The following is a 57,671-nucleotide window of genomic DNA, read 5'->3' on the forward strand; positions in this document are numbered from 1 at the left end:
TTCTCGCCGTGGCTCTTACGTGTTCCGGGTTTCTGTCTCATCTCCACTCCTTGGTGGTTACGATGTGCCAGAAACCCTCTCTTATCAAATCAACCTAAACTGTCCCATTGGTGCTGACGTCAGACAGATAGAACGAAACCAATCTTGGCAAACCATTCCGCCTTTTCGGTCACGAAACCGGAATAGACAATATGATCGCTTAAAGGTTCTTTGCCCTTTTCAAAACGCTCCGCATACTCATTTGCGATCTCATCTACGCCAGGCTCACCGAAATTGTGACCCGCTAAATGCAAGGTCCAGCGTGAGTTGTGGGCCACAAGGCAAGCTAGAACCTCAAGTGCGAAGATCGGGTCCTTGCCCATACTCCCAAAACCGAGCATTCCCAACTGAAACGAGCGCTCTTCCGCTGGAATGAAAGCAACTGGCTTCTCCGGGGGACGGATATTTTGGACGAAAACCGACCGTTGTCTGACAGAAGTATCATCTATCGGATGTTCAAAATAGATATCACGTATATGTGGGGCAATAAAGATGAGTTGGTCAATACGACGGTGCCGCATAAACACGGGAAAATGGGAAAACGCCTCATAGCTGTGACAACGCACAACGAAGCGTTTGTCCTTCGGAGCACACTTGCTAAACCAAATTGCATTGTGGCTGGCCCAGTCGCAGAAAAGAGCATCGCACCAATCTGTCAGTGCTTCAACAAGTTCTGGTTCAAGCGCTGCTGTTGCATCAAGCATCGCCTTTGATGAGTGACCAAAGCGCCCGATTCCGTACAGCGCCGCTTGGCTCAGAAACCCGGAGCCGTCTGGCATATCATCATTCACCCTCAGAGCATTGAACATACTGGAAGTATCAAACACACGCACCTCGGCACCCAGCACGCGCAACGCTTTGACCGGGCCGTCGATAAAGTTTTTGTTTCCAGTCAATACCAGAACGCGGGCTGGCTTATTGACGACTTGCACTGCTTGGTGTTTCTTTGGCCCTTTGGATGTTCGGCCAAAATATAGTTTCCCGAGGTAGCTGTCTCGAAATCGATCTGCATAACTGTCGCTCTGTTCCAAAAAATGGCGCATATACCTGAAGTCGGTAAGCAGCGGATTTCGGGAGTGGTAATGCCACGCGCCAGCTTGCAGGCAGCGCACTGTTTGCCATGATTGACGAACGGAAAATTGGCGCATCGCCTGCCGATAGTCAGGCCAGAAACTGAAGAAATTTATCCATCGTAAGGCGGTAACTGGGTGCCCTGCTTCAAGTGCGGCTTTACTCCGAGCTTTAGTTTTTTTTACAATCTTCCGAAGTAGTTTTCTTTTCATGTCCGCAGGAAACTTCATCAAGTATGTTCTTCGCCAGAAGAACTCCCTACCGCGTTGATGGACGACCCCTCGTCACGTTTCAGTGACAAAAATGAAGCCCAATGACTGCTACACATCTCTTGCAAACTACGTTCAGCTCTCCAACCTAGCACGGCTTCTGCCCTCGAAGGATCCGCCCAGCAAGATGCAACATCGCCAGCCCTGCGAGCCTGTTCAATGACCGAAACAGGCTTTCCAACGACGGCGTTCCATGCGTCAATCACCTGACGAACAGAGAAAGCCTCTCCGGTCCCCAAGTTCAAACAAGTTACTTGAGTAGCATTTGCTTGGGAAACATGACGGCAAGCCATCACATGCCCTTTTGCCAGATCTTCGACATGTATGTAGTCACGCATACCGGTTCCGTCTGGTGTATCAAAGTCAGTGCCGAATACTGTGGCCACTCCATTTGACCAATAAGCTTGAGCAAGTCTTGGAAACAGATTCCCCGGAATACCCATCGGCTGTTCTCCAATCAGGCCCGACGAATGCGCACCAACTGGATTAAAATACCTTAAGATCATCCCATGAAAGCGAGGATTAGCCTTTGTATGTTCCTGTATTAACCCTTCAATGACGAGCTTACTGCTCCCATAAGGGTTCGTAGGCTGAACGGGGTGATTTTCATCCACAGGCAAATATTGCGGCTCTCCATAAACCGTCGCTGAGCTAGAAAAAACTAAAGAGTTGCAGCCGTGGCGCTGCATCGTCGCCAGAATTGAAATAGCTCCTCCTACATTCACGTCATAGTATCCAACGGGGTCTTCGACGCTGTCGGGAACAGACTTCAGGCCTGCAAGCAGTATAACCGTATCGAAACGTGTCTTCCGAAAAGCTTCGTCAAGACGTGTTTGGTCACGCATGTCCGCTTCGACAACGTCAAAGGATCTGTTCGTAATCCGCTTAATCCGATCAATCGTCGATGGCGAACTGTTGCTGAAATCATCCAGGATCGTGATCGAGTACCCCGCTGCGGCGAGCGCTAGAGCGACATGACTGCCGATATAGCCTGCCCCACCAACCAATAGAATTTGTTTCGCATGGGTCATTCGATCTGAAGCACTTACGCAGTCACAGCCCTGCAGTTACTAGAGATGCATATAGTTTAAAAGCTATTTCCTACTCCTCCCGCCCCGTCCACATCTTCACCCCCGTCCGCACCGCGGCGCGTCCGATCATGTGCGCGGCGACTGGGGCCGTTAGCAACAGAAACAACACCAGCGCAATCAACAGGAACGTCACGCTCAGGTCCCAGAACCACATCGCGGCGCCAAGCATGACCAGGCCGGCCGACAATGTGCCCGCCTTTGTTGAGGCATGCATCCGGACCAAGACATCCGGCAAGCGAACCACGCCCATGGCGGCTATGACGGCGAAAAAGCTGCCCAGAAGCACCAGCACACCGATTGCATACTCCATCATGGCTCGGTCCCTCCGTTTTCGCTGATATCGCGGAATTCCTCTTCCAGGTCGGTCAGCTCCGTGTCGTCACGCCGCGCCAGACGGCGTTCGGCGAAGCGCGCGAGGGCGACCGTTGCCAGAAAGCCGATCAGCGCCAGCACGATGGCGACGTCCAGAAACGCGCGCTCGTCGGTGGCGATGGCGAAGAGACCGCAGAAAACCACAATCAGGATCGTCATCATGTCCAGCGCCACCACGCGGTCGGGCAATGTCGGGCCTTTCACCAGACGGTAAAAGCCCAAGACAAGCGCCACGGCCATGGTAATGAACCCGATGCTGAGGCTCAGGCTGAGAAACTCTGCTCCGCTCATGTCTCCAAGGCCTCCCGCACCCATTTCTCCATCGTGTTCTTCAACTGCGCGACCACGGCATCGGGATCATCGGCAAACATCGCATGCACAAACAGCGTCTTGCGGTCCTCGCTCACATCCAGGCTCAAAGTGCCGGGTGTCAGCGAGATCAGGTTGGTGACCAGCAAGATACCGGTGTCGCTCTTGATGTCCAAAGGCATTTCGATAATGCCCGGACGGCTCAGCTGCGTGGGTGTGATGACGTCCCACACAACCGCCAGCGACGACACGACCAGTTCGTAGTGAAACATCACCGCCAGACGCACCCAGTAATAGGCGCGCAGGAAATACGCGCTCGGGCCGCCCAGCAACGGTTGCAGCAGCCACAGCACCGCAAATCCCAGCACAAAGCCCACGGCCAGTGTCGTCAGCGTGAAGCTGCCCGCCAAAGCAGACCAACTGATCGCAAGGATGAGGTTCAGCAGAAACAGGTTCATGACTGCTCTCCTAACACAGCTTCGATATAGGCTGCAGGGTTCAACAACTGCTCAGCAGAGCGTTCGGCAAACTGCACGAAAGGCTCGGGGTAGAAGCCGATGATGATCGTGAGCGTGGCAAGAAACGCGATGGGCAGAAGGTAGAACCAGCGCTGTTCCGGCGTCAGGATGCTCAGCTTGGGTTCAAGATTATAGGGGTGCGGCTCCCAGAAGGCCTGCGCCCAAATCTTCGTCATCGAATAGATGGTCAGCAGGCCGACGAAAAGGGCCACACCCGCGATGAACCACATCTCGATATCAAGCGAGGCTTTCACGAGAATATACTTGGCCCAGAAGCCCGACAGCGGTGGGAAACCGGCCAGCGAAAAGGCCGGGATCAGGAACAAAACGCCCAGCAGCGGGGCTGATTTGTAAAGCCCGCCGATCTCTTTCAATTCGGTCGATCCGGTCAGCTTTTCGGCAACTCCTGCAATCAGGAACAGGTTCGCTTTTACGACGATATGGTGAACCAGATAGAAGACCGCGCCGACGATCGCCAAAGGCGTGAAGAGTGCCAGACCAAGGATCATGTAGCCGATCTGGCTGACGATATGAAACGACAGGATCTTGCGGAAATCGGTCTGCGCCGCCGCCCCCAAAACGCCTGTCACCATGGTGAACCCGGCAACCCACAAAAGGATCGTGTGGGTGTAGCCGATGTCGTGATCAAAAACCAAGGTGAACATCCGGATCAGCGCATAGACACCCACTTTCGTCAGCAAACCCGCGAAGACCGCAGAGACGCTGAAAGACGGGGTGTGATAGGCCGCTGGTAGCCAGAAAAATAGCGGGAAAACCGCTGCTTTGACGCCGAAGGCAATCATGAACATGATCGCGACGACCGTCAGAAGACCTTGGTTTTCAACCTCCTCCACCGCAAGCGCAAGATCGGCAAGATTGAGCGTGCCCGTCATGCCATAAAGCAGGCCGATACCCGACAGAAACAGGATTGTGGAGACGAGGTTCAGCGTCACATATTTGATTCCCCCGTCGATCTGCGCCTTCGATCCCCCAAGGATCAGCAGGCCAAAGGACGAGATCAGCATGACCTCGAACCAGACATAAAGATTGAACAAATCGCCCGTCAGGAACGCGCCACAGACGCCCGCTAGCAGTACTTGGAACAGCGCGTGATAGCCCAGATATTCCTTGCGGCGGTTGATCTCGGCCAGTGCGTAGACCGACACGGCGAGACCCGTGATCGCCGTGATAACCACCATCACCGCGCTCAGCAAATCCGCGACAAGCGTGATCCCGAAAGGCGCGGGCCAATTGCCCATTTGCCCAGCGACAACACCGGCCTGCAACACGTTCACCATCAGAACTGCGCTGGCAATCAGCAGCAGCGCACAGCCACCCACGCTGACCCACGCTCCGGCACGCTTCTCGCGCAGCAGAAACGCCAGAACAGCGGTCAGAAAGGGCAGAATAATCGGTAGACTTAGTACCCAACTCATTTGGCAGCGTCCTCGCGCGGCTCGGCGACCCGCATCTTGTCAGAATTGAGCGTGCCCAAAGTGGTAAACGCGCGGAACACCAGCACCAGCGCAAAGGCAAAAAGGCCAAATCCGATCACGATCGCCGTCAGCACCAAAGCTTGCGGCAACGCGTTCGCGGCCCCCTCGACCGGCGCATAGGCCCCCTCCTCGATCAGGGGCGGCAAGCCTTGGGTCAAACGGCCACCCACAAAAATTGTCAGGTTGGCCGCGTTTGAAATCAGGATCAGGCCAAAGATGAAGCGCAACACATTGCGCGCAAGCATCAGATAAACGGCGGCTGCGACCAACACACCGATGGCGAGGGCAAGAAGCGTCTCCATCAGATTTCCTCTTCCATCGCAAAGACCAGCGTCAGGATTGCGCCCAGCACGACCAGATAGACCCCAATGTCAAAGAAGAGGATTGTCGAGATCGGCAAGCCCTTGTCGTCGCCTTCCGCCCCGATGAAAAGCCACTGCCCTGTAAACGGTGCATCCCCGAAAAAGACCGAGAAAAGCCCAGACAGAAGCGAGATCGCCAGCCCCACCGCGGCGATGTTCTGCGGGCTGACACGCAGCGCCTGGCGCGCCTCGGACGTGCCGCAGGACACAGCGTAAAGCACGAAACCCGTCGCGCCGACCAAGCCGCCGATAAAGCCGCCCCCCGGCTCGTTATGGCCGCGCAGCAGCATGTAGATCGAGAACACAAGCAAGAGCGACGACAGATAGCGCGTCGCCACCTGAAGGATCAGCGAATTCATGGCGTATCCTCCTGAACATTCGTATCTTTATTGGCCATCCCACGACGATGCCGCACGGGCTGGGTGGTGCGCAAAAGCGCATACGCCGACAAGCCCGCGATCAAGACCACCGCGATCTCGCCAAATGTGTCCAACGCGCGGAAATCCACGAGGATCACGTTGACGATATTTCGGCCGAACGCATCCGGCCAAGCGGTCTCGTTGAAATATGTGGTCAGGCGCGGGTCAAACGGCGCTTCCAGTACCAGCAGGATCGTCATCGTCACGACCGCGCCCACGCCGATGGCCAACAGTGCATCCCACGGGCGATGGTCTGATTTGCCACGCTGATCCAGCAGCGGCAGGCGTAGCATGGCCACGGCGACCAAGACGACGATCAGCGTCTCGACCAGCAACTGCGTGATCGCCACATCCGGCGCGCCGTAGATGATGAAGATGATCGCAACCGCGATGCCCACAACGCCCAACGCCGCCACTGCCGTGATCCGCGAGCGCGTGGTCACCGTGACCAGCGTGCCTGCGATCAGCAGCGTGATCACTGTCCAATGTTTCGGGGCCAGTTCGCCTTCAAAGACCAGCGGCCAATGGAACGCTTCCTTGGCCCAAAGCGTACCGCCCACGCCCACCAGAAGTGTGGCGAAAATCACGAACATATATTGCCGCAAGACGCCCGATTGCAGGATGCGCGTCTGCCATGCGGCTGTCGCCTTGAGCCCATCAAGGATGTTGTCCCAGCCCTTGTCGAACTTCGGCGAGGCCTCGTTAACTTTGATCAGCGCAGGTCGCAGCGTCCGGTGGAACGCATAAAGCAGCCCGCCGATCACAAAGGTCGCAATCGACAGATAGAGCGCAAGGTTAACGCCCGCCCAGAGCTTCAGCTCTTTCGCCTCCTCCATCGACCCAAGGAACCCCTGGACCGTCGGGTTCACCAGATAGGTCTGCGCATAACCCGGCATCAGCCCGAAAAAGAGACCAAGCACCGCCAAAACCACCGGCCCTGTCAGCATCGGCCATGGGGCCTCGTGCGGGGTGTGGGGCATCTGCCCTTCCGCTTTGCTCCAGAACGGACGCAGCGCGACGATGCCAGCTACAGCCACCATCAGCGCATTCGCCGCCAGCGACATGCCCGCCACAAAGGTCAGATTTGTAAGGGTTTCTTCGGCGCCCTTATAAGCCAGCTCTTTCGCGATAAAACCCATGAACGGCGGAATGCCCGCCATGCTCAGCGCCGCCAAAGCCGCAGCGAACGCCGTCACGGGCATCGCTTTGCCCAGGCCACCAAGGATGTTCGCATCCCGCGTGCCGGTGCCGTGATCAATACAGCCCACCACCAGAAACAGCGCCGCCTTATAAAGCGAGTGCACAACCAAAAACGTCACAAACGCCGTGATCGCATAGCCCTCGGCCGAGCCCAGCAGCATGGTTAACGTGCCAAGCGCCATCAGCGTCGTATAGGCCAGCGCCTGCTTCAAATCCGTTTGCCGAAATGCAAGGATCGACGCAAAAACAGCCGTGACCGCGCCGAAAATGGTTAACGTCCACAGCCACAGCTCCGTCCCCGACAACCCCGGATGCAAGCGCGCCATCAGATAAACGCCGCCCTTCACCATCGTGGCCGAGTGCAGGAAGGCCGACACTGGCGTGGGGGCGGCCATCGCATTGGGCAACCAGAAGTGAAACGGCACCTGCGCCGATTTCGTGAACGCGCCCACAAGGATCAGGATCACGATGCCCACATACCAAGGATGCTCGCGGATCGCGTCGCCTTGCGCCAGAATCTCGGAGATCTCGAAGGTGCCGGCTGCGACACCCAACAGGATAAAGCCTGCTAGCAGCACCAGCGCACCGGCCCCTGTCAGCAACAAGGCCTGCAAGGCTGAGCGCCGCGATTTGGCTTCCTCATTGTTGAAACCGATCAGCAAATAGGACGTAATCGTGGTTAATTCCCAGAAGACGAACAAAGCAATCAGGTTATCCGCCAGAACCAGCCCCAGCATCGCCAGCATGAAACTGGTCAAATAAAGGGCAAAGCGATCATATTGCGGATGACCCGCCAGATAGCTGTTCGAATAGAGCATCACCGCCGTGCCGATTCCACTGATCAGCAGCGAAAATGTCAGGCTTAGACCATCGACAGTGAATGACAGCGCGATGTCCAGCGACGGCACCCAGTTCCACACAAGGCGAATGACCTCACCTTGGCTCACAGGGCCTAAAAACTGCAGGAAATAAGCGAAAAGTGCTGCGGCGATCAGGACAGGCACCCACCCTATAACGCCGTTTGAGGCCGATGCCCCGGGCTCAGATGCTGCCATTTTATCCCTCGTCCAGTCGTCACCTGACACAGGTCAGACGTATTCCAAATCTCAATCTAGGGTAAACACCCAGAATGTCGACAGCCGGGGCGCGTCCCACCCCCCGTGTGACACGCCCCGGCTGACGTCCGTCTCAGTATATCGTTCCGGATGACACACAGATAAGGCAAAGGTTTAATAGGAAAAGCCGACCAGATTAATAATTTTGATAGCTTTTTCCTATTGTATGGTAAATCCTACGCCCATGTCCGATCTCACCCTACGCCAACTCCGCTATCTCAGCGCCCTTGCCGACACTCGGCATTTCCGCAAAGCCGCCGAGCGGGAGGGGATCAGCCAGCCCTCCCTTTCCGTCCAGATCAGCAATCTTGAGGACACCCTCGCCCTGCGCCTCGTTGAACGCGGCCGTGGCCCCGTCACGCTGACCCCGGCAGGTCGCGAGGTTTTGCTCCGCGCCCAGGCGATCCTCGATGATGTCCAACGCCTGCGCGACACTTCCTCGACGCTCAAATCCGGTCTCTCCGGCACGCTCCGCCTCGGCGTCAGCCCCACCCTTGGCCCTTATCTGATGCCCTATGTCGTGGCCGAACTGCACCGCGCCTACCCGGACCTGTCGCTCTACATCCGCGAACATACCCCCGCCGATCTGCGCCACGAGCTGGAACGCGGCGGCCATGATATCCTGCTGACCCAGCTGCCCGTCACTGGCGCAGACCTCACCACCCGCCGCCTCTTCCGCGAACCGCTCTCGCTCGTTACCGCGTCGGATCATCCGCTCGCCGCCCGCGCCCAGATCACCGAAGCCGATCTGCAAGGGCAGGCGATCCTCTCCCTCGGCCCCGGCTACGCGTTGCACGACCAAATCGCCGGTCTGTGCGCTGACACCGGTGCCGAGTTGCAGCGCGATTACGAAGGCACCTCGCTCGACGCGCTCCGCCAGATGGTCGGCATGGGCATGGGCGCCACTTTCCTGCCTGCGCTCTATATTGCGTCTGAGATCCCCGACGCCGATCCCTCTCTTGCCATTCGCCCCATGAAACGCCCCGCCCTGCACCGCAGTGTCGGGCTGGTCTGGCGCAAACGCTCCGGCAATCTGACCGCATTCGACCGCATCGCTGACGCTATCACCCGCGTCGCCAAAGATCGCTTTACCCGCCTCATCGCCATCGAGACCGATTAACCTTAACGCGCGCCCGCCCTTTCGCTTTTTCAAAATATCCCCGCCGGAGGCTCCAAGATCAGCCTCGCAACCACCCATCCAAAAACTGAATACACTCCAACCCGGCCAAATGCCGAACCCGCTCCAACTCAGACGCCAAGCCGTCACAACGCGCCTTGCCCATTCGTACCCTAGCCTCTGGCCAAAACGCGCGCACCGCCAAAACATCCCCCTCCCGCTTTGCATCAATCCGCCCGATCAGCCGATCCCCTTGCATCACCGGAAAAACGTAATACCCAAACTTCCGCTTCACCTCAGGCACGAAAATCTCGATCCGGTAGTGAAACCCAAACAGTCGCTCCGCCCGCGCCCGGTCCCGCAACGCCGGATCAAATGGTGACAACAACCGCACCCGCGACGACGACGCTGGCAAACCACTCACCGCATCCAAGGCGGCCTCTGTCGTGAAACTGCGCCGCAACGCCCCATCTGCCATCTCGACAGCAACCTCGCAGATGCGCCCCTCCGCCAGAGTCCGCGTGCACCACGTCTTTGCTTCTTCACGCGTCACAATCTCATAAAATGCTGCCAACTCTCCGCTGGTCCCAAACCCGATCCGCTCCAACGCCGACGCCATCGCCCAATCGACAATCTCGGTATCCTCGCGCCGCGCATTCAGATATTCCGCCGGGATTACCCTCTCGGTCAGGTCGTAGTACTTCCGAAACCCCCGCCTATGACAGATCGCCAACGCCCCGGCCCGCCACAGATACTCCAGCGCGGTCTTTGACGGGTGCCAGTCCCACCAGCCCTGGGATCCTTTCGCCTCGTCCTGCCCCACATCCATCGAACACGCCGCGCCGTGATCGGCTACATGGCGCAGGACCGTGTCGATCTCGTCCTGCCACCCCTCGCGCCGGGCCGCAGGCCAACGCGCTTGCATCCGCGCCGCATCACGGGTGAATTTCAGCCGCCACATTGGATAGGCGGCCATCGGGATCACCGACGCGTCATGAGTCCAATGCTCAAAAGCCGTCCGCCGCTTGGCCACCAACGTCCCCAAAGCAGGCGGGCGATACTGTCCCCGTCGCGACCACAAGATCAGGTCATGCGCCCGGGCCAATGTGTTCACACTGTCCACCTGCACAAAGCCCAAACGCTCCAGCACGCCGTCCAGATCAGCCCCCCGACCGGACCCCGAACCGGGCCTCAGCAACAGATGCCGATCCAGAAATAGCCGCCGGGCCAGATCATTGCGCAACACAGGAACATTCATCGCGCCACGTTACTCCAACAACTCCCAAGCGCCAGCCCATTAACCTTAACGCGCGCCCCCGCCCTTTCGCTTTTTCAAAATATCCCCGCCGGAGGCTCCCGCGATCCACCAAGAGCCCAATCGCAGGGCTGACAAGCGCCCCCGTCACCCTATCTGCTTTCCCCATGACCGAGCAGCCCAAAGCGCAACCGCGCGCAATCCCAGCGACCCGTCTGTCGCGCTTTAATCAACTCGCCTCCATGACCGCCCGCGTGGGCGGCAGCATGGCCGGGGGCGCGCTGCAAGATCTAGCCCGCGGCCAGCGTCCCAACATGCGCAACCTGCTGCTGACCCCGTCCAATATGCGCCGCATCGCAGATGATCTGGCCAAGATGCGCGGCGCGGCGATGAAAATCGGCCAGCTTGTGTCCATGGACACCGGCGACGTGCTGCCACCGGAACTTGCCCAGATTTTCGCCCGCCTGCGCGCCGACGCCGATTTCATGCCCCCGGCCCAACTGAAAAAGGTGCTCAACGCCAATTGGCGCGACGGCTGGCTCAAAGCGTTCAAACGCTTCGACGTCCACCCTATTGCCGCCGCCTCCATCGGGCAGGTTCACCGCGCGCAGCTGAAAGATGGGCGCGATGTGGCCATCAAGGTGCAATATCCGGGCGTCGCCAAAAGCATCGACAGCGATGTTGCCAATGTCGGCGCGCTGATGAAAGTCTCTGGCCTGCTGCCCGCCGGGTTCGAGCTGAAACCCTACCTGACAGAGGCCCGCCGCCAGCTCCACGAGGAAACCGACTACGCGCTCGAAGGCCGCCAACTGCAAGCCTTCCGCGCCCATCTGGGCGACCACCCAGCCTTCACCCTGCCCCAGTTGCACGAAGACTGGACGACCGAAAACATCCTTACGATGTCTTATGTCTCTGGCATCGCCATTGAAGACGCGATGAGCGCGCCCCAAGACACCCGCAACCAGATCGCCGAGCGCTTGCTGCGTCTCATGCTGGATGAGCTGTTCACCTTCAACCTGATGCAGACCGACCCCAATTTCGCCAATTACCGCTACGCGCCAGACACCGGCAAAATCATCTTACTCGATTTCGGCGCCACCCGCGCCATCGACCCCAAACTGGCCGATCAATACCGCCGCCTGATGCGCGCGGGCTTTGCCGATAACAAGGACGCGCTCCACGCCATTGCGATGGAGGTCGGCTTTCTCTCCGAACAAACCGACCCGCGCCACGCGACCCGCATCCTGCGCATGATGCAACTGGTCTTTGCCGCCCTGTCAGAGCAGCCCATCTTCGACTTCACCCGCACCGATTTGTCGGACGCGATGAACGTCGAGGGTCGCGCCCTTGCCGAAGACGGGTTCGTTCCCCCGCCCCTGCCAATGGATGTCCTGTACCTGCAACGCAAATTCGGCGGCATGTTCCTGCTCTGCGCGCGTCTCAAAGCCCACGTGCCCGTGCGCGCCCTGATCGAAACCTACCTCTAACCCCGCCCCGGACCTCATCCGGGGCCTCGAACGACAAAGGTCCCGGATCGCGCCCGGGACGGGACACAAAAATCCGCACGCGCATCATAATGGATGCAAACCAGACACACTCCCCTGACCCAGTTAACCCTCCGACTCTCAAGCCTATTGTGACGGCAATAATCCGCCGAGTAGGGTCAACAACATGCCGGATAGCCCGAATATCCTCTTCATCGCTGTCGATGATCTGTTTGAATTTACCGCCTTCCGAAACTCGTTCGGCGTGGAAATCCAGACGCCCAACATGGACCGCCTTCTGGACAAGTCCGCGCATTTCGAGAACGCATTCGCGACCACGCCCGTCTGCAACCCGTCGCGCACCTCCTCACTTACCGGCAAATCCCCGTTTGAGACGAACGTCCATGACAATGTCGAGGCGTGGTATAACAACGTCCCCGTCGAGGAATCCCTGCCCGCCTGGCTGAAAGATGACGGCTATCACACCGCCTCTGCGGGCAAGGTGTTTCACGGCTACAAGCCCCAGCCTGACTGGGTCAATGATCGGGTCTTTTCGGAAGATGTGCCCGATATCCGCGACAGTTTCGATGGCAATGGCGGCGTCTCCAACGGCGGCGGCTGGAAAGCCAAAGGCTATACCGGCGCGGACGATCAGTTTTATGACCACAAGGTCGCCACATGGGGCGCCGAATTCCTCGACACCTATAACAGCGACGATCCGTTCATGTTGATGCTGGGGTTCAAACATCCGCACAACAACTTTGAAGCGCCCCAGCAATATTACGACCTTTATGACCTCGATCAGATCAAGGTCCCCGATGAGTGGGTCGCCGGTGACCTCTCCGATGCGCCCGCCTTCGCTCAACAGTTCATGCACAAGGGCCAGTTCTTTCCCGACAAGGACTTGGATGTCTGGAAAGGCACCGTAGAAGGCTACCTTGCCGCGATCAGCCATGCGGACGCGCAGGTCGGCCGCGTGCTGGACGCGCTCGAAGCCTCCAATCACGCCGACAATACCGCGATCCTGCTGCATTCCGACCACGGCTTCCAGCTGGGCAACAAGGACCACTTCGGCAAGTTCACCCTGTGGGAGGAAAGCGCCAAAGCGCCCCTGTTCCTGCACCTGCCCGGCATGACTGAAGGCAGCACGATCTCGACCCCGGTCAGCCTGATCGACATCATGCCAACCCTGCTTGATCTGGCTGGGGCCGACCCAGCCCCCCACGCCATTGGCAACAGCCTGCTGCCACTTCTCGACAGCGATTACGGCGAATTTGAAGGCGGCCCCGTCTTCACGCAGGTCTACGGCTCGCTCTCCATCCGCTCGGACGAGATGCGCTTTATCCGCTACGCCGACGGCTCTGAAGAGCTTTACGATACCTCCAACGACCCCGGCCAGCACACCAATCTGGCGACCGATCCAACCTATGCGCAGACCCTCGAAGACCTGCGCGCAGAGCTCTGGATCGAGGCCGAGACCTATAGCCTGATCACCAACGATGACGACACCACACTGACAGGAACGGACGGCACCGATGTGCTTATGGCGCAGCCCGAAACCGAAACCCTTGAGGGCGGCGCGGGCGATGATGTCTATTTTCTCTATGACAACACCGCCCAAGTGGTTGAGGCCGCAGAGGGCGGCCATGACACCGCCTATCTTGCGGGCATCGGCCCTATTGCGCTGCCCGACAATGTCGAGGACGGCTTTATCGGCGTGCTCACCGCGCCTGAGCGGATCAAGGTCATGGGCAATGATCTGTCGAACACCTTCTGGACCCAGGGAGCCTCGGTCGAGCTGCGCGCAGGGGCCGGCGATGACGTGGTGAACACAGACCAATGGTCCGGCAACCGGCTTTGGGGCGAGGATGGCAATGATGTCCTCAAAGGTGGCAATTGGAGCGACCGTCTGGATGGTGGCGATGGCAACGACACCCTGATCGGCGGGCGCGGCACGGACTTTCTCAAAGGCGGCGCAGGGGCGGACCAAATGGATGGCGGCGCGGGCTTCGACACTGTCGATTACAAAAGCGCCGACAGTGATATCTACGTGAACCTGCACATCGGGCGCGGTTATGGCGGCGACGCTCAAGGCGACCGGCTCAGCAATATCGAACGGGTCTGGGGCAGCAAATACGGCGATACGATTATGGGCGATCACGGCGTCAACACGCTGATCGGATACAACGGCGACGACTATATCAACGCCTTTTCGGGGGATGATGACCTCTATGGTGGAAACGGCAATGACATCATTTTGGGGGGTGACGGCAACGACGCCATCGACGGCGGCGCGGGGGATGACACGCTGGATGGCGGGCGCGGCAATGACCGTATCACCGGCGGCGAAGGCGGCGACCGGATCGACGGTGGCAATGGCATCGACGCGGCCGATTACTCCGCCTCCTCCGGCGACGTCTATGTGAACCTCAATATCGGGCGTGGCTGGGGCCATGACGCCGAAGGCGACCGTCTCAGCAATATCGAAGAGGTCGAAGGCTCTGCCTTCAATGACACGCTCATGGGCAGTGGCGGGGATGACATCCTGATCGGCGGCGCGGGGGATGACTATATCAACGCCTCCAACGGCGATGACATTCTGTCAGGCGGCGAAGGAGCCGACGCGCTGGTCGGCAGTTTCGGCAACGATACGATCACCTATCAAGACAGCGCCGAAGGCATCGTGGCCCAGCTTGGTCTGGGGCGCGGTTGGCAAGGCGAGGCCGAGGGCGACACCTATCACGGGATCGAGAATGTCGAAGGCTCCGCCCATGCGGATACCCTGATCGGCAATGCCGAGGACAACTACCTAAGCGGCGGCGCGGGCGATGACTATATCCATGGTGGCCACGGCGATGACCTGCTCGAAGGCGGCGCGGGAGCGGATGCGCTGGTCGGCGGCACTGGCCTAGACATCGTCGATTACAGCGCATCTGGCAGCGGCGTCACCGTCAACCTCACCGATCTGACCGCTGCGGGCGGCGATGCCGAGGGCGATACATTCTGGGCTGTCGAAGGCGTCGCCGGCTCCGATTATAACGACGATCTGACCGGGGCTGTGTCAAGCTCGGGCATTCTTGGCGGCGACGGGGACGACAAGATCACCATCGGGCGCAGCGACACGGCAATGGCAGGCGGACAAGGGGCCGACAGCTTTATCATCGACGCGAGCCAGCTTGGCGCCGACAGCTTCCTACACATCTTCGACTTCAACGCCGATCTCGACAGCCTCGTCTTCAAAGGCGCGGTCACGCTCACCAATCTGACCACAGATGCCGACGGTACCCGCATGGAGATCGCGGGCGAGGATGACATCATGGCGCTCCTGACACTCGATCAGGTGATGCTCACCGAAGATGATATCGTTTACGAGGACGAAGACGACCCCGATCTGGTCTTCTAAAGCTCCTTCAGGAAGCCTTCCATATCCGACTGTTGCGCCCGCCCGCCGCGGTTCTTGCCGCGATAGGTGCGCACGCGTTTGCGGCCTGTTTCCTCGTTCAGATCCGGTGCATAGGCGATGCCATTGGGGAAGATATTGTCCCGCAGATCCTCGGCCATTTTGATCGCGTGACCAAAGGGCGCGATATAATCAATGAACCAGATCTGATTGCCACAGGTCCATTTATCCAGACTGAAATCATAGTCCCCGGCCATATAGGCCGCGCCCTCTTCGGCGGTGAACAGTGCCCAGCTGACAAAGCCTACCGGGCGACCGCCCACATGGTAGATACGGAACTGATCGAAATGAATGGGCGGCAGGATCGACATGGCGAACTCTTGCAAGCTCAGCCTTTCATGGCGATCAGAGGCCAGAAACAGCTGAAACAGCTCCCCTTGCAACAGCGCAAGTTTCTTTTGAGGCATCTTGCGCAGCAGACCGTCATACGTCTGCGTATCGACCCGTCGCTGTGCCATCATTCCTCCCGAAAGGCGCGGTAGGCGGCATCAGTGATGGGCGAGAAAAAGTAATCAGCCAGCGTCCGCTCGCCTGCGATCAGGAACACATCCGCAGGCATGCCGGGCGACAGCGCGATATCCTGTGGCAAACCGGCCAAAGCTTCTTCCGCCACTTGCAAACGGGCCGAATAATATCGCTCCCCGGTCATCTCGTCCTGCAAGATGTCTGCCGAGACGTCCAGCACCACGCCTTCCAACCGGTCCACCTTGCGCGCCTTGAAGGCCGAGAGCTGAATCTTCGCCTCCGTCCCCGCGCCCACCAGATCAATATCCGTGGGATTCACCCGCGCCTCGACAATCAAGCTGTCATCATCGGGCACCACATCCATCAGCGGCGTGCCGGGCGCGATCACCGCACCAATCGTGTGCACTTGCGCGCCCAAAATCTTGCCGCTCACCGGCGCACGAATGACCGAACGTGCGCGCCGATCCGTCAATGTGCGCAGCTCTTGGCGCAGGTTCTCTGCCTGCGTTTCGGCTTCCTGCAACTCTGCTAAGAGCTGGCTCACCCGCTCGTTGCGCATCTGCGTGATCTCGACATCCTGATCCAGAATGGCCTGCTGGAGCTTGGCCACCGCCGCCTCCAAGGCCCCGATCTCGCCTTCCAGAACAGCCTCCGATTTGGCCAACTGCGCAACCTGCACATCCGAGGCAAAGCCGCGTTCCTGCAGCTTCTCCGCGCCTTCCAGCTCGATCTTCACCAGCTCGATCTGACGTTGCTTGGCGGCGATCTGCGCGCGTTGACCATCAATCTCCCGCGCGATCTGCATCTTGCGCGAGGCCGCCAATTCCGTGGCCGACGCAATGGAACGCGACAGGTTCTCAAGCACCGCCTCATTGGTGCGCACCACGTTTTCGACCGCTTCGGCGGTTACATCCAGCCCCTCCGCCAGCCCCGTAAAATCAGGCGTTTCGCCATCACGCTCCGCGCGCAGCCGCACGATCTGAGCACGTGCACCCAGAAGCTGGCTCTCATACGCCTCGATCTGTGCTTGCTCGGCCAAATCCTGCACGACCAGCAACGGCTCGTTCGCCGCAACGCTTTGCCCTTCGCGCACCAGAATGTCTGTGACCAAACCGCCTTCCAGATGCTGCACCGTCTTGCGTTCACCAGACAGGGCGATCTCTCCGGTAGCTATGGCAGCAGCGTTCAGCGGGGCCAGAAAGCTCCACCCGATGACGCCTACAAGCAACGGCACCAGCACAAACAGACCCCAGCGCAAGGGCCCCGCCCCCGCCCGCTCGGTCGCATAATCAAAGAGCCGCCAGCGGCCTTTTGCCTCCGTCTTGTCGCTCATTGCGCTTGCCTTTCCTGAGTCAAAGGCCGTGCCGCCGCGTTCTGTCCCGACAGCTTCGCCAGCACCGTCTTGGCCTCTTCAAACATCACCAACTCGCCCGCTTTAAGCACGGCGATATGATCCACATGATGGAGAAGTGCAGGCCGATGCGCGATCAACACCACCGTGATCGCCGCCTCGCGCGCATTGCGCAGGCATTGCACCAACGCCTGCTCGCCATCCGTGTCGAGGTTCGAGTTCGGCTCATCCAGCACCACGAATTTCGGCGCCCCGTAACAGCACCGCGCCAAGGCCACACGCTGGCGCTGCCCGGCTGAGAGGTTGACCCCCTGCTCGCCGATATCGGTCTGATATCCATCAGGCAGCGTCAGGATAAACTCGTGCACCTCGGCCATCTGCGCCGCAGCAATGACAGCCGTTTCATCCGGGTCTCCCGACATGCGCGCGATGTTTTCGGCCACCGTCCCGCTGAAAAGCTCAATGTCCTGCGGCAGATACCCCAAGGCCGTGCTCAGCTGGTCGATGGGCCACTGATCCAAAGCAGCACCATCCAGCAAAACCGCGCCGGATGTCGCAGGTTTCACACCCATCATCAGCCGCGCCAGCGTTGTCTTGCCACTGCCGCTTGGCCCGATCACCCCCAGCGCCTCACCCGGCTTAATCGCCAGATTGACGCCACGCAACTGCCAGCGTCCGGTGCGCGGATCCTGATAGGTCAGCTTATCGATCTGCACCGCGCCGACAGGATCAGGCAGCGCCATCCGGTCTTCCTCAGCCGCCTCTTCGGTCAGCACCGTATCCAGACGCTTGCGCGCTTTGCGCATCCCGACCCAGGCCTGATAAATCCCGACCGAGGCATCGAACGGCCCAAGCGCCTTGCCGGTCAGGATATTGACCGCAATAATCGCGCCCATCGACATCTCGCCGCGGATCACGAACCATGTGCCAATCGCAGTTATGACCACCTGAAGGCTCATGCGGAAGGTGCGGGTGAAATTACCCAAACCGGCGGTGATCGCCTGCGCGCTATAGCTGTATTCCAAATGCTCTGTATTGTGCCGTTTCCACCGCAGCGACGCGTTGCGGATCATGCCCATGGCGCTGACCACTTCGGCATTGCGCACCACCGTCTCAAGACCCTGCATCGACCGGATCTGCGCGTCACCTGCAGCTTCCAGCCGTTTGGCTGGCCAGCGCTGCGTCAGGATCGCAAGCACCAGCAAGAACAGGGCGGCCAGCGTCACCACAATCCCGATCGTCACATTGATGATGTAGAGCACCACGAAAAACAGGATCGCCCAAGGCGCGTCCAGCAACTGAAAGAAGGGAGGCGATGCAAAAAAGTTGCGCACCGTCGTCAGATCGCGCACCGGCTGCGTGCCAATCGTGGGCGTATAGACCGCCAGCGAAACCGAGCGCGCGACGATCTCTTCTGACAGCTTGTCATCCATCCAGCGCGAGATTTGCGTCAGCATCACCTGCCGGAAAAGCTGCAAAAGCCCCATCGCGATCACACAGCCGCCCACGATGATCGTCAGCATCAAAAGCGTGTCCAAAGATGCGCTCGACAGAACACGGTCAAAGACCTGCATCGTGTAAAGCGGCACCGCGAGGCTGAGCAAAGCAATCACGAAACTAAACGCAAGTGCGCCCGCGAAAAGCGGGCGACACTGTTTTAGGGCCTGCGTCAGCAGATCTGTTTCAGCCGCTTTCATCCCTCATCCTTAGAAATTGAAGTGAGACGCGTTCAGGTCATGGGTGTCATCCAACAGACGGATCACAAAATCAGTCCCGTCGATGGCGACCTCCGTATAGCCATTGGCCGCCTGGATATCGAGGTCCGAGAAGGCCACGTCCAAAGCCGCCAGATCGATCTTGTCGCTGTTGCGGTTGAAGTCTGCCACCACGTCAATCGCAGACAGGCTGCTGTCGGTCAGCGCTTCAAAGCGGAACACGTCCGCACCGCTGCCACCGTGCAGGTAATCCGCACCGGCCCCCCCGATCAGACGGTCATTGCCGTCCCCACCAAAGAGCTGGTCAGCCCCCACGCCACCGCGCAGGGTGTCGTTATGGTCACCGCCATACATCTGGTCGTTGCCGCTGCCACCGTCCATGACGTCGTGACCATGCTGACCATACATGCGGTCATGGTTGCTGTCGCCATACATGGTGTCGTTATTCAGACCGCCATACATCAGGTCCATGCCGCTGCCGCCATGCATCCTGTCATGGCCTTGGCCCCCCAGCATCCGGTCGTTGCCCCCGCCGCCGGTAAGCGTGTCGTTATCCGCGCCACCGTCGATCAGCTCATCGCCCGCGCCACCCGAAATCAGGTCAGACCCGGTGCCCCCGTAAAGCGAGTGATCGCCCGTATGGGTGCTCCCCGAATAGATGAAGTCCGCACCAGAACCACCATGGACAAAGTCACGACCGCCACCGGTATAAATCACGTCGCGGCCCGCACCGCCTTCGATGTAGTCGTTGCCACCACCACCGTTGATGTAGTCGTGACCCGATTCACCGAACAGCCGGTCATTGCCGTCACCGCCATGCATATGGTCGTTGTGATCGCCTCCGTTCAGGTAGTCATTGCCCTCACCACCCGACAGATAGTCATGGCCATGCCCACCGCGCAGCACGTCATTGCCCTCTTGGCCGTAAAGCGAGTCGTTGTGATTGCCACCGCTCAACGTATCGTTGCCGGTGCCACCGTAAAGACGGTCATTGCCGTCTTCGCCGATCAGCTTGTCGTTGCCCGCCACACCGTAAACAAGGTCGTTGCCTGACCCGCCATTGGCCACGTCATTACCGTTGCCACCATGGACCGTGTCGTTGTGATCACCACCATGCAGGTTGTCGTCACCATCTTCACCATATAGAAGATCACTGCCTGCATTGCCGCGAATGACGTCGTTATGCGCACCGCCATAAACGGTGTCATTGCCATTGCCACCATGCAGGGAGTCGTTGCCGTTGCCGCCGACGATGCGGTCGTTGCCATCCTCTCCATAAACGGCGTCATTGCCATCCTGACCTGCAAGATAGTCATGACCATGGCCGCCCCACAGCTTGTCATGGCCAGTTCCGCCATAGACGCTGTCATTGTGGTTGCCACCCCAGAGCTGGTCATCCCCGGAATCGCCGTTCAGATAATCATTCTGATCGCCACCATAGAGCTTATCATTGTGGTCGCCGCCGCGCAGGTAATCCGTGCCCGCACGCCCGTAAAGCGTGTCGTGCCCGTGCTCACCATACAGCCGGTCATTGCCGTCCTGACCGTCCAGAACGTCGTTGTGGTTCTGGCCGTGCAGATTGTCGTTGCCGGTGCCACCGATCAGATGATCGTCGTGATCGCCACCCAGCAAACGGTCGTGGCCCGAACCGCCAATCAGCTTGTCAGCCCCGCTGTCACCCAGCAGGTAGTCGTTGCCACTGGAGCCATCAATCGTGTCGTTATTGGCCCCGCCCCGCAGCGTGTCATTGCCCGACCCGCCGTTGATGTTGTCGTTGCCAGCACCGCCGTCGATGTAATCGCGACCCGATCCACCGGTGAGCGTGTCATGGCCCGTGCCGCCAAAGATCTTGTCGTTGCCGTCCTGACCATGAACCTTGTCATTGTCGGCATCGCCATAAAGGACGTCATCGCCGCCCTCACCATAGATCGTGTCATGGCCGTTACCGCCCCGGATCAGGTCATCATCCAGCGCGTTCAGTTCTGCCGTATAAGCCGTCTTTTCAGCATCGGTCATGGACAGCATCGCCAGATCGAAAGAGCAGGGCGCAACTGCAGTTCCCTTGCCATAGATCGTGTCGTTGCCGTCCTGGCCATAGATCGCGTCCAGACCCAGACCCCCTTGAACGTGGTCATTCCCGGCCCCGGCTTCGATTTTATCGTTGCCTTCATAGCCGTAAAGGTTCTCGGACCAGTAATTGCCATAAAGCTGGTCATCCAGCTGCGTGCCGCCTTTGGTTTCAGGGCGAACCAGCTTTTTCTTACAGCCGCTCTTTTTGTAGTAAGCGTTGTTGTAGATCAACTGGCCACCACTGTAGTCCCAAGTGCCCGCATCCGTTTGGATCGTGCCAGCACCATAGCTCGCGCCGTTCAGACCATGGCTGATCGTGCCAGAGCCATATCCGGTACCCGCCCCTGCGCCGGACCCCACGGCGTCATCCGCCTTGGCCATTCCGATGATGTTGCCGCGATGGGTGGTCGAGGCGCCATAAGCGCTCGTACCGCTCAGCGTGGTATTGCCTTCGGGCGTCGCATCGGCCGTCCAATCCACATCAACACGGCCGCCGTAACGGGAGACGTCCGTCAGGTTCTCAAACCCGTTGAACTTGAAGCCTTGATGATCAAGCGACGCCATGCTGACCCCTTCCAGCATCAGATGCTGACCACCGCCCAAAGCGATACCGGTGTCCCCAGCAACCTCGCGGAGGTTGAACTGATGTACCGACGAGAAATCGCCAAAGGCACTCAGATCAACCGTGTCTTCGCGCTCGGTGAAGTCTGTGATCGTATCGAACGTGCCCGCGCGATCATCAATGATGAACGTATCGCGCCCGGCCCCACCGGTCATCCGGTCCGAGCCACCATTGCCGTCGATCACATCATTGCCGGATCCGCCGGTGATGATCTCGTTCAGAGCCGTGCCCGTGCGCCCGGAAATTGCGATCAGATCAAAGTCGAAATCGCTCTGGTCAAACTGGCCCACGGTAGTGTTCTCCACCGTCAGAAGCTGACCGCTACCCATATTGAAGACGACATCGTCGCCCTGCTGGCGCGGACCGTAACCCATATACTTCATCTGCGCGAAGCTCACGAACTTTGAGCCGAAATTGCTCAGATCAATCGTGTCTGTACCGTTCTGGAAATCCGCGATCACGTCGCGGTCACCTGCGTTCAGCGTGATGCCAAATGTGTCGCGCCCGGAGCCACCAATCAGCATGTCGCTACCGATCCCGTCGATCAGGCTGTCATTGCCGGACCCACCATTAATCATGTCATCTTCCGATGAGCCGTGCATCGCGTCATTGCCCGCGTTGCCAAAGATCACGTCCTTGCCGGGGCCGCCGTCAAGGAAGTCATCCCCGCCCGCACCGATGACCGTGTCATCACCGCCAAGCGCCAGAACGACATCGTCATCCTCGGTGCCGGTGATATTGTCATTGCCATCCGTGCCGATGATCGCGTTGACCATATCCAGCGTGTAGCCCGTCGCGGCAAAGGTGATCGCCTCGATCTTCAGGCTCGACGTGAACTGCCCAACGATGCGCAATTGATGCGCGTGATTGGCAACCGACTTGATCAACAGATCATTGCCTTCGCGCTCAAGGATGATGTCCTTGGGTTCCATACCCCCGGTCAGTTCCAGCACGTCAATGCCCGACGTGTCGCGCAACGTGCCGTTCAGGCCTGTCAGATCAACGATATACTTGTCGTTGCCACTGCCGCCTTCCAGCGTTTGCGTTCCGCGCCCGGCGCTGACCAGCGTGTCATTGCCGTCCTGACCGTAAAGCCGGTCATTGCCCGTTCCCGCAATCAGCGTGTCATTCCCACCGCGGCCATAGATCAGGTCGTGACCCGTGCCACCGTCCAGAACGTCATGACCGTTACCAGCGTAGATCCGGTCATTGCCGCTGCCTGCGTAAACCGTGTCGCCCGCCATGTCCGAGGTGTTGCTCTCGAACCGGTCATCGCCCGAGCCCATGTCCACGGTCTCGGCACCTGTCGTGTCCACGATACGGTCATTGCCGCTGCTGGCAACATAGACGTCATCGCCCGCGCCGCCGCGCAGATCGTCATTGTGACCTCCGCCATCAAGCATGTCATTGCCATCGCCGCCGCGCAGAACATCGTTCTGGTTGCCGCCAAACAGCCGGTCATTGCCGTTGCCACCGCGCAGCGTGTCGACACCGTCGCCACCGGCAAGCGTGTCATTACCGTCCTCGCCGCGCAGCATGTCATTGCCGTCTTCGCCCCGCAGCGTGTCATTGCCCCCGCCTCCGAAGACTACGTCATCGCCCTCACCAGCATAGACGTTATCGTTACCTTGCTGGCCCGTGCCGTCCTCGGTGTCGCCGTAAATCTCGTCGTCACCCGCGCCGCCTTCCAGACGGTCATTGCCTTCGGCACCGGTCATCTTGTCGTCGCCAGCCTCGCCGCGCAGCGTATCCGCGCCCGAGCCGCCGTCCATCACATCCTCGCCGTCGCCACCAACAAGCAAATCGTTGTCGCCGCCACCCAGCATGACGTCATTGCCGTCCCCGCCATAAAGACGGTCCGCGCCAATCTCGCCCAACATCAAGTCATCGCCAGCTTGGCCCGCAAGCAGATCATCGCCAAGACCACCCTGCAACACGTCGTTGCCGGCGCCGCCTTCCATGTCGTCATCGCCAGCGCCACCCACAAGCGTGTCTGCGCCGCTTGCGCCGATCAGCTTGTCGTCGCCCGCCCCGGCGGTCAGAACATCATCGCCCGACCCGCCCGAGAGGTGGTCGTTGCCGTCTCCACCGTTGATCTGGTCATTGCCAGCGCCGCCATAAAGGCGGTCATTGCCGGTGCCACCGTCAATAATGTCCACGCCGCCTTCGCCGTAAACGACGTCATCGCCAGCGCCTGCATTAATAATGTCCTGATCCGTGCCATCCTCATCGGCCGAGGCTGAAGCACCTGCATAGATGATGTCATCACCCGCACCCGCCAGAATGATATCCGCACCGTCACCGCCATCGATCCGGTCATTGCCACTGCCCGCAAAGATACGGTCATCGCCTGCGCCGCCTTTCAGCACGTTGTCGCCATCGCCACCATTGATCGTGTCGTCGCCGTCACCGCCGTCGATCACGTCATTACCAGCGCCATCATCCTCAACGACCGTCTCACCTTCGTCATTGACGACACTGCGCAGACCGTCGCCATAAATGACGTCGTCCCCGTCACCGCCAAGGATCGTGTCATTGCCGTGACCGCCATAGGCAAGGTCATCGCCCGCACCCAGCTCAATATTATCGTTGCCGCCACCGATGGTCAGAAGAATGCTGCCCGGACCTCCCGGGGCCTCTTCGCCCTCGGCCAGCTCAACGGGCGGCATCAGATAGGCATAATCCCCCGCCAGAATGTCGTTCTTCAGCGACCGATCCGTGCCATGCAGCCAATCAAGGAAGCTTTGCGCGACCTCGTCTTCGCCGCCATCCAGAATGCTGCGCAAGCCGCCCTCGATCGCGCCCAGCTTCATCAAAAGCGCGGTTGTCAGGGTATAGGCCCCCGAGAACGGGACGAAATTCGCACCCGAATTGTTGTGATAGCTTTGGTGCAGACCCAGCTTCTCCTTGAGGTCTTTCGAGCCACGCACCGGCCCGTTCAGCCATGTGCGGATCGCAGCCGTAACCTCCGTATCCGCCAGCACCAGCATCTTGTCGCCATGGACAACATCATCGCCCGAGCCTGCAATGATCCGATCATTGCCGCCTTCGCCGTCGATCATGTCATTGCCGCCGCCGCCTTCGACATAGTCGTTATGCGCACCGGCGAAGATCACGTCATGGCCGCCCTGACCATAGATGATGTCATCGCCAAAGCTGCCATCGACAAAGTCGTCACCGCGGCCTGCGAAAATCTGGTCATTGCCTGCGCCGCCCAGCAGCACGTCGGCATGGGTCTGATCGCTGTCGTCCTGATCCTCGATCGCGTCATCAGCTTCTTCGGACCCGGTATCCTCGGGGCCCTCATAAGACCCCTGCTCACCCAGACGCGAGACACCGCCGCGCGCGACAAAATCAGCAAACCGCTCGTCGGCTTCGCTGTCGCCGAACATGACGTCATTGCCGTCACCACCGACGACCAGATCATTGCCATCGCCGCCGATCATGCGGTCATGACCATGCCCCCCGATCAGATCATCATCGCCCGAGCCGCCATCCAGAATGTCGTTGCCCTTGCCACCGGTCAGCAAATCGTCGCCACCGCGACCCTCCAGCCGGTCATTGCCTTTCAGCCCGTGGATCGTGTTGTCGCCCGAGCCACCCAGCAGAGTGTCATGCCCGTCCGAGCCAATCAGCGTGTCGTCATACCCGTCACGCGCACCATAGATATAGCCGCCCGAATATGGCGTGATCGAAACCGTAACGGTCCCATCGTCATTCCGCTCCACCTGGAACAGCGGCGGCGGCGGCGAGAACCAGCCCCCGAACAAGCCACCGAGGATCTTGCCAATGATGGCTCCGATGACCGTGCCGATGATCGGCACAATGGAACCCACCAACGAGAACGTGCTGACGACAGCCGAAGTCACAATACTCGACAAATACGCCGTGCCCGCCGCAATCGCCGCCTGCCCCAAGGCCGCCCCAATATCCTCGATCCCGCCATCCAGCAGATCGACCAATAGGCTGACAGCCGCAGCCGCAGCGCCCTGCCCCACGGCCGACAACGGCGGTGCTGCGCCTTCCCAGCCAAACCAGTCGAACAGCTCTTGTGGCAGATGCCCTTCGACAATCGCCCAAGGTTGCGTCTGCAAAGCCTGCGTGACGACAAAGCGAACCGAGTGGTTGACCGCCAGTTGCTCATATGCCGCCGAATCCAGCTCATCCCCGGAAATGATCGCCATCACCGCGCTGGACACCAACGCACCTTTGACAGCGGCACCGATCTCGGTTTCGAAAAAGAGCGGATCGGTAACCGGAAGAAGATTACCTTCCGAGTCGGTCAACTCGTTCAAGCGGTCCAGACCAAAGATACGCGCCAGCGTATCAACACCCATCTCCGCAATGACCTGCGCCGCATAAGCCTCGGCCGCGTCATCCAGCGATTGACCATTGATCAGCGACGCCAGCAGACCCGGAAGCGCGCCCGCCAGATATTCGCCCGTGTCATCCAATACAGAAGCAATCGAATCTCCGATATGCTGAACCGTATCGGCAACCATCTCGATCACTTGGATCAACGGCTGACCCTGTAGATCGCCCTCGGTGACAATTTCATTGTCGCCCGTCATCACAAGGAACTGACCGGACTCCATCTCGACGATATAATGAGTATCGCGGGAAATGATGCCCGACTCGATCAGCGCGTCCAGCGTCATCTGGGTGACAAACTGGCCAAGGCAGCGGTTGTGGACACGCACCCCGTCTGCGACATAGCGATGGGTCCCCGCAACTTCAAAATTGTAGGTCGCCCAGGCATCACTGAGTTCGGGCTTGTGAACCACATTACCTGCGATCATCTGAGCATAGGCTTGCTCGAACTGAGCCGCCGTCGAGGCCGAGTAAGAAATGCTACGCGCCTTCACCCAAAGCGTAGCACCGTCCCGCATGACGAGTTGCGCCATACCGTTGGCATCAATCATCTCTTGGATTGGGGCGAATGTGCCATCGGCTTGCAAGAACGGGTGCTGGGGTGTCGCGACCAAAGTTTTGTGAACACCATCGTCCGAATAAGTCAGCTCAATCCAGTCCTGCGTCTCGCCACGGAAAACGCGCGCGACCTCGCCAGGCACCAGTTTACCCGACTGGTCGTACGAAAGAACCTGATCACCTGCTTGGATGTCGCGGATCTGGCGCTTCGAGCCATCCCACATATCAATCAAGGTATCACCGGTGAAGCAAGTATCCGCCTCCAGAGCCAGCAGAATTTCTGCGTGGAACTCTGCCCACTGGTTTGGCGTCATCTGACGCAGGTTTACGGGCCGTGCTTCGCTGACCGCATCAAAGAACGCTTCATAGTCTTCCGCAAGCGAAGGATCGATTCGTACCAGATCGGCGATCGTCTCCGTGAACTCCTCAAGCGATGCGCGGCCCGTTTCGTCGACAATAGTCGACACAGCCTGTTGAACCACGACCTGCGCATAGATGTCCTCTTCACGCAGCCATTCGACGAAGAACTCGCCAACCGCCTGCGGCAGTAGTGTCTCACTGCCCGAATAATTCAGGACGAATTCATAAAGGGCTTCTCCGGCGCTCTCGCCATAGTTTTGCCCAATAACACCGCCCCCCAGCGCAAAGCCACCAATGATCAGGAATGTAGCAACACCGCCTGTCGCGACACCAGCGACGGCAAGAAGCGCAACAACGCCCGCGCCCACGGCAGACCCCACGGCAGCGCCACCCGCAGCACCTGCAAGCCCGCCAACAGCACCAGACAAAAGCTCTTCTGCTTCGGACTGGCGACCGTCACGCAGCAACACACCCGCGGCATAAACCGTCGCACCAAAGTCATAGATGTCGCCCAACAAACCAAGCTTGGCAAAAGTCGACAGTTTCAGATTGTCGATGACGTTCTTGAAGTCGTTGAATTCATCAACCGTGAACTCCAGCGGAATCGAAAGACCACCCGGTAGCTCGTAAGGAATTGTAATCCGCGTCCCGTTCACGCCTTGCAGCTGATAGTTTCCTGACGTCAGATCACCTAAAGTGTCAATCAGCTGATCTTGCGTGATGCGATCGCCGCGCACAGCATCGACAAGGGCCTGGCTAACGGACTCTAGGCTCTGACCACGGATATTGACGAATTGCTCGACAGGATCGAGGCCGATCAGATCACCTTTAGGAATTCCGTTGATATGCGTAACCGCATCGTTTTCCAAAAGCGCAGGCAGCTCGACATTCAGAAAGATACTGTTGGACCAAACACCTTGGGGGCTGCCACCGATCGCGACCACAACGCGCCCGCTTGCGCCTTCTGCCAAATTGGCCGACGCGGTTTCCCACATGGTATCCATCGAAATACCAGTGGCGGATGCATTCAAGAACTGATCGATCACATCGAAATTGCCGTTCAGGAACAGACCAGCCGGGGAGTAATCGATCATGCCAAAGTCAGCATTCGCAAGACCCAGCGATGGCACATCCGTGCTGATACCCTGATAGAACATAGTGGGACCAGAGCCGGAAGACGCGCTCAGACTGTCGACGTAGCTCAACAAGTCGTCTGGTGAAATGACGCCGACGAGATCAGCACCATCGCTAATGTTCGCCCAGTTGATGTCTTCAATACCCATTACAGCAGGTCCCCGTTACTCAATTCATTCAAGACGCGCTCCGAGAAGCGCATCTGTGGTTGCAGTCCTTTTGGTGTCTCTTGCTGGAGCCGCCAAAGCGCTCCGTTGAGCCCGTTAAAAAGCTCTGGCCAGATTTCCAGCATTTCATCCTGATGCTGCTGTGATCTGAATTTGCCGCGTGCCCCATCCGTATAGTCGGACCAAGTTGGCCCCGCGATCAGGCTTTCGCTATAAACAGCCATCTTCCGACGCTTCGGCATCCCACGGTCGTCTAAGATGATGGTCCCGTCGGAGGCTTTCTCGAGCAGGACAGAATAGTCATGCACCGGCGTACCAATCCCGAAAACAGTCTGGATGAAGATGCCTTTCTCGAGGTCTTTCTCTACCGGTTTTTTAGGGACCGGGCGGCCCTCGATAATCTCATGACAAACAAAGCCAATAGATGTGCCATGATAGTTGAACAGATAACTGCCCGCGTCATCACGACCGCCACCGCCATATTGATGCATCGAAATCTTAGCATCTTCGGTGAGAACGGACTGAACATTTCCTACTTTGGTTTTGTGTTTGACCAGCCAGTATTTCAACCCTGTCCGTGTTGTCAGAAACGGCTCACTTTTGGGCGGCGAGTTGACCTTCGAATACTCAGCCACCGACTAAATCCTTTAACTTAATGGAAAGATCAGAGTTACGCACCTCTTGCGTATCCCAATCCCAAAGGAACTCAGAGTCGTCCACTGGCAGCCCTCGTACTTACCGCAATTCTGCGGCCGTCACTGTCACATCCCGACTCGCTCTTTTGGCGAGTCCTTGTCATTAACTATGATCATTAGGCGACTGACATGCGACCGCTCAAGCACTATTCTGCTGCATCCGCAAAAAACCCGTGAATAGTGTGGTCCGACTACCCAACCACGACCACATCCGTGCCCCATTCGCGGCATTGCACCGCCAGATCGCCCGGCAAGTAGGCATCGGTGAAGAACATGTCGATCTCGCGCAGCGATCCGATGGCCACGGGGGCGGAGCGTTCGAATTTTGAATGATCCGCGACCAGAAAACTCTGCCGCGCGCGGCGCAGGATTGTCTGGCTGACACCCACTTCCTGCATGTCGAAATCCAGAATATCACCTTCGGCATCCAACGCAGAGCACCCGATCACCGCGATATCAAACTTGAACGTTTCGACCGAACGCATGGTTAATGGCCCCACCAGCCCGCCATCGCTTTTGCGCAAGGCGCCTCCGGTCACGATCACTTCGCAATCGGGATTACCGCTGAGAATGTTCGCCACGTTAATATTGTTCGTCATCACCATCAGGTTAGAATGCCCGCGCAAAGCCTGCGCCACCGCTTCAGTGCTGGTGCCGATATTCAGAAAGACTGACGCGTCGTTGGGGATATGCGCCGCACAAGCCCGCGCCACCTTATCCTTGGCGTCCATATTCAGCTGGCGGCGTTCCTCATAACGGATGTTGTCCACGCCCGAAGGCAGCACCGCACCGCCATGCACACGCTCCAGCTTGCCGGCATGTGCCATTTCGGTCAGGTCGCGGCGGATCGTTTGCACGGTCACGTCAAACCGTTCGGCTAGGTCCTCCACCGTAACCTTGCCCTCTTTGCGGGCGATCTCCAAAATGTCCGGGTGCCGGAATGTCTGAGACATGGCGCCGCTCCTCCTTGAGTTCGTTTTTGTTCGATTTGACGATTCCGAACAACCCGATTCGCAGCCTCCGGAGCTATTCGTAGCAGATTTCTGAGAATTTACCCGCGATTCAAAGCGCTTTGGGTTCGGTTTATGGATCGAACATTCGACAAAAGAACCGAAACGAACACTTCCCTGTTGACGGCGCGACCCAAGACTGTTTCCCTCAACGCCGCACACCACATCTGGGAGGAGGGGTTTGTGCCCGATGCAACCGTGACATCACCTGTCGATCTGTTCGTCATTGGCGGCGGCATCAATGGATGCGGTATCGCCCGTGATGCTGCCGGTCGCGGTCTGTCCGTCGCATTGGCTGAGATGAACGATCTCGCCTCCGCCACATCCTCCGCCTCAACCAAGCTTTTTCACGGTGGCCTGCGCTATCTGGAATACTTCGAGGTCCGTCTTGTCCGCGAAGCCCTGATCGAACGCGAAGTTCTGCTGCGCGCCATGCCGCATATCTCGTGGCCGATGCGCTTTGTGCTACCCTATCACAAGGACATGCGGTTCGAGGGCGAAACGCCCACCTCCAACGTCCTAAAATACGTGATGCCCTGGATGAAGGGACGCCGCCCCGCGTGGCTGATCCGCCTAGGTCTCTTCATGTATGACAATCTGGGCGGCCGCAAAATCCTGCCCGCGACTTCCACCGTTAACCTTAACGCCGATCCCGCTGGCCTGCCCCTTCAGGACCGTTTCCAGAAAGCATTCGAGTATTCCGACTGCTGGATCGAAGATTCCCGCCTTGTCGTTCTCAACGCCCGCGACGCCGAAGCCCGCGGGGCCGAGATCAACACCCGCACCAAGGTTCTATCCGCCGAACGCGAAAACGATCTGTGGAAAGTCACTCTTCAAAACGATCATGGCACGCGCATCGTTTACGCTCGTATGCTCGTCAACGCCGGCGGCCCATGGGTCGAAGATATCATCCGCAACACCGCCCGCATCAACAGCGCCGAAGGGGTCCGTCTTGTGCGCGGCTCCCATATCGTGACACGCAAACTCTTCGATCACGACAAGTGCTATTTCTTCCAGGGCGAGGATGGCCGCATCATTTTCGCAATTCCCTATGAGACGGATTTTACCCTGATCGGCACCACCGATGCCGACCATCCCGATCCATCCCTCAAGCCCGAATGCACGCCTGCGGAAAACGCCTATCTGCGCAATTTTGCGTCGAAATACTTCAAACAGCCCGTCACCGAGGACGACGTCGTCTGGACCTATTCCGGCGTCCGCCCGCTTTATGATGACGGGGCCAGCAGCGCCACCGCCGCCACCCGCGACTACGTTCTCAAGGTCGATCAAACCGGCGGCGCGCCTTTGCTCAATGTCTTTGGTGGCAAGATCACGACCTACCGCAAGCTGGCCGAACACGCACTTGAAAAGATCGTGCCGTTCTTCCCGAAGGCCACGGGCGCATGGACCGCGGGCGTCTCCCTGCCCGGCGGTGATTTCCCCGTCGATGGCGTGCAGGCCCAAGTCGAAAAGCTGCAATTCACCTGCCCTTTCCTGACCGACCGCTGGGCCCTCCGCCTGATCCGCGCCTACGGCACACAGGCCGCGCAGATCGTACAAAACGCCGCCCGCCCCGAAGACCTTGGCAGCGATTTCGGCGCAACCCTGACCGAGGCCGAAGTCCGATGGCTCATGGTTAACGAATACGCGCAAACCGCCGCCGATATCGTCTGGCGCCGCTCCAAACTGGGCCTTCGGTTAACCAAGACACAGATCGAAACGCTGGACGCCTTCATGGCCGACACCATCCCTCACACCGCTGCGGCAGAATGAAGACCAATGACGCTAGAGCTTAAAAACGTATCCAAGACCGTCGCCGGGCAGACCCATATCTACCCGACCGACCTGACGTTGGAGCCCGCCACGATGAACGTGCTTCTGGGGCCAACCTCTTCGGGAAAAACCTCGCTCATGCGGATCATGGCTGGCCTCGACGTGCCCGCCACCGGCTCGATCCACTGGCAGGGCCAAGACGTCACCGGCATGCGCGTGCAGGACCGCAAGGTCGCGATGGTCTACCAGCAATTCATAAACTACCCGTCGATGAGCGTTTACGACAACATCGCCTCCCCCATGAAACTGCTTGGTAAATCGTCGAATGAAATCGACAACGCCGTCCGCAAAACCGCCGACCTGATGCAATTGACTCCCATGCTCGACCGCAAGCCGCTGGAACTGTCGGGCGGCCAGCAACAACGCTGCGCCCTCGCCCGCGCTTTGGTCAAGGATGCGGGTCTCGTTCTGCTCGACGAACCGCTGGCCAACCTCGATTACAAACTCCGCGAAGAACTGCGCGCCGAGATCCCCAAGATCTTCGCCGAAGCAGGCTCCATCTTCGTCTACGCCACGACCGAACCCGAAGAAGCGCTCCTTCTGGGCGGCAACACCGCCACCCTGTGGGAAGGCCGCGTCACCCAGTTTGGCCCCACGCCTAGCGTTTACCGCACCCCCACCGACGCCACGACCGCGCGCGTGTTTTCCGACCCGCCGATGAACTTCCTCACGGTCCGCAAGGACGGCGGCAAAATCCACTTCGGCGACGGCCAGACGGCTCAAGCCACAGGCACGCTCGCCAACCTTCAAGACGGCACGTATCAGGCCGGATTCCGCCCCAATCACCTTGAACTCGACAAGCCCCAAGGCGATCCGCTCCACTTCGCGACCACCCTCGCCGTGACCGAAATCACCGGGTCCGAGACGTTCATACATCTCGATCATCACGGCGACCGTTGGGTCGGCCTCGTCCACGGCATCCGCAACCTCGAAATCGGGGCAGACCTGCCCGTCTATCTCGACCCGTCCCATGTCTACATCTTCGCAAAAGAGACTGGCGCGCTTGTCGCCCCCGCCTCTTATGCCAGCGCCGCGTAAGGATTTCCGATGGCCAAGATTACCCTCGATAACCTCGCGCACAGCTACTATCCGAACCCCAAGGGTGAGGATGACTTCGCGCTCAAAGAGCTGAACCACGACTGGAACGACGGCGAGGCCTACGCGCTTCTCGGTTCCTCCGGTTGCGGGAAATCGACCCTGCTCAACATCATCTCCGGCCTGCTTGAGCCGTCCCAGGGTCGCATCCTCTTCAACGATGTCGACGTGACCCACGCCCCCACGACCGAACGCAACATCGCGCAAGTTTTCCAGTTTCCCGTCGTCTACGACACCATGACCGTCCGCGATAACCTCGCCTTCCCGCTGCGCAATCGCGGCGCTGATCCGAAATACGTCGCCGAACGCGTCCAGAAAATCGGCGCGATGATCGGGATGGAGGCCGAGCTGGATCGCAAGGCCCGTGGCCTCACCGCCGACGCGAAACAAAAGATCAGCCTTGGCCGCGGCATGGTCCGCGAGGACGTCAACGCGCTCCTCTTCGACGAGCCGCTCACCGTGATCGACCCCCACATGAAGTGGGAGCTGCGCACCCAGCTGAAAGCGCTCCATCACGAATTCGGCCACACGATGATATACGTCACCCACGACCAGACCGAGGCGCTGACCTTCGCCGACAAGGTCGTCGTGATGTATGACGGTCGCGTCGTCCAGATCGGCACGCCGCAGCAACTGTTTGAGACCCCCGAACACACTTTCGTCGGCTATTTCATCGGCTCCCCCGGTATGAACGTGCTGGACGCCGACGTCACCGGCCAGACCGCCCGCGTGGGCGACACGGAAATCCCCCTCGCAGGTGGCTATGATGCGCTCAGCGGCAAAATCCAGATCGGCGTGCGCCCCGAATTTACCTCGCTCACCACCGATCCATCCGGCCTGCCCGTCACGATCCGCCGTATCGAAGACGTGGGCCGCCACAAGATCATCCGCGCCGATCACAACGGCACCGATATCAACGTGATCGCCGATGAAGGCACGCCCATCGACGCTGACGCCACCCGCATCGCCTTCGATCCATCCGGCATCAATGTCTACGCCGATGACTGGCGCGTTGCGCCCTCGTCCAAATCCGTCGGAAAGGCCGCGTGATGAACAAGACCGTTAACCAAAAAGCATGGTTCCTTGTGCTGCCCGTCCTCGTGCTCGTGGCCTTCTCCGCCGTGATCCCGCTGATGACGGTCGTGAACTATTCCGTGCAAGACAGCTTCGGCAATAACGAGTTCTTCTGGGCCGGCCTCGAATGGTTCGACGAACTGCTCCACTCCGAACGGATGTGGGACGCGCTGGGTCGCCAACTGGCCTTCTCCGCCATCATCCTCGCCATCCAGATCCCGCTTGGCATTTTCATCGCCCTCAACATGCCGAAAAAAGGCGTCTGGGTCTCCGTCTGCCTCGTCTTGATGTCCCTGCCGCTGCTGATCCCGTGGAACGTCGTCGGCACCATCTGGCAAATCTTCGGCCGCGTCGATATCGGCCTGCTGGGCTACACGCTCGACGCTCTTGGCATCGACTACAACTACACCCAAGACCCCGTCGCCGCGTGGATCACCGTCATCGTGATGGACGTCTGGCATTGGACCTCGCTCGTGGCCCTTCTGGCCTATGCGGGCCTGCAATCCATCCCCGAAGCCTATTATCAGGCGGCCAAAATCGACCAAGCCAGCCGCTGGAAAGTCTTCCGCTATATCGAGTTGCCCAAGATCACCGGCGTGCTGATGATCGCGATCCTGCTGCGCTTCATGGACAGCTTCATGATCTACACCGAGCCGTTCGTGGTGACGGGCGGAGGCCCGGGTAACGCCACAACCTTCCTGTCCATCGACCTCGTGAAAATGGCCCTCGGACAGTTCGACCTTGGCCCGGCGGCGGCGTTCTCGCTGATGTATTTCTTGGTTATCCTGTTGATTTCATGGGTGTTCTACACTGTCATGGTCAATCTCGACAAAAGGGACGGCGTGTAAAATGACCGACGCAACCGCCACCACATTCACGCCCGCAAAGCGCCGCGCAAAGCCGCTCATCAACAAAAGCGCGGTCGTGATGACGCTCTACCTGCTGTTCCTGTTCCTGCCGATCTACTGGCTCATCAACATGAGCCTGAAGACCAACACGGAGATCCTGAACAGCTTTTCGCTCTGGCCGCGCAACCTCACATTCGAGAACTACCTGACGATCCTCACCGACCCCGCGTGGTACTCGGGCTACATCAATTCGCTGATCTATGTGGTCATCAACACGGTCATCTCGCTGGCCGTCGCACTCCCCGCCGCCTATGCGTTCAGCCGCTACAGCTTCATGGGCGACAAGCACCTGTTCTTCTGGCTCCTCACCAACCGCATGGCCCCGCCCGCGGTCTTTGCGCTGCCGTTCTTCCAGCTTTATTCAAGCGTCGGCCTCTTCGACACGCACATCGCCGTGGCCCTTGCGCACTGCCTCTTCAACGTGCCCCTCGCGGTCTGGATCCTCGAAGGCTTCATGCGCGGCGTCCCAAAGGAAATCGACGAAACCGCCTATCTCGACGGCTACTCTTTCCCCCGCTTCTTCACGCGCATCTTCATGCCGCTCATCGCAAGCGGAATCGGCGTGGCCGCGTTCTTCTGCTTCATGTTCTCATGGGTCGAACTGCTGCTCTCCCGCACGCTGACATCGGTTGATGCCAAGCCCATCGCCGCCACGATGACCCGCACCCAAGGGGCAGCTGGCATCGACTGGGGCGTGCTCGCCGCGGCCGGTGTATTAACCATCGTGCCGGGCGCTTTGGTGATCTATTTCGTCCGCAACTACATCGCCAAGGGCTTCGCCCTGGGGAGGGTGTGATGGGAAATAAGGTCACCAAAGAACAGTTCGACGAGGCAATCACAATGCTTGGCGGAGGCACGGCTAAATCGGAAGTCGGGCTGCAGTTTGGTTCGTTCGCCAGAGGTCTCTGGAATGCGTCAATCGCAATCGATGACGTGGCCGAAAGCCATGCCGACGAAGGCCGCTATAGCGAAGCGCATTCACTTTCTGCGGTAGCAGAGGAAAGACGCAAAATTGCACTCGAGATTGCAGAATTTGTTGCAAGAGAGGAACTTTAAGATGGAATGGATGGCCTGGACCCTGCCCACCGCAATCTTCTTCGGCTGCATTGCGGCACTGCTTATCACCTTCACGATCCTCGCGATCAAATACCCCGAGACCCCGCGTGTCGGCATCCTGCGCATTGAGACCACGCGCGGGGATCGCCTCTTCATCACGCTTCTTGGCTCTGCCTTCATCAACATCGCGTGGCTCGGCATCGTGGGCGATCACCAACCCTACGCCCTGCTTGTCTGCTTGGCCTACGCCGCAGCGGTCTTCCGCTGGGTCTGACATTACCTCGTGACGCCGCAAGGCAAGCAGTGTCACGATCAAATACGAAAACCGGTTCAAATGGGAGGAAACACATGAACCTTAATCTCAAATCAACCACCGCTCTGGCGGCAGCCCTCACGCTGCTTTCCGGTCCGGCCTTCGCCGATATGGAGGCCGCACAGGCCTTCCTTGACGCAGAAATCGGAGACCTCTCGGTCCTCGACCGCGCCGCCCAAGAAGCCGAGATGCAGTTCTTCATCGACGCTGCCCAGCCCTTCCAGGGCATGGAAATCAGCGTCGTGTCGGAAACCATCGCGACCCACGAATACGAAGCGCAGGTGCTGGCCCCCGCCTTCTCAGCCATCACCGGCATTCAGGTCACCCACGATCTGATCGGCGAAGGCGACGTGGTCGAGCGTCTGCAAACCCAAATGCAGTCGGGCGAAAATATCTATGACGCCTATGTCAACGATTCCGACCTGATCGGCACCCACTGGCGCTACCAGCAGGTCCGCAACTTGACCGACTGGATGGCGAACGAGGGCGCGGATTTCACCCTGCCGACGCTGGATCTGGACGATTTCATCGGCCTCAGCTTCACGACCGGTCCCGATGGCAAGCTCTACCAGATGCCGACCCAGCAATTCGCGAACCTCTACTGGTTCCGCTACGATTGGTTCAACGACGAGAAGAACAAAGCCGACTTCCAGGAAGCCTATGGCTACGAGCTTGGCGTCCCGGTGAACTGGTCCGCTTACGAGGACATCGCCGAATTCTTCACCGGTCGTGACCTCAGCCACCTCGGTGTCGAAGGCGAAGTCTTTGGCAACATGGACTACGGCAAGAAAGACCCCTCGCTCGGCTGGCGTTACACCGATGCGTGGATGTCCATGGCTGGCATGGGCGACGTGGGTGAGCCGAACGGCCTGCCCGTCGACGAATGGGGTATCCGCGTGAACGAGAACTCGCAGCCCGTCGGTTCCTGTGTCGCGCGTGGCGGTGCAACGAACTCTCCCGCCGCTGTCTACGCGGTGAGGAAAGCCATCGAATGGCTGGAGAAGTACTCGCCCCCAGCCGCTGCCGGTATGACCTTCTCCGAAGCAGGCCCAATTCCTGCCCAGGGTAACGTCGCGCAGCAGATGTTCTGGTATACCGCCTTCACCGCCGCCACGGTCGAGCCCGGCCTGCCCGTGATGAACGAGGACGGCACGCCCAAGTGGCGCATGGCCCCCTCGCCCCACGGCGTTTACTGGGAAGAAGGCACCAAGATCGGCTATCAGGACGCCGGTTCGTGGACCCTGATGGAGTCGACCCCGGTCGACCGCGCCCAGGCCGCATGGCTTTATGCGCAGTTCGTCACGTCCAAGACGGTGGATCTGAAAAAGTCCGACGTGGGCCTCACCTTCATCCGCGAGTCCACGATCAACTCGGACCACTTCACCGAGCGTGCAGACAAGCTGGGTGGCCTGATCGAGTTCTACCGCTCGCCAGCCCGTGTCCAGTGGTCGCCCACAGGCACGAACGTGCCTGACTATCCGCGTCTGGCGCAGCTGTGGTGGCAGAACATCGGTGATGCGATGTCCGGTGCGAAGACCCCTCAGGAAGCCCTCGACGCGCTTTGCGAAGCCCAGGAGTCGGTTCTTGAGCGTCTTGAGCGCGCAGGTGTTCAGGGTGATCTGGGTCCTGTCATGAACGAGGAACAGGACCCCGAATACTGGCTCTCGCAGCCTGGTTCTCCGAAGCCCAAGCTGGAGAACGAGGACGAAGAGCCGATCACCATCGCCTATGATGAGCTGATCCAGTCCTGGCAGAACTAAGGGATTTCTCCCGACGGTGGGGGCGGCAACGCCCCTGCCGTTTTTCGTTTTTTCCGATCAGATGCACTCCGCCCCTTCTGGAGTTGCCCGGCCCCGCCGGGCCGCGCCCAACCCTCCCCCCGGGAGGGCGCATATTTGACCGCCCGCACCGAACCAATGTTCTTCTCACACTCAAGTCACCACCCAGAATGACCCTCGCAAACGCCCACCCAGGCTCGGGCGCGTCCCTACCGTCTCACTCCAAAAACCCACGTCCTTGGGCTTGACCCGAGGACCTCCTCACCAAACACTCGCGCCCACCAGAAGACCATAAAGGCCCCACCGCCATGACCCACATCCTCGCCATCGACCAAGGCACCACCTCCAGCCGCGCGATCCTCTTTGATGCGGACATGAAGATCACCGCCACCGCGCAAGAAGAATTCCCCCAGCATTTCCCGCAATCCGGCTGGGTCGAACATGACCCGAACGATCTGTGGTCCTCCACCGCCGGCACCTGCCGCTCCGTCATCGAAAAAGCCGGCCTCAAGCCCGCCGACATCACCGCCATCGGCATCACCAACCAGCGTGAAACCACCGTTGTCTGGGACCGCAACACCGGCAAACCCGTCCACAACGCCATCGTCTGGCAGGACCGCCGCACCGCCGATTTCTGCCGCGAACTGCGCGAGGCAGGCCATGAGCAAATGTTCACCGACCGCACCGGCCTCCTGCTCGACCCGTATTTCAGCGCCACCAAACTCAAATGGATCCTCGACAATGTAGACGGTGCCCGCGCCAAAGCCGAAGCCGGGGACCTCCTTTTCGGCACCGTCGACAGTTTCCTCATCTGGAAGCTCACAGGCGGCAAATCCCATGTCACCGACGCCACCAACGCCGCCCGCACCCTGCTTTACGACATCCGCAAAGGTCGCTGGTCCACGACCATCGCCAAGATGTTCGACATCCCCATGCAGATGCTCCCCGAAGTCAAAGATTGCGCCGCCGATTTCGGCACCACCCGCGCTGATCTCTTCGGTCGCGAAATCCCGATCCTCGGCGTCGCGGGCGATCAGCAAGCCGCCACCGTTGGCCAAGCCTGTTTCCAACCCGGCATGCTCAAATCCACCTACGGCACCGGCTGCTTTGCCCTGATGAACACCGGCGACACGCCCGTGACCAGCCAAAACCGCCTGCTCACCACCATCGCCTACCAGTTCGATGGCAAGCCCACCTACGCCCTCGAAGGCTCCATCTTTATCGCCGGAGCCGTCGTCCAATGGCTGCGCGACGGCCTCAAAATCATCCGCGAGGCCAAGGAAACCCAGCCTCTCGCCGAAAAAGCCGATGACAGCCAAGACGTCATCCTCGTCCCCGCCTTCACCGGCCTCGGCGCGCCCTATTGGGACGCCGACTGCCGCGGCGCGATCTACGGCCTCACCCGCAATTCCGGCCCCGAAGAATTCGCCCGCGCCGCCCTGCAATCGGTCGGCTACCAGACCCGAGACCTCCTCGAAGCCATGCACGCCGACTGGACCCCCGACGGCGGCGATCAGACCCTGCGCGTCGATGGCGGGATGAGCGCATCCGACTGGGCGATGCAGTTCCTGTCGGACATCATCGGCGCCCCCGTCGACCGTCCCGAGGTGTTGGAGACGACTGCGCTCGGCGCCGCATGGCTCGCCGGTCAGCGCGCGGGCGTCTACCCGAACATGGAGGACTTCGCCGCCACATGGGCGCTTGAGCGCCAGTTCACACCAGATATGTCCGAAGACACCCGCGCCACCAAATACAACGGCTGGAAAAAAGCCGTCGCCGCGACGCTCAGCGTATGAAGCCCTACCAACTTCAAACCCCGCGCAAGATCATCTTCGGGCGCGGGGCCAGCGCCGACGCCTCCAAGCACATCACAGCCCACGGCACCCAAATCGCCCTGATCCACGGCGCGTCCCAAAAGCGCGCCGGGTGGCTCATCGACGCCCTCCACACCGCAGGCGCGCACGTCCACCCCCTCCCCTGCCCGTCCGAGCCAACACTCCCGATGCTCGAAGACGCCCTCACCGCCCTCCGCCCCAAAAACATCGACGCGGTAGTGGGTCTCGGCGGCGGAGCCCCCCTCGATCTCGCCAAAGCCCTCGCCGCCCTGCTCCCCACCAAAGCAAACCCGCTCGACCACCTCGAAGTCGTGGGCAGCGGCCTCCCTCTCACCACAAATCCCCTCCCCTTCATCGCGCTCCCCACCACCTCCGGCACCGGCGCGGAAGCTACCAAAAACGCCGTCATCGGCGTCCCTGAGCACGCCCGCAAAGTCTCCCTGCGCGACGACCGCATGCTCGCCACCCTTGCCCTCGTCGACCCCGCGCTCACAGACGGGTGCCCCAAGGCCATCACCCTCGCCTCCGGCCTCGACGCCATCACCCAAGTGATCGAGCCATACATCTCCGCCAAAGCCACACACCTCACCGACGCGCTCTGCAAACCCGCGATCCCCCTCGGCCTCGACGCTCTCAAAACGCTGATGACCCGCGAAGACCAAAACGCCCGCGACACCCTCGCCCATGTCGCCCTCACCTCCGGCATCGCCCTGGCCAATTCCGGCCTCGGCGCCGTCCACGGCCTCGCCGGCGTCATCGGCGGCCTCACCCCCGCCCCCCACGGCGCGGTCTGCGGAGCACTCCTCGCCCCAGTGCTCAAAACCAACGCCGAAGCGCTCCCCGACAACCCCAAAATCGCTGAGGTCCAAAAGCTCATCGCCACCACCCTCGGCGACCTACCTACTTTCACCCAAACCCACGGCCTACCCACGCTCGAACAAATGAGCGTCGCCCCCAGCGATCACGCAAAAATCGCCCAAGCCGCCGCTGCGTCATCGTCGATGAAAGGCAACCCAACTGCGCTCTCCGAGGCCCAACTCATCGCCTGCCTCACCGCCGCCTAACCCCGCATTAACCTTAACTCGCCCCTACCCTAGTAATCCTTTACCAACACAACCCCATTAACCTTAACGCGCGCCCAAGCATCTTTCGCTTTTCCCAAATATCCAAATCCAGCACCGGCCACCCGGACCAAAACCGCGTAAATCAAATGCCGCGTCTCCCCAAACGCGTCCCAAATCTTTTATCGACATAACCCCAATGCGGGCCGCCGCGCCTATTCCGCCGCCCGCTGCGCCCCATCGACAAACTGCAACCGCACCCGCGTCCCGGCCCCGTCGCTTTCCAGCTCAAGCTCTGCGCCAATCGCCTGCGCCCGCCGCTTCATGCCCAAAAGCCCATGCCCGATCTGGCCCACGCTCGCCTGCTCCATTCGGTCAAACCCCGAGCCGTTATCCGAAATCTCGATCCGCGCTTCATCCGCATAAACCGTGATCGTGTCCGCCCCCGCATGCTTGATCACATTCGTGATCGCCTCCTGCACGATCCGCGCCACATGCAGGTTCTGAGAAGGCCCCTTCACCGGCAGGTCCGGCTCACCATGAATTTGCCAGTCAAACTCCAGACCATGTTCGGCCAAAAGTCCCTCCAGCCGCGTGCGCAGCATGCCCAAAAGCGTCGTCAGACTGTCCGTCGTCTCCATACTGTCCAGCATCAGCGCCAGATCGCGCAACGCATCCTCCAGCGCACGCACCAGCGTCTCATCCTGCAGGTCATTGTTGCGGATATAGGCCAGCGTCGACACCAGATGCCCACCGATCCCGTCATGCAAGTCCAGCATGATCCGATCCCGCTCCCGCGAGATCGCCTGCCGTTTCTCGACCTCCGCAAGCCGGGCAAAACTGTCCTCCAGTTCCCGCGATTTGGCCGCGATCTGATCGCTTTGCTCTGCCGTCACCGCCTCCAACCCGCGCAAGCTGGCAACCAGTTGCGACACAATCAGCCACAGGCAGGCAAACGCCATGATGATCGGCATGATGTGGAACAGATGCAGGCTGCGCGAGGGCGTATTAACGCCCATCATCCAGACCTCGAAACACCCCAGCGCGACGGATGGCGCAAGACAAAGGGCGAGCACCGAGAAATCAAACCAGTTCAGCGCCGCCCGGTTTCGCCACAGCACACCCAGCACCGCGACCGCCGGGAAGACCGTCAGAACATTGACGCTCGCCACCAGCGCAAAACTGAAGCCTGGCGGGCTCAGCAGTATGACGATCACGCCGCCCACCAGCACGACAAAATGCACCCGTTCAGCCAGTGATGGCGGCTGGCCCAGGAAACTGCTGATGAATTTCAGCACTAAAAGCACATAAAGCGAGGCCGACAACGCCCAGGTCGTCGTCCAAATGCGGTAGCTGCCAAAAGACAGGCCGAACGCATAATGGATCAGGAACGTCACCGCCGCGAGGCAGGACAGGCCCAGCCACAGATATCCCAGCTCGGCCCGCCGACTTTGCCAGATCAGCAACAGTGCTCCGCTTAAAAGCAGCATCAATCCGAAGGCAAATCGCGCCAGCCCCGGCCCTGCGAACCAACGCGCGTTGTAATGCGGCTTCAACACGGTTTGCGGTCCAAGAAAGAGCGGTCGAAGATCAACCGCTTCGGCCTTGGGCCCGTAAAGCGTCAGCGCCACCTGATTGTCCCCGGCTTGCAAAAGGGTAGACGGCACCGACACCAAAAGCGGCGTGTTCCACAGCCGTCGCGGCAGCGTGTTTTGGCGCACCTGCGTGCCATTTACCCAGATGTCCAGATTGTCCGAAAACTTCGGCAGATAGAGCGCGAAAAGCGTCTCCGGCGCGGCCTCCAAAGGCACATCGAACACGAAATGCAGCGTCTCCAGCGCATCATCGAAAGCGCGAGGCGAGAAATAAGGCAGCGCCACCGGGCGGGTTTCCGAACACGCTGCCTGCGCGCATAGCTGACCGCTGGTTAGCATTTGCGCGCCCTCAATCGGCACGATCCGTCCCAGATTAAGCGCGTAAACCGCCCCTATCAGCAACGCCACAGACATCAACAGCGCAAGCCCGCCACGCAGCGCCTGCGCGTTCACAACACGCCGATCTTTGTCGCGCGCATCACCGCTTCCATGTTCGTGCCGACCTCCAGCTTGCGGTAGATGCTTGTGATGTGATTGCCTACCGTGCCCGCGCTGATCCCCAGCTGAGCACCAATCTCATGCCGCTTATAGCCCCGCGCCACAGCGCGCAAAATCTCGGTCTCCCGGTCGGTCAACTGGCTTTCGACGGCCTCTGGTTTGGGCTCCACACCGGTGTTCAGCACGGCAAGCAAATGTCGCGCGATCGCCGGGCTGATGGGGCTGCCACCCGCCAGAACCGCCAGAATATCGTCGCCAATCTGGCGCAGCGCGCCGCTTTTCAGAATGTAGCCCTTGGCCCCGGCCTGCAGCGCCTCGAACACGCGGGATTCGTCGCCAAAGATCGACACGACCAGCGCATCGACCGTCCAATCGGCCTTGGCACAAGCCGCCACCGCCTCGATGCCAGAGCCATCGGGCAAGCCGATATCGACCAGCACAATGCGCGGGCGCAGATCGTAAAGAAGGTTAATCCCCTGATCCAAAGTGGTCGCCACACCCGCGACCGTGACACCGTCGGTGGCAACAACCGCCTCGGTCAGGCGCGCCGCTATATCGGCACGATCCTCGATGATCAGAACGGTCTCGTCCGGACCATCGCGAAGATCTCTATCAGCATCCATGTGCATCATCCTAGCATAGGCGCTCAAAACGACATCGCAAAGCCTGCGCTGACGCTTGAGCCGAACTGATCGGTGCCGGATTGAAGCTGTCCCTGCACCGCGACAAATGTCTCGAAATTACCCCGTGCGGGGCGGTGGGTCAGACGCAGACCAACCGCGGCAAACACCGTGTCATCCGTGTCCTCGATCATCTCGAACGCGCTGCCGGGAATATTGGCCAGCTCCGCGCTGTAGCGGTTGCTTTGATCCAGGTTGAAATGCACCGCCCCGCTCATATCCAGCGTCAGCGCGCCGCCCCCGTCCATCGCAAAGACGCGGCGCGCGTCCAGAGCGGCGACCAGATCAAGGCTGTGATGCTCCTGCGCGTCCACGCTCAGGTTCAGATCGCCTGCGCCACTTTCCTCGAACGCCTCTGTGGTGACGCGGAAATACTCCAGCCCCAGTTGCGGAGACAGGGCAAAGCCGCCCAGCTGTCCCGCCTCGACGCCCAAGCGCAGATGCGCACTTTGATGCGTGCCGTTATAGCGGGCCGAGGCGCTTTCCCGCGTCGTGCCAAAAGCGATCCCGCGGGTCACGTCATAGCTGTCCCAGCCAAAGCTCAGCCCCCCTTCGACATAAAGCCGTTCGGCAAAGCCATGGCGCAGACCAAAGCCCAGAAGCGTGCTCTCGCCCCGCAATTCCGAGCGGCTCTGATCGGCATCCGCATCAAACGCACTAAGTCCGGCATAGCCCCAAAACGTGGTGGCCCCGCCGCCCAGATCGGTCTCGAACCCGACCCGCACATCGCGCGAACGCCCGCCGTAGAACTGGCCTGTATCGCCCGCAAAGCGCGCGCGATCATACGTCAGACGCCCATCCGCCCAGAAAGACAGCCCCGTGCTCTTTGCACCTTTCGCCCGCCGACCGGTCTGTGCAATCGCCTGCGATCCGCCGCCGCGCGTCTGCGCAGCCCGCGCCCGCATCGCACCCATCTGATGGACACGCGCCATGTCATGGACTTCCGGCATCAACTGCCCAAGTGCGGCATCCTTGGCGATATCGCCCACCAGCCCCTCGTCAATATCCGTCAAAACCGCATCCAGTTGAGGCGTCACAAGAGGCAAATTATCCAACATCCGGCCAAACCGCTTGCGATCGGGATGAATGCCGTAGCCTTCGAAATTCGCCAGGCTGACACTGCTCAGATCGAACGCCTCGATGCTCGCGTAGGCATAGTCCTTGAACCGGAAGGTGAACGTGCCATCGCCGGGACGTATTTTCTGAAACGCCGCCAACTCCCGTGGCAATACCCGCTTGAACTCCAGCTTGATGGTGTCTGCACGGTCCTGCCCGTTGCCCGCCAAAACACCCGTCACGCGCGCGTCATTGCGCAGCACGAACGTGTCGTCACCGCTGCCGCCCTGCACGGCACCAAGGGTCTGCGAGCGCTTCCCGAACAGCGCATGGTTCTTGCCGCTGGTGAAGCGGATCGCGGTGCCGCCCGTTCCTTCGATCCGACCCAAATTCTCGACCCGGTTACCCGTGCCAGCGCCAAAGGAAACACCCGTTGTCCCCACAATATTGCCCGTCTGCGAATTGAAAACCGCATTGTCTCGCACGACACCCACAGTGTTCCCCGCACCACCCTCAAAGGCCACCGCGATACCGCCCGCCTCGATCCGGCCCGCGTTCCGCACCGTGTTGCGGGTCACATCCCCGCCCGCGCCAACAGACGAAGACCCCGTAAGGTTGAACCGCGCGCCTGGCAAACCGCCACTGTTGCGGGAACTGGTACTCGGGCTGCCCCGCAAACCCCCACGAGATATGGTTGAAGGGGCTATGCCAGCCGCACCCGCATCACCTACCGCGCCACCCCCGCCACCGATAAAAGAAACACCGTCACCCAAAACCGAAATCTGTCCGGTATTGACGACCAGGTTGTCCTGAACAGATCCACCCTGCCCACCGCTGCCAGTTGCAAAAACCGTCCAAATGGCGCCGTTGTTGCCACCGACGCCTCCTCTGCTACCAGCCTGGTCGTTTCCATCGGAACCCGCGTCTCCGGCGTCCCCATCGGACGCACATCGCGTGAAAGCCGCCGGGGGAATGCCAATGACAACACATCCCCCCTCGCCGCCTTCCCCGCCAGCGCCACCCGCGCCGCCCTGTCCGCCATTGCCGCCGTCGCCACCATCGCCACCAAGGCCAGCCCGACCACTGTCACCCGCATTCCCGCCGCGCCCTCCGGCACCCGCGACGATGCGAATACCGTCACGGATGGCGCGGATCGTCCCTGAATTTGTCAGACGCGCCCCTGCAACAGAGCCACCGGACCCCGCAGAACCGCCAGTTCCACCGATACCGCCATCCCCTGCATGGCCACCACGTCTGCCTAGGCCACCCAATCCACCATCGGCCCCATCGCCGCCATTGCCCCCGTCATATCCCGCAATCGGGTCAAGCCCGCTCACGCCGCCATCCTGCCCATCCCCGCCGTCACCACCATCGCCCCCATTGGAGCCATGAAGACCGTCACTTCCTCGCCCGCCTTTGCCACCGTCACCGCCATCCCTACCGCGGCCACCGTCGCCACCCTGACCACCCTGCAGCAAGATACCGTCAGCGCCTGCTATCCCAGAGACCGTCAGACGCCCCGCGTTGACAACGCGCGCATCCAAAAGATCGCCACCACTACTGCCAAGCCCCCCCGCCCCGGCAGTGCCCCCATTGCCACCAGCCGGTCCGTCAGCAAATGGGTTTGAGACGTTGACGATATTGCCAAACAAACCACCGCGTCCTCTTACACCGCATCTCAAAACGTTGTTGCGCGTGGGACAAGGCCTGTTCGACCCCGTTTGATCTGCCGCATCAGCGCCATCCAGCACATTCGGCTGGCCCGGCGTCACCCCGCGAATGGCGCCATCGGCGGCATCACCGCCATCACCGCTATCCCCCCCACGACCGCCCGCGCCACCGTCCCCGCTGCGCAAGGCAATCGCCGTGTCCCGCGAGGTGATCGCAGCCCGGTTTTCGACAACGATATCCCGCAAAGCGCCCCCGACGCCGCCGGTCCCACCGGTTTGACCCGCACCACCAGCCTGGCCACCTGCCCCTTGCAGCCCATCATTATTGAAACTTCCCGGCAGATTGGTGCGCAGCAGATCTCTCCAATCGGCAAGATCAGCGACGCTGCCGCCATCACCACCATCACCACCGCGCCCGCCCGTGCCGCCTGAGCCCGCCGTGATATGCACCCCGCCCTTGGGGGCCTCAAGCGCCCCCCGGATCAGAACGCTCTGGCCAGTCACGTCACCGCCATCACCAGCGTTTCCGGTATTCGTGCCATCCAGACCGACCGTTGCTTGGACGAAAGCACGCGTCGGCGCGGTCGCTCGGACACCGATCGTCGTGCCAGTGACACCGTTCGATCCTGCCGTCCCGGCAAGACCCGTTCCACCGGCCCCGCCGTTCAGCAAATAGCCAAAATCGCTCACCCGCGCGGGTGAGCTGAGCACGAAAGACGCAGGGGGAAGCGATTGTCCGGCCAGTCCCGGAGCGCCCGGGGCTGCGATCTGGCGCACCACATCATCCGCGCTGACCGGCAATGCTGCCGCGGTTGAAACGGCGACTGCGAGCGTGACGGAAGTCCCTCGCATCGGTAACTCCGAGATGCGCGCGCCGCTCCGCAAGGCAACGTCGTTGCAAGATTGCTTCACCGTCTGACCCCAATATTCCCACGACAAGGCGTTTGACCTTCCCATGCGCAAATTATTGAGGCGCGCGCGTCGCCAGTATGTGTGGATTCACACATTGGGAACAATTTTCGACAAGAAAGAGCTTGTTTTAGAGAAGGAACGCAGCCCTGCGGGTGCGGCTCGACACTGCTGTGCGCAGGCTAATACATCCGCACAGATCCAAGTCCCCTCGGGTCAAAGGCCAACCCATCGTCAGGCCTCCGCACTGTCAAACCGCACCGATCCGACATCCGATCAATGCTGTATTTCAATAACCACTCACGAGAAGTAATCCCTTCCCGAGGCTCACCCTACGTCAGGCCCCGCACCCCCGATATGTGTGGATTCACATGGTCCAAGAAGAGGCCCGGAATTTCTGGCCCGCGCGCAGGTCGTCCCACGTCACCCCGCTTCAAACGCCTCACTTATGTAAGGGGATTGCGCCGCCTGACGGCGTCGCCACGCCGGTGGCTGCGCGCCCGGCTGCTACTCGTCTCATGCGCCGTCGCTCTGATATAATTCGCTCACGTGTCTTGGGTGCAGCCTGCCTGCACATTGATCCTCAAAGACCCCAACCACCAAACGCCACAGCTCTCGGAAATTTACCCACACAAACCTGATGCCTTCCTGCAGCCCAATGCCTTCCTGCAGATCCAAAGAAAACCTGCTCCACGAAGAACAGCGCAAAGCCCTGTCGCCCCTCACGTCCAGATGAAATTCACGCTCCCATCCGGCAAAACCCGCGCGGCGGAGAGCATTCCGCTGACATATGCGCCCGTATCGAGAGAGATTCGGCTCTGCTCAAACCGGGGGGAGGGCATCGCAGTATGCCCATGCGCGACCCACAAACCATCCTGCCGCGGCCTGTCGAAAAACTCGGGATGGCCCCACAAAAGCGTGTGGCGCGACTGCTCTTTCAAGGGCGTCCCCGGATCAGCCGCGGCATGCACGCAGACCAGCGACCCGCTTTTCCACATCTTCGGCAAGCGGTGCATCCACGCCTCCAGCCCGTCCGGCATCACCGCGCGCAACCCGTCTGCGACCGCCTCCAGCGCAGGCAATGGCGAGGTTTCCGTGACCCCGCCCAAGCCGAAACTGGCCAGCGTTTGCAAACCGCCATGCCGCAACCAGCGGGCGCGGCGGCGATCAGGTTGCTGCAAAAACTCCAGCATCATCCGCTCGTGATTGCCCATCAGGCAGATAAACCGCGCCGGTTGCGCCACGTTAAGCGCGCGCATGCGCATCAGAACGGCTTTGCTATCCTCGCCGCGATCAATGTAGTCGCCCACGCAGACCAGCACCGGCGCGCCCACTTCGTGGCTGCCGATATCCAGATCAATCCGCGCCAGCAGATCCTCGAACAGATCGAGCCGCCCGTGAATATCGCCAATCACATAGACCGGCATCCGGGGCTGCGGCAGGCCAAGATCGGTCTGCTCTGCTTCGGGCAGTCTGAGCGCTTCCACATGCGCGTCCGGCGCGCCCATCATCCGTTTCAGCAATCCCATGCTCTGGCCTCTTTCTCAAAGGGGGTCTCCAACCCGTTGCAACAGGATTACCGCGAAACGGTTAACAGCTCGCAAACGCCTTCCCCCTTCCGGCGAAACCCGCTAAAGCAGAGCCCAATTCAAGCAGCGCCCCTCAGCTTGGGCAAAGGACGACAAGATGAAAATCGCGATGATCGGTACCGGCTATGTGGGCCTTGTTTCTGGCGTGTGTTTTTCCGATTTCGGACATGACGTGGTCTGCGTCGACAAAGACCCCCGCAAGATCGAGATGCTGGAAGCCGGAGAGGTTCCGATCTACGAGCCGGGCCTTGATGTGCTCATGGCCAAGAACGTCGAAGCGGGCCGCCTGACCTTTACCGGCGACCTCGCAAAAGCCATCGACGGGGCCGATGCCGTGTTCATCGCCGTGGGCACCCCCACGCGTCGCGGGGATGGCCACGCAGACCTGCGGTTTGTCTACGCCGCTGCCGAGGAAATCGCCCAGAAAGCGACCAACCCCTTCGTCGTCGTCACCAAATCGACCGTGCCCGTGGGCACCAATCGGCAGGTTGCCAAGGTTCTGACCGACACCCGCCCAGATCTGGCATTCGAAGTGGCGTCCAACCCCGAATTCCTGCGCGAAGGTGCGGCCATCGACGATTTCATGCGCCCCGACCGCGTTGTCGTCGGTGTGCAATCCGAGGCCGCCGAGAAAGTGATGGGCGACATCTACCGCCCCCTCTTTCTGCGCGATTTTCCCATCGTCTACACCGATCTGGAAAGCGCCGAGATGATCAAATACGCCGCCAACGCGTTTCTGGCGACCAAGATCACCTTTATCAACGAAATCGCCGCCCTGTGTGAGCGGGTGGGCGCCGATGTGAAAACCGTCTCCAAAGGTATCGGGCTGGACGGGCGCATCGGCAACAAGTTCCTGCATGCCGGCCCCGGCTATGGCGGCTCGTGCTTTCCCAAGGACACGCAGGCGCTGGCCCGCATCGGTCAGGATCATTCGATCCCCATGCGCATCACCGAGACCGTGATCGAGGTCAACGAAGAGATCAAACGCCGCATGATCGACAAAATCATCGACATGTGCGACGGCTCGGTGAACGGCAAGACCATCGCCGTGCTGGGCGTGACGTTCAAGCCCAACACCGATGACATGCGCGACGCCCCTGCCCTGACGATTGTGCCCGCGTTGGTCGGCAAAGGCGCCAAGGTGCGCGTCGTGGATCCGCAAGGCCTGCGCGAAGGCGAAGCGCTGCTGCCCGGCGTCACCTGGATCGAGGACACTTATGAGGCCACCGACAAAGCCGACGCGCTGGTGCTGCTGACCGAGTGGAACGAGTTCCGCGCCCTGGATCTGGAACGGATCGCAGGCGCCATGGTCACACCCGTGATGGCTGACCTGCGCAACGTCTATTCCAGTCGCGATGCCTCCGCTGCGGGGTTCACGCAATATGTCTCGATCGGGCGGTCCGACATGGTGCCGCATAGCGACTAAGCTGCGCGCTGACGCGCTTGCGGCCTCCGGCGGGAGTATTTCAGCAAAGATGAAACCCTGAGCACGTCTGCGTGAGGCGGATTGTGCGGGCGGGTTTATGCGGTCATCTTTGGCACACCCCAAGAGGAGCCCATCTATGAACCGCCGCAATTTCTTCGCCGCAGTCACCGCATCCGCCGCCGCCATGGCCATGCCCGCCCGTGGCAAGACCGCTTTCGAGGTCACACGGACCGAAGCGGAATGGAAAGCGATGCTGAGCGACATGGAATATTACGTGATGCGCGAAGAAGGCACGGAACGTGCGTTCTCTAGCCCGCTCGACAAGCAATATGCCGAGGGGGAGTATCATTGCCGTGGCTGTGATTTGCACATTTATCGCTCGGCCGCGAAATATGATAGCCGCACCGGCTGGCCCAGCTTTTACGAAAGTGTCGATGGGGCCATCGGCACCAAGACCGACTTCAAGCTGGTCTACCCGCGCACCGAATGTCATTGCCGCCGCTGCGGATCGCATCTGGGTCACATCTTCAACGACGGCCCGAAACCGACGGGCAAGCGGCACTGTCTAAACGGCGTCAGCCTCGTGTTTAAGCCCGCCTGAGGGCCTCTGGCGCGATTTAGCGCGCCTTACCCCGCAATTAACCTTAACGCGCCTCAGGGCGCGTTTTTTGCGAGAATGCTGCGAAACTTAACATAATCACGAACGGGAAAAGCCCCCTGCCCCACTGCGAAACCGCCTGCACTGTTTCGGTATTATGTTAAGTTTCAGCGCGAAACGTGGGGGTGCTTAAAATAGGTACCCATTTACAGTATATTATAAGATATTGATAAAAAATGATTTTTTCTAAGCTCTTTTAAGGAGGTCAAAAAATGCACCTGCGAAAGGATGGTTTCGCATGCGAAACCAGTAAAGAAAAAGCCCCGCCAAAATGACGGGGCCTCGGGCCGTTTGGTTTCGCATGCGAAACCGTCAACTGGGCTCAAGAAGATGCTTAACGGCGGCCATCACTTCCTCGACCATGAGGACATCGACGACCTTGCCTTCCAGCCGGATCAGATGACTTTTTCCATCATGTTCCCGGCGCATGACGATGCCATTGGCAAGGTGCACTTCGTCAGCCCGTTCCACCCGGGGCCGCGCCGCTTTGACCAGCTTGCGAGCGGGCGCGCGCTCGTCTTGTGTGATCGTGAACGGCTCCAGCAATTCCCACTCAGACTGCGGATCCACCCCCTGCCCTGTTGCCAGCGCCGCGCGCATTTCGCGTGCGAAACCCGACCGCAGTGCGCCGATCAGCTTCAAGCCTTGCCGCTCGTTCAGCGCGGTTGGAAAGACCAGCAAATCGCCCAGCTCTTCATGCAGTTCGGCAAAGCCCCGGATCTTGGATCGCTTCGCTTTTGAGCCTGCGTGGAACAGCTGCGCCACCGCGTCCTCCACGTTCGAGAACGCCGCCGCCTGCACCGCCATCACCGCGATCCGGCCGCGCTCATACTGGCTGAGGTTTGCGCGGATTTCGTTTTCCTCGACCATCGCGACATAGGCGTCCGCCGCGTTGCCAGGCGTCCGTTTGATCGCCCGAATGACCTTGTATTTGGGATCATCCGTTTCCGCCAAAAGCTGGCGAAAGGCCGCCAGACGACGCCACCCGGAAATGAGCCCGTATTTGGCATTCGGCCCGGGCTTGGGCAGCGGATAGACTTCAATCGGCATCCGCAAGCCATGGGCAATAATCGAGTTGCGCAGCTCCTCCATCTCTTCGCTGTCAATCGCCATCCGGTCTCGTGACAGCTCATCTGCGTGGATTTCCACCAGCGGGATTTCCTGCACCAGCAAGCCGTCCGCCACCGCTTTGCGCAGCGCTTCTGCATCGGCCTTGTCGCGCGCGGCCTCTTCGCGGGCTTCAGCGCTTTCGGGCGTGGCTTGCGCCGCCGCATCCGCCGCCACCTGCGCAATCGGCGGCAACGCCCCGAACGCGCTTTTGGTTTCGCGTGCGAAACCCTCTTCGATGTCTTTCAGGCTGTCCTCTGTCGGGACTTCAAGCCGTCTGCGTTTTGCCATCGTCTTGCTCCTTCTGCTCTGCCTCAGCCATCTGACTGTCGCGCCACCACGCGCCAATCAGCAGCTCTTTGAATTCCGCATAGGTCCGGTCAAACGCCTCGCGGCCCCGAACATACGTCTCGCGATTGAAGTCGCGATAATCGGCCTCGTAGATGCCGTTCACCTGCTCGCCTGCTTGGCCCACAAGGGCGGTGTAATCCTGCCGATACGCGTTCATGAAATCACCCAGATAGGCCTGAATGACATTCGCCAGATCGGTCTGTTGCGCCGCATCAAACCGGGTGATCAGCGCGCGCACGACGTCCCATTCAAACTTCATTTCCGGCAGGCCGGCGCGCCGTCGCGCTGCGTTCTCCCCATCCTCAATGGAGGCGAACGTCGAGTAGAGCATATCAAAGAACCGGCCCGTGCTGTCGAACTCAAGAAAAGACGCGCCAAGGGGCACCAGCAAGATATCCGAGGCCGCCAGCGCATTAATCGTCAAATAACCAAGCGCTGGGGGCGTATCGAGCAGGATGATGTCATATTCATCCAGCACATCTTCGTTCCCAAGAAAGCCCGTGAGCGCGTCCCAAAGCGGCCAGTTTCGCTGCGACATGCGCCAGACGGGAACCTGAAACTCCGCCCAATAGAGGTTCAGCTGCGCGCCGATCAGGTCGATATTGGGCCAATGCGTTGGCTGGATCACGTCCTTGGCAGTGACTTGCAACGCTTCGGTCAGGGTCTCGTCCAAGGGCAGGGGCGCTTGGCTTTGCGCCTCCCGTACGCCGTTCTCGCGCTGGACATGCAAGGCATAATCCTTGGCCAGAAGCGGGAAGACGGTGGACCATTCGTCCTCAACCGTGCCGCCCATGATTGAGGTCATGGAGCCTTGGCTGTCGAGGTCGATGACCAGCACACGGTAGCCATCCAAAGCGGCTGACATGGCGAGATGCGCGGCGGTTGAGGTCTTGCCAACGCCGCCTTTGAAGTTGGCAACAGCGACGACTTTCGCAGGCAGGCCATCGGGACGGTAGGGTTTGTATTCCTTGCTCGCCACACCTTCCTCGGCAAAGTGGTTTCGCAGCGAAAGCACCTCTTCCAGCGTAAACCATTTGGCGCCCGCAGCCCCTTCGCCCTGGGGCAGGTCTGGGTTGGCTTTCAGAACCCGGCGCAGATGGGCCGCGTTTACGGGGATCAGGTAGCGGCAAATCTCCCACACGGAGAACTTGCGCAGGCGTTTCTGGCCATCGGGCGAATAGCCCCGCTTGGCCAGATCATCGCGGCCTTTCGCAGCGAAAGCGGCGGCTTTTGCGAATCGGGCGGTGTCGATAGGATCGCCTAACTTGCCCGCTGCCGTTTCCGGGTCGAGGTTGAAATAGGGGGGGACGGGTTGGTCTGTCTTTCTGCTCATCGCGCCTCTCTTTGTGAGATGTTCTAGGTTTTGCCGTGTATAACCCGATCTATCGCACATCTCGCCTTTTGAGGGAATTGCGAAGGCCGATTTTCGCTGCGAAACGGTTGAAAGAGCGTAAAATGACCGTCCAGATCAGAAAAACACGCAGCCTAAACTGTAGAATCTTTAGATTATTTAGAGTCTTTGGGTTTGATAAACTGTTATTAATCAAAGTATTAGACTACTTCTGGGACCTGTTTCCGGTATCGAAAGGACCCGCGCGCAGGCTTAAAGGGACCCATTTTCGGGACCGAAGGAACCCGGCCTCGGGATGACAGGGTCCGATTCGCGGTAGAGTCTATTGGGCGATGTTAGAGACGCATTTCAGACTCCCTTTCGCTTTCAAAATGCTCTTCAAAGCCGGGGAAGGGGAGGGCGCGCGGTGAGTTATCCACAAAGGGGACCCGTTTGCAGGATGAGCTGCGCCCCGTAAAAGGGTGCCTATCACAGACTTGAGCGCGGGTGCCTTTTTGTGCCATCTTACGCACGAGGTGACGCAGAGCACCCGATTCCCAAAAGGGGCGCAGTGAGCATGGGTAAGCAGGATATTCCGACCGAGCGGATGACAGGCGCGTTGCGGCGCAGCTCGGTTAAGAAGAACGTGGCGGCGATCCACGTGTCTGGCAAGCTGTCGCTGCTCCAGCGCAAACTGTCCAACGTGTTGTTGTTGAACGCATATGATGCGCTGACCACGCAGCCGAAACACGCGATTGATGCACGCACGCTCTGCACGATGATCGGGTATAACTCGAACGACATGGAGACGTTGAAAGGCGCGCTGCGCGGGTTGGCGGAGACCGTGGCGGAATGGGACATGCTGGACGAGAAGGGGCGGCAGGAATGGGGCGTCTCGGCGCTGCTGTCTTATGCCAAGCTGAAAGGGGGCGTGTGTGAATACGCCTATTCCCCGGCCTTGGCGGAAAAGCTGCATGATCCCAAGGTGTTCGCGCTGATTAACCTTAATATCCAGCGACGGTTTACCAGCGGGCATGCGCTATCGCTTTACGAGAATTGCTACCGGTTTGTGCGCACGGGCAGCACCGGATGGTGGTCTTTGGAGCTGTTTCGCCGGCTGATGGGGGTCGATGGCAGCGCCTATTATGAGACTTACAAGCATTTGAACGCGAAGATCATCAAACCGGCGGTGGCGGAGGTGAACAAAAGCTCCAACATCCTGATCGAGCCGGAGGTGCGCAAGATGGGGCGCACAGTCACCGAAATCCGGTTTCGGATCAAAGAGAACCCGCAACTGGCGATGTTCGACATTGATGACGATGACGGGCTGCGCAAGGGCCGGGTCTATGCGGCGCTGTTGGAGATGGGCGTGTCGGACCGGCTGGCGCGGCAGTGGATTTCGGAGCATGGCGAGGATTATGTGGCGGCCAAGCTGGCCTATCTGCATGCGCAAGATGGGGTCGAGAGCCCGGTGCGCTATCTGACGGCGGCGATCAAGGGCGACTACGCGCAGCCCAAGGCGGCAGAGCCGGATCCGGAGGTCGCGGCAGAGGCCGCGCGCCGGGCAGAGGAGGGGCAGCGCCGCGCCCAGGCGCAGGAGGCCGAGGTGGATGCACGACTGGCGGAACGGGCGCAGCGGGCGGCGCGATTGGCACGGGTGCGCGATGTGGCGCTGGCGCGCAATCCGACGCAGCGCGACAGTGATCGGCGGCTGTTCTTGTCGCAACTCTCTGACCCGCTGGACCGGGAGGAGTTTGCGCGGCTCGGCTGGGCCTCGGCCCTGAATGCCCGTGCGATCTGTGATTTCTGGGAGGATCTTGTGCCGGGTCTTTTCGACGATTTGGCCGCGTAATCGCTGCGGACCGGGCTATTTTCTGACAAATTTCCCGGCTAACACGGCCTCAAAACAAGGGTAACGAGCGTCTGAGGAGAGTGGTTTGAAGGCTTTGGTATTGGGCGGGGACGGCTTTTGCGGCTGGCCCACATCGTTGCATCTGGCCGCCGAAGGCTATGCCGTGACGATCGCGGACAATCTTTCGCGCCGGGCCATTGCCGATGATCTGGGCGCGCCTTCCTTGACGCCGATCCGGTCAATCGAAGATCGCGTGACAGCGGCGCGCAACGTGGGCGACGTGCAGTTCTCGCATCTTGATGTGACTGACCCGGTGGCGCTGAAAGCGCTGTTGGGCACGCTGGAGCCGGACGTTATCGTGCATTTCGCCGAACAACGCTCTGCCCCTTATTCGATGCTGGGCGATGCGCAGCGGCGCTATACGGTCGCCAATAACGTGAACGGCACGAACACGCTTTTTTCAGCGCTGGTCGAGCTGGGGCAGCGGCCCCATGTGGTGCATCTGGGGACGATGGGCGTTTATGGCTATTCGGACGATCTGGGCGAGCTGCAGGAAGGCTATCTGGATGTGCGCGTGGCGCAGACGGGGCGGGATGTGACGATCGGGTATCCGGCCAATCCGGGGTCGATTTATCATCTGACGAAATGCCTCGATCATACATTAATGCAGTTTTATGCAAAAAACTGGCAGTTCCAGATCACCGATCTGCACCAAGGGATTGTCTGGGGGACCGATAGCGAGATTACCAGCTCGGACGAGGCGCTGATCAACCGGTTTGATTATGATGGCGAATACGGCACCGTGTTGAACCGGTTGGTGAGCCAAGCTGCGGTCGGGCATCCGCTGACCGTCTATGGCACAGGCGGGCAGAGCCGGGCGTTCATCCATATCTCGGACACCGCGCGGTGCGTGCATCTGGCCACGGGCGCGCCGCCCGATCCGGGTGCGCAGGTGCAGGTCTTCAATCAGGTGGCCGAAGTGCGCAATGTCGGCGCGTTGGCCCGGATGATTGCAGAGCGGACGGGGGCGGAGGTGTCTTACCTCGACAACCCGCGCAAAGAGGCGGCGGCGAACCAGTTGCGGGTGTCAAACGCGGGGTTGCGGTCGCTTGGATTTGAGCCGCGCACGCTGGAAGACAGCCTGATGGACGAGATCAGCGCGACCGTGGGCCGCTATAAGGACCGGCTGAACCGGGACGTGATTTTCAGCAAGGCCCGCTGGTGATCAATTGTGATAATACCCTTTGGAATCATAGCTTTCATCATGTCCGTAGGCTTTCTGAAGGGTCGGGTTCACCTTTGAAAGCACCATGCCGGTGACGGTAAGCCCCACGGTCTGGAAGCTGCGCAGACCGGCGGCGACCTGACGGCGCGGGGTCTTGTCCCAATGCACCGTATAAAGGATGGCATCGGCGTGCTGACCGATCACACGTGCGTCTGGCACCAGCAGGACAGGCGGCGTATCGATAAGGATCACATCGTAGGATTTGCGCGCCCCGCGCAGCAATCGCCCGAATTGCGGGGTCGAGAAAATGTCGGCAGCGTTGCTGTTGGTTTTGTCGCCAGGCAGGATATCGACGCCCAGTAGGTCAGAGCGCCAGACGGAGTCTTCCAGCCGAGTCTTGCGGGTAAGTGCGGACATCATGCCCGGCACATCCTCCATCTCGAAGTAGGAGCGGAACATGCGGCGGCGGATATCGCCTTCGATGACCAAAACGCGTTTGCCGAGGCTGGCCATATTCTGGGCCATGGCAAGGGCCTGAGTGGTTTTGCCCTCGCCGGGCACGGAACTAGTTAACATGATGATCTGCGGGTTGGTGGGGCCCGCCATGAAGACCGAGGTGCGCAGGTTGCGCACGGCCTCTACCGCGGCGGAAGCGGGCTTGGACGCGATGTATTTGA

40 protein-coding genes (1 of these 40 running past the window's edge) are annotated in these 57,671 nt (G+C 59.9%); 17 read left to right on the plus strand and 23 right to left on the minus strand.

The window, feature by feature from the left end:
- Positions 1 to 119 precede the first annotated feature (119 nt).
- From KUW67_RS14640 to KUW67_RS14680, 9 genes are all read right to left on the minus strand, one after another.
- Entirely contained in the window at positions 120 to 1,340 is a 1,221-nt protein-coding gene (locus tag KUW67_RS14640; RefSeq protein ID WP_224826073.1) for a hypothetical protein, read from the minus strand.
- Positions 1,340 to 2,410 carry a UDP-glucose 4-epimerase GalE gene (galE, locus tag KUW67_RS14645; RefSeq protein WP_224826074.1) on the minus strand — a complete coding sequence of 357 codons (1,071 nt, stop codon included), beginning with the start codon at positions 2,408 to 2,410 and terminating at the stop codon, positions 1,340 to 1,342. The genes KUW67_RS14640 and galE overlap by 1 nt, the downstream gene beginning before the upstream one ends.
- 70 nt (positions 2,411 to 2,480) lie before the next feature.
- Positions 2,481 to 2,783 carry a monovalent cation/H(+) antiporter subunit G gene (gene mnhG / locus KUW67_RS14650; protein ID WP_224826075.1) on the minus strand — a complete coding sequence of 101 codons (303 nt, stop codon included), beginning with the start codon at positions 2,781 to 2,783 and terminating at the stop codon, positions 2,481 to 2,483.
- Positions 2,780 to 3,133 (minus strand): monovalent cation/H+ antiporter complex subunit F, encoded by a 354-nt coding sequence (locus KUW67_RS14655; RefSeq protein ID WP_224826076.1) that lies wholly within the window; start codon positions 3,131 to 3,133, stop codon positions 2,780 to 2,782. The genes mnhG and KUW67_RS14655 overlap by 4 nt, the downstream gene beginning before the upstream one ends.
- On the minus strand, positions 3,130 to 3,609 hold the full coding sequence (locus KUW67_RS14660; protein ID WP_224826077.1) for a Na+/H+ antiporter subunit E: 480 nt from the start codon (positions 3,607 to 3,609) through the stop codon (positions 3,130 to 3,132). The genes KUW67_RS14655 and KUW67_RS14660 overlap by 4 nt, the downstream gene beginning before the upstream one ends.
- On the minus strand, positions 3,606 to 5,105 hold the full coding sequence (locus tag KUW67_RS14665; protein WP_224826078.1) for a Na+/H+ antiporter subunit D: 1,500 nt from the start codon (positions 5,103 to 5,105) through the stop codon (positions 3,606 to 3,608). The genes KUW67_RS14660 and KUW67_RS14665 overlap by 4 nt, the downstream gene beginning before the upstream one ends.
- Positions 5,102 to 5,467, minus strand: coding sequence for a Na+/H+ antiporter subunit C (locus KUW67_RS14670; protein WP_224826079.1), 366 nt, complete (start codon positions 5,465 to 5,467; stop codon positions 5,102 to 5,104). The genes KUW67_RS14665 and KUW67_RS14670 overlap by 4 nt, the downstream gene beginning before the upstream one ends.
- A complete protein-coding gene (locus KUW67_RS14675; RefSeq protein ID WP_224826080.1) occupies positions 5,467 to 5,886 on the minus strand; it encodes a Na+/H+ antiporter subunit B in 420 nt (139 codons plus the stop codon). The genes KUW67_RS14670 and KUW67_RS14675 overlap by 1 nt, the downstream gene beginning before the upstream one ends.
- Positions 5,883 to 8,201, minus strand: a complete 2,319-nt coding sequence (locus KUW67_RS14680; protein ID WP_224826081.1) for a putative monovalent cation/H+ antiporter subunit A — start codon at positions 8,199 to 8,201, stop codon at positions 5,883 to 5,885. Before KUW67_RS14680 ends, KUW67_RS14675 begins: the two co-directional genes overlap by 4 nt.
- Positions 8,202 to 8,445: 244 nt before the next feature.
- Here KUW67_RS14680 and KUW67_RS14685 point away from each other — a divergent pair, with 244 nt between their 5' ends.
- Positions 8,446 to 9,381, plus strand: a complete 936-nt coding sequence (locus tag KUW67_RS14685) for a hydrogen peroxide-inducible genes activator (RefSeq protein WP_224826082.1) — start codon at positions 8,446 to 8,448, stop codon at positions 9,379 to 9,381.
- Between the two features lie 58 nt (positions 9,382 to 9,439).
- On the opposite strand, the gene KUW67_RS14690 is transcribed toward KUW67_RS14685, so the two are convergent.
- A complete protein-coding gene (locus tag KUW67_RS14690) occupies positions 9,440 to 10,636 on the minus strand; it encodes a winged helix-turn-helix domain-containing protein (RefSeq protein WP_224826083.1) in 1,197 nt (398 codons plus the stop codon).
- A 164-nt stretch (positions 10,637 to 10,800) separates the two neighbouring features.
- Here KUW67_RS14690 and KUW67_RS14695 point away from each other — a divergent pair, with 164 nt between their 5' ends.
- A complete protein-coding gene (locus KUW67_RS14695) occupies positions 10,801 to 12,120 on the plus strand; it encodes an AarF/ABC1/UbiB kinase family protein (RefSeq protein WP_224826084.1) in 1,320 nt (439 codons plus the stop codon).
- 184 nt (positions 12,121 to 12,304) lie between these two features.
- The gene (locus tag KUW67_RS14700; RefSeq protein WP_224826085.1) at positions 12,305 to 15,520 is read left to right on the plus strand and encodes a sulfatase-like hydrolase/transferase; all 3,216 of its coding nucleotides are present in this window, start codon (positions 12,305 to 12,307) and stop codon (positions 15,518 to 15,520) included.
- Here the strand turns inward: KUW67_RS14700 and KUW67_RS14705 are convergent.
- From KUW67_RS14705 to KUW67_RS14730, 6 genes are all read right to left on the minus strand, one after another.
- Positions 15,517 to 16,035 carry a toxin-activating lysine-acyltransferase gene (locus KUW67_RS14705; protein WP_224826086.1) on the minus strand — a complete coding sequence of 173 codons (519 nt, stop codon included), beginning with the start codon at positions 16,033 to 16,035 and terminating at the stop codon, positions 15,517 to 15,519. The two genes, KUW67_RS14700 and KUW67_RS14705, sit on opposite strands and share 4 nt — an antisense overlap.
- Positions 16,035 to 17,375 carry an HlyD family type I secretion periplasmic adaptor subunit gene (locus KUW67_RS14710; RefSeq protein WP_224826087.1) on the minus strand — a complete coding sequence of 447 codons (1,341 nt, stop codon included), beginning with the start codon at positions 17,373 to 17,375 and terminating at the stop codon, positions 16,035 to 16,037. The genes KUW67_RS14705 and KUW67_RS14710 overlap by 1 nt, the downstream gene beginning before the upstream one ends.
- The gene (locus tag KUW67_RS14715; RefSeq protein ID WP_224826088.1) at positions 17,372 to 19,090 is read right to left on the minus strand and encodes a type I secretion system permease/ATPase; all 1,719 of its coding nucleotides are present in this window, start codon (positions 19,088 to 19,090) and stop codon (positions 17,372 to 17,374) included. Before KUW67_RS14715 ends, KUW67_RS14710 begins: the two co-directional genes overlap by 4 nt.
- A gap of 9 nt (positions 19,091 to 19,099) precedes the next feature.
- On the minus strand, positions 19,100 to 28,372 hold the full coding sequence (locus KUW67_RS14720) for a M10 family metallopeptidase C-terminal domain-containing protein (protein WP_224826089.1): 9,273 nt from the start codon (positions 28,370 to 28,372) through the stop codon (positions 19,100 to 19,102).
- Positions 28,372 to 29,025, minus strand: a complete 654-nt coding sequence (locus KUW67_RS14725; RefSeq protein ID WP_224826090.1) for a hypothetical protein — start codon at positions 29,023 to 29,025, stop codon at positions 28,372 to 28,374. Before KUW67_RS14725 ends, KUW67_RS14720 begins: the two co-directional genes overlap by 1 nt.
- Before the next feature lie 251 nt (positions 29,026 to 29,276).
- Positions 29,277 to 30,038 carry a DeoR/GlpR family DNA-binding transcription regulator gene (locus KUW67_RS14730; RefSeq protein ID WP_224826091.1) on the minus strand — a complete coding sequence of 254 codons (762 nt, stop codon included), beginning with the start codon at positions 30,036 to 30,038 and terminating at the stop codon, positions 29,277 to 29,279.
- Between the two features lie 240 nt (positions 30,039 to 30,278).
- Here KUW67_RS14730 and glpD point away from each other — a divergent pair, with 240 nt between their 5' ends.
- The 10 genes from glpD (at position 30,279) to KUW67_RS14780 (ending at position 41,051) form a co-directional block, all read left to right on the plus strand.
- A complete protein-coding gene (glpD, locus tag KUW67_RS14735; protein WP_224826092.1) occupies positions 30,279 to 31,868 on the plus strand; it encodes a glycerol-3-phosphate dehydrogenase in 1,590 nt (529 codons plus the stop codon).
- A gap of 6 nt (positions 31,869 to 31,874) precedes the next feature.
- On the plus strand, positions 31,875 to 32,966 hold the full coding sequence (locus KUW67_RS14740; RefSeq protein WP_224826093.1) for an ABC transporter ATP-binding protein: 1,092 nt from the start codon (positions 31,875 to 31,877) through the stop codon (positions 32,964 to 32,966).
- A gap of 9 nt (positions 32,967 to 32,975) precedes the next feature.
- Positions 32,976 to 34,073 carry an ABC transporter ATP-binding protein gene (locus KUW67_RS14745; protein WP_224826094.1) on the plus strand — a complete coding sequence of 366 codons (1,098 nt, stop codon included), beginning with the start codon at positions 32,976 to 32,978 and terminating at the stop codon, positions 34,071 to 34,073.
- On the plus strand, positions 34,073 to 34,945 hold the full coding sequence (locus KUW67_RS14750) for a carbohydrate ABC transporter permease (RefSeq protein WP_224826095.1): 873 nt from the start codon (positions 34,073 to 34,075) through the stop codon (positions 34,943 to 34,945). The genes KUW67_RS14745 and KUW67_RS14750 overlap by 1 nt, the downstream gene beginning before the upstream one ends.
- Before the next feature lies 1 nt (position 34,946).
- Positions 34,947 to 35,801 carry a carbohydrate ABC transporter permease gene (locus KUW67_RS14755; RefSeq protein ID WP_224826096.1) on the plus strand — a complete coding sequence of 285 codons (855 nt, stop codon included), beginning with the start codon at positions 34,947 to 34,949 and terminating at the stop codon, positions 35,799 to 35,801.
- Positions 35,801 to 36,061 (plus strand): hypothetical protein, encoded by a 261-nt coding sequence (locus tag KUW67_RS14760; RefSeq protein WP_224826097.1) that lies wholly within the window; start codon positions 35,801 to 35,803, stop codon positions 36,059 to 36,061. Before KUW67_RS14755 ends, KUW67_RS14760 begins: the two co-directional genes overlap by 1 nt.
- A gap of 1 nt (position 36,062) precedes the next feature.
- On the plus strand, positions 36,063 to 36,335 hold the full coding sequence (locus KUW67_RS14765) for a DUF2160 domain-containing protein (RefSeq protein ID WP_224826098.1): 273 nt from the start codon (positions 36,063 to 36,065) through the stop codon (positions 36,333 to 36,335).
- Positions 36,336 to 36,409: 74 nt separating this feature from the next.
- Positions 36,410 to 38,134 (plus strand): ABC transporter substrate-binding protein, encoded by a 1,725-nt coding sequence (locus KUW67_RS14770; RefSeq protein WP_224826099.1) that lies wholly within the window; start codon positions 36,410 to 36,412, stop codon positions 38,132 to 38,134.
- A gap of 326 nt (positions 38,135 to 38,460) precedes the next feature.
- The gene (gene glpK, locus KUW67_RS14775; protein WP_224826100.1) at positions 38,461 to 39,948 is read left to right on the plus strand and encodes a glycerol kinase GlpK; all 1,488 of its coding nucleotides are present in this window, start codon (positions 38,461 to 38,463) and stop codon (positions 39,946 to 39,948) included.
- Positions 39,945 to 41,051 carry an iron-containing alcohol dehydrogenase gene (locus KUW67_RS14780; RefSeq protein WP_224826101.1) on the plus strand — a complete coding sequence of 369 codons (1,107 nt, stop codon included), beginning with the start codon at positions 39,945 to 39,947 and terminating at the stop codon, positions 41,049 to 41,051. The genes glpK and KUW67_RS14780 overlap by 4 nt, the downstream gene beginning before the upstream one ends.
- A gap of 212 nt (positions 41,052 to 41,263) precedes the next feature.
- On the opposite strand, the gene KUW67_RS18520 is transcribed toward KUW67_RS14780, so the two are convergent.
- The 4 genes from KUW67_RS18520 to KUW67_RS14800 all read right to left on the minus strand — a co-directional run bounded on the left by KUW67_RS18520 (position 41,264) and on the right by KUW67_RS14800 (position 48,985).
- On the minus strand, positions 41,264 to 43,096 hold the full coding sequence (locus tag KUW67_RS18520; protein WP_224826102.1) for an ATP-binding protein: 1,833 nt from the start codon (positions 43,094 to 43,096) through the stop codon (positions 41,264 to 41,266).
- Complete coding sequence (locus KUW67_RS14790; protein WP_224826103.1) at positions 43,093 to 43,764, minus strand: response regulator transcription factor; 672 nt, start codon at positions 43,762 to 43,764, stop codon at positions 43,093 to 43,095. The genes KUW67_RS18520 and KUW67_RS14790 overlap by 4 nt, the downstream gene beginning before the upstream one ends.
- A 23-nt stretch (positions 43,765 to 43,787) precedes the next feature.
- Positions 43,788 to 47,399 carry an autotransporter domain-containing protein gene (locus KUW67_RS14795; RefSeq protein ID WP_224826104.1) on the minus strand — a complete coding sequence of 1,204 codons (3,612 nt, stop codon included), beginning with the start codon at positions 47,397 to 47,399 and terminating at the stop codon, positions 43,788 to 43,790.
- Positions 47,400 to 48,178: 779 nt separating this feature from the next.
- Positions 48,179 to 48,985, minus strand: a complete 807-nt coding sequence (locus KUW67_RS14800; protein ID WP_224826105.1) for a metallophosphoesterase — start codon at positions 48,983 to 48,985, stop codon at positions 48,179 to 48,181.
- A 157-nt stretch (positions 48,986 to 49,142) separates the two neighbouring features.
- On the opposite strand from KUW67_RS14800, the gene KUW67_RS14805 reads away from it, so the two are divergent.
- Positions 49,143 to 50,471, plus strand: a complete 1,329-nt coding sequence (locus tag KUW67_RS14805) for a UDP-glucose/GDP-mannose dehydrogenase family protein (protein WP_224826106.1) — start codon at positions 49,143 to 49,145, stop codon at positions 50,469 to 50,471.
- A 136-nt stretch (positions 50,472 to 50,607) separates the two neighbouring features.
- Positions 50,608 to 51,072 (plus strand): peptide-methionine (R)-S-oxide reductase MsrB, encoded by a 465-nt coding sequence (gene msrB, locus KUW67_RS14810; RefSeq protein WP_224826107.1) that lies wholly within the window; start codon positions 50,608 to 50,610, stop codon positions 51,070 to 51,072.
- A gap of 369 nt (positions 51,073 to 51,441) precedes the next feature.
- On the opposite strand, the gene KUW67_RS14815 is transcribed toward msrB, so the two are convergent.
- Positions 51,442 to 52,527: a ParB N-terminal domain-containing protein gene (locus tag KUW67_RS14815; RefSeq protein WP_224826108.1), complete on the minus strand. Its 1,086-nt coding sequence runs from the start codon at positions 52,525 to 52,527 to the stop codon at positions 51,442 to 51,444.
- Positions 52,505 to 53,920, minus strand: a complete 1,416-nt coding sequence (locus KUW67_RS14820; RefSeq protein WP_224826109.1) for an AAA family ATPase — start codon at positions 53,918 to 53,920, stop codon at positions 52,505 to 52,507. The genes KUW67_RS14815 and KUW67_RS14820 overlap by 23 nt, the downstream gene beginning before the upstream one ends.
- A gap of 574 nt (positions 53,921 to 54,494) precedes the next feature.
- On the opposite strand from KUW67_RS14820, the gene KUW67_RS14825 reads away from it, so the two are divergent.
- Together KUW67_RS14825 and KUW67_RS14830 are read left to right on the plus strand one after the other, a co-directional pair.
- The gene (locus KUW67_RS14825; protein WP_224826110.1) at positions 54,495 to 55,769 is read left to right on the plus strand and encodes a replication initiation protein; all 1,275 of its coding nucleotides are present in this window, start codon (positions 54,495 to 54,497) and stop codon (positions 55,767 to 55,769) included.
- An 85-nt stretch (positions 55,770 to 55,854) separates the two neighbouring features.
- The gene (locus KUW67_RS14830; protein ID WP_224826111.1) at positions 55,855 to 56,994 is read left to right on the plus strand and encodes an NAD-dependent epimerase/dehydratase family protein; all 1,140 of its coding nucleotides are present in this window, start codon (positions 55,855 to 55,857) and stop codon (positions 56,992 to 56,994) included.
- Here the strand turns inward: KUW67_RS14830 and KUW67_RS14835 are convergent, their stop codons facing one another.
- Positions 56,995 to 57,671, minus strand: partial view of a polysaccharide biosynthesis tyrosine autokinase gene (locus KUW67_RS14835; RefSeq protein ID WP_224826112.1) — the 3' portion only. 1,261 nt of this gene lie beyond the right edge of the window; 677 of the gene's 1,938 nt are visible here — the last part of the coding sequence; the start codon falls outside the window, past its right edge; it ends in the stop codon at positions 56,995 to 56,997.

The organism is Cognatishimia sp. MH4019 (genome assembly GCF_020177595.1).
GTDB lineage: Bacteria > Pseudomonadota > Alphaproteobacteria > Rhodobacterales > Rhodobacteraceae > JAHTBL01.

Coding starts and splice junctions, on each gene's coding strand:
- mnhG (WP_224826075.1), bottom strand. CDS start 2,783: ATGATGGAGTATGCAATCGGTGTGCTGGTGCTTCTGGGCAGCTTTTTC.
- KUW67_RS14825 (WP_224826110.1), top strand. CDS start 54,495: ATGGGTAAGCAGGATATTCCGACCGAGCGGATGACAGGCGCGTTGCGG.
- KUW67_RS14695 (WP_224826084.1), top strand. CDS start 10,801: ATGACCGAGCAGCCCAAAGCGCAACCGCGCGCAATCCCAGCGACCCGT.
- KUW67_RS14730 (WP_224826091.1), bottom strand. CDS start 30,038: ATGTCTCAGACATTCCGGCACCCGGACATTTTGGAGATCGCCCGCAAA.
- galE (WP_224826074.1), bottom strand. CDS start 2,410: ATGACCCATGCGAAACAAATTCTATTGGTTGGTGGGGCAGGCTATATC.
- KUW67_RS14800 (WP_224826105.1), bottom strand. CDS start 48,985: ATGGGATTGCTGAAACGGATGATGGGCGCGCCGGACGCGCATGTGGAA.
- KUW67_RS14715 (WP_224826088.1), bottom strand. CDS start 19,090: ATGAAAGCGGCTGAAACAGATCTGCTGACGCAGGCCCTAAAACAGTGT.
- KUW67_RS14770 (WP_224826099.1), top strand. CDS start 36,410: ATGAACCTTAATCTCAAATCAACCACCGCTCTGGCGGCAGCCCTCACG.
- KUW67_RS14815 (WP_224826108.1), bottom strand. CDS start 52,527: ATGGCAAAACGCAGACGGCTTGAAGTCCCGACAGAGGACAGCCTGAAA.
- KUW67_RS14755 (WP_224826096.1), top strand. CDS start 34,947: ATGACCGACGCAACCGCCACCACATTCACGCCCGCAAAGCGCCGCGCA.
- KUW67_RS14765 (WP_224826098.1), top strand. CDS start 36,063: ATGGAATGGATGGCCTGGACCCTGCCCACCGCAATCTTCTTCGGCTGC.
- KUW67_RS14750 (WP_224826095.1), top strand. CDS start 34,073: ATGAACAAGACCGTTAACCAAAAAGCATGGTTCCTTGTGCTGCCCGTC.
- KUW67_RS14690 (WP_224826083.1), bottom strand. CDS start 10,636: ATGAATGTTCCTGTGTTGCGCAATGATCTGGCCCGGCGGCTATTTCTG.
- KUW67_RS14670 (WP_224826079.1), bottom strand. CDS start 5,467: ATGGAGACGCTTCTTGCCCTCGCCATCGGTGTGTTGGTCGCAGCCGCC.
- KUW67_RS14680 (WP_224826081.1), bottom strand. CDS start 8,201: ATGGCAGCATCTGAGCCCGGGGCATCGGCCTCAAACGGCGTTATAGGG.
- KUW67_RS14675 (WP_224826080.1), bottom strand. CDS start 5,886: ATGAATTCGCTGATCCTTCAGGTGGCGACGCGCTATCTGTCGTCGCTC.
- KUW67_RS14790 (WP_224826103.1), bottom strand. CDS start 43,764: ATGGATGCTGATAGAGATCTTCGCGATGGTCCGGACGAGACCGTTCTG.
- KUW67_RS14640 (WP_224826073.1), bottom strand. CDS start 1,340: ATGAAGTTTCCTGCGGACATGAAAAGAAAACTACTTCGGAAGATTGTA.
- msrB (WP_224826107.1), top strand. CDS start 50,608: ATGAACCGCCGCAATTTCTTCGCCGCAGTCACCGCATCCGCCGCCGCC.
- KUW67_RS14710 (WP_224826087.1), bottom strand. CDS start 17,375: ATGAGCGACAAGACGGAGGCAAAAGGCCGCTGGCGGCTCTTTGATTAT.
- KUW67_RS14660 (WP_224826077.1), bottom strand. CDS start 3,609: ATGAACCTGTTTCTGCTGAACCTCATCCTTGCGATCAGTTGGTCTGCT.
- KUW67_RS14665 (WP_224826078.1), bottom strand. CDS start 5,105: ATGAGTTGGGTACTAAGTCTACCGATTATTCTGCCCTTTCTGACCGCT.
- KUW67_RS14820 (WP_224826109.1), bottom strand. CDS start 53,920: ATGAGCAGAAAGACAGACCAACCCGTCCCCCCCTATTTCAACCTCGAC.
- KUW67_RS14700 (WP_224826085.1), top strand. CDS start 12,305: ATGCCGGATAGCCCGAATATCCTCTTCATCGCTGTCGATGATCTGTTT.
- KUW67_RS14705 (WP_224826086.1), bottom strand. CDS start 16,035: ATGGCACAGCGACGGGTCGATACGCAGACGTATGACGGTCTGCTGCGC.
- KUW67_RS14655 (WP_224826076.1), bottom strand. CDS start 3,133: ATGAGCGGAGCAGAGTTTCTCAGCCTGAGCCTCAGCATCGGGTTCATT.
- KUW67_RS14740 (WP_224826093.1), top strand. CDS start 31,875: ATGACGCTAGAGCTTAAAAACGTATCCAAGACCGTCGCCGGGCAGACC.
- KUW67_RS14685 (WP_224826082.1), top strand. CDS start 8,446: ATGTCCGATCTCACCCTACGCCAACTCCGCTATCTCAGCGCCCTTGCC.
- glpK (WP_224826100.1), top strand. CDS start 38,461: ATGACCCACATCCTCGCCATCGACCAAGGCACCACCTCCAGCCGCGCG.
- KUW67_RS14760 (WP_224826097.1), top strand. CDS start 35,801: ATGGGAAATAAGGTCACCAAAGAACAGTTCGACGAGGCAATCACAATG.
- KUW67_RS14795 (WP_224826104.1), bottom strand. CDS start 47,399: ATGCGAGGGACTTCCGTCACGCTCGCAGTCGCCGTTTCAACCGCGGCA.
- KUW67_RS14805 (WP_224826106.1), top strand. CDS start 49,143: ATGAAAATCGCGATGATCGGTACCGGCTATGTGGGCCTTGTTTCTGGC.
- KUW67_RS14745 (WP_224826094.1), top strand. CDS start 32,976: ATGGCCAAGATTACCCTCGATAACCTCGCGCACAGCTACTATCCGAAC.
- KUW67_RS14720 (WP_224826089.1), bottom strand. CDS start 28,372: ATGGGTATTGAAGACATCAACTGGGCGAACATTAGCGATGGTGCTGAT.
- KUW67_RS14780 (WP_224826101.1), top strand. CDS start 39,945: ATGAAGCCCTACCAACTTCAAACCCCGCGCAAGATCATCTTCGGGCGC.